Here is a 56,697-nt window from a genome sequence, read left to right on the forward strand (position 1 = left end):
TCCGCTCCGCGATCAAACAAGCAGCGAATCAGCTCGGCTCGAGCCAGGAGAGTGCGTGATGCGCGACCAGGAGTCGAACTCGGTTTCGCGTCGTGCGTTTCTCGCCAGCGCTGCGGCGGTCGGCGGCGGATTGCTCATTGGCTTTCGAGTTCCGGTTGCCGGAGCCAGCCAGGACACGAGCGCGCTCGCGCCGAATGCATTTGTTCGCGTCGATCGCGATGGCCGCATCAAGGTGACGCTGCCCTACGTCGAGATGGGACAAGGCGCCTACACCGCACAGGCGCAATTGCTGGCGGAAGAGCTGGAAGTCGATATCGAACAGCTCACGCTGGAACACGCTCCACCGAACGAAGCGCTCTACAGTCATCCGGTCTTCGGCGATCAGATTACCGGTGGCTCGGCCGGACTGCGTGGCGCATGGGAGCCACTACGAATCGCAGGAGCGACGACGCGAGTGCTGCTCATCAACGCCGCCGCCCGCCGTTGGCGTGTGAACCCGAAAACATGCATCGCCGAACGAGGCGAAGTCGTTCACGCCCGCTCGGGCCGACGCCTGAAGTATTCGGAGCTCGTGGATGCGGCCGCTCGCCTGCCGGCGCCGGAGAACGTGCCGCTGAAATCCCCTGCTGATTTCAAGCTGGTCGGCAAATCGGTCAAGCGCGTCGATACGCCCGACAAGGTCAACGGTCGAGCCAAGTTCGGCATCGATGCCGCTCCCGCGGGTGTGAAGTTCGCCGCCGTCGCCGCCTGTCCGGTATTTGGTGGCAAACTCGGTTCACTCGACGACAGCGCGGCCAAAGCTGTTCGCGGAGTGCGGCAAATCGTTCGTCTGGAAGACACCGTGGCGGTGGTCGCCGATCACACCTGGGCCGCGCGCAAGGGCCTCGCCGCACTCAAGATCAAGTGGAACGAAGGCGCGAGCGCCAGGATCGACACCAAACAACTCATGGCCGAGCTCGACGCCGGCCTGGATCAAGAAGGCGTGGTGGCAGTCGCCAAAGGCGATGTGAGCGCTGCCGAGGCCGGAGCCGCATCGAGCTATGAAGCAGTGTTCCGTCTGCCGATGCTCGCGCATCTGGCGATGGAGCCGATCAACTGCACCGCCCATGTTCGCAAGGATGGCTGTGAGATCTGGGTCGGTTGCCAGCGCCTGGCGCTGGCACGCCGGATGGCCGCTGAAGCACTAGGCATGCCCGCCGAAAAGATCACGATCCACAATCATCTGCTGGGTGGCGGTTTCGGTCGGCGGCTGGAAGCGGACTACGTCGCGCAGGCGGTCCGCATCGCACGTCATGTCGATGGCCCGGTAAAAGTGATCTGGAGCCGGGAGGAGGACGTGCAGCACGACTACTTCCGATATCACAATCATAGCCGCGTACGCGTCGCGCTGGATGCGCAACAGGCGCCGGTATCGTTCTCTCACAAACTCGTGGGGCCGGCCGTGATGGCCCGCTGGCTGCCAGTGTTCTTCAAGGACGGCGTGGATTTCGACATCATCAGCGTTGCAGCCGGCGCTTATTCCTGGCCGAACGTTCGAGTCGAATACGTGCGCCGTGATCCACCCACGGGCTTGAACTTCGGCAACTGGCGCGGCGTAGGCGCATCACGCAACGCCTTCATCGTCGAGAGCGTGATCGACGATCTCGCACGTCGCGCCGGCAGCGATCCCCTCGCCTATCGTCGCAAGTTGCTTGCAGGCTCTCCGCGACTGCTTGCCGTGCTGGACAAAGCGGTAGAGCTCGCGAACTGGGAGAGTCCATTGCCGCCCGGGCGCGGACGTGGCGTCGCCGTGCTCGATGATTTCGGCAGCTATGTCGCGCAAGTCGCGGAAGTCACTGTCGGACGTAACGGCCGCGTGCGAGTGGATCGCGTCGTCTGCGTGGTCGACTGCGGCCTCGCGGTGAATCCCGACATCGTCAAGGCGCAGATGGAAGGCGGCATCATCTACGGCGTTTCCGCGGCGCTGTACGGCAAGATCACGGTCGCCAACGGCCGGATTCAACAAGGCAACTTCGACGACTGCCCGGTCGTGCGCATGCAAGACGCGCCACGAATCGATGTGCACGTGATCCCTAGCGGCGAAGCGCCTGGCGGTGTGGGCGAGCCGGGCACAGCCGTGGTGTTCCCAGCCGTCACCAACGCGATCTTCGCCGCCACTGGCAAGCGCGTGTTCGAGCTTCCCATCGACGCCACTCAACTGAGGATTTCCTGATGTTCTCGCACCGATCGGTCGCAACCGCGGCGCTGCTGCTGTTGTCGACTAATGTGACTTTGGCGGACTCGTCCGGCGAGTCGTTACGAGCGCCGAAAGCGTTCGATTCGGTGCGCAACCGAACCGAGCGTTCGGTCGCGCTGTTCACCGAAGCGGGCAAAGTTTTACAGCATCCGCGCTGTCTCAACTGTCACCCGGTCGAGCGTCAACCCACACAGGGAGACGATCTGCATCCGCATATGCCGCCCGTGCATGGCGGACCCGAGAATCGCGGCACGAAGGAACTGCCATGCACGAGTTGTCATGGCCCGCACAACACGGCGACGCTCGGCACAGGATTGAAAAGCATTCCAGGCAGCGATCCGTGGGCGCTCGCGCCCGCGTCGATGGCGTGGCAGGGCTTCTCGCTCGGCGAGATCTGCGCTCAACTGAAAGATCCGGCGCGCAACGGCAATCGCACCCTGGCACAGATCGAAGAACACCTGGCGAAAGATCATCTGGTCGGCTGGGCCTGGCATCCAGGCGAAGGTCGGACTCCAGCGCCAGGCACTCAGCAGATCTTCGGCGAGCTGATCGCGGCGTGGATCAAGACCGGCGCGCATTGTCCGAAACCTTGAAGTCGGCCCGAGCACCCGGCATCGCCGCGGGATCTTTTGCCGGAGTGACGTATTTATTTGGCTCCACTCTGGCGTCCGTCTGCGACTGGCACGATGCCAACGCAGGCGACGCCCATCGTCTGAGGAGAGCCACGTCATGTACTCAGATCAAGCGGGGATCACCACTACTGTCGCCGCGACCGCCGCAGCTCTCGCCGTGGGCGCGAGCCTGATGTTCTTGCTCGATCCCAGATCGGGTCGACGCCGGCGCGCCCTGCTGGTCGATCAGATGAATCGTCGCACACGTGAAGGTCGCGAGTTCACCAGAAAAGTCAGCGTCGACGCGCAGAATCGCATTCGCGGCCTGGCGCATCGTTCACGCGCTGTCTTACAGCGTGAATCCGCTGACGGCGAAATCTCTGCAGAGCGAAGCGGAAGCGAGTCGCCTGGCGGTCCGATGCCGGAATATCTGCAAGACAACTGGGCGCCGGCGCCCAGAGTGCTCGCGGGACTCATCGGCTTGGGATTGGTGGCCACGGGCGGGCTTGCCAACAGGCGCCTCGGTTCGAGAAGCGGCACTTTGACCACGACCTCACTCGGAATCGCCGGCACTGCACTGCTGTTGCGCGCGATCAGCAATCGGCCCTTCTCTCGATTATTGAGTCGCGCCACCGATGCGGAAGACGGTTTTCTGATTCAGAAGTCCCTGCATATCTACGCGGAAACGGACGAGCTCTATTCGGCGTGGCGCGCCATGGAGAACTTCCCGGGATTCATGAGCCACCTCCGGGAAGTCACCAAGCTCGATGAGCGGCATTACCGCTGGAGCGTCGACGGCCCTGGCGGCGTGCCGGTGAGCTGGGAATCGGAGATCACCGCCGATGTTCCCAATGAATTGATCGCATGGCGCACCGTTCCGGGGTCGGTCGTTCAGAGCTCGGGTGTGGTGCAGTTCGAGCCCACCAGCGTCGGTGGCACGCGCATCCATCTGCGCATGACCTATCGCCCGCCGGCCGACATGATCGGTCATGCCGCGGCCGTGATGTTCGGCGCAGACCCTCGCCGTCAGATCGACGAGGACCTGCTGCGATTCAAATCGTTCATGGAGACCGGCAAAACCACCGGCCGCGAAGGAACGGTGTTACGTCACTGAGCGAGCACGCGAATGGCGCGCTCGTCGCCGATCTCCAGAGGCACGAGGCCGAACTGGCGGCGATACGGAGCAGTCACGTCGTTGCCGAACATCGTGGTCCAGTAGCGACCTTGCTTGTCGCGAAACGGAGTGCCGTGGCCCGCGTGCGGCGCTCCGAGTCTGCGCTTGGTGTATGGGCCAAACAACGACTTCGACGTGCCATACATCATGTCGTACGTACCGTGAGTGCGCAGTGGGCCATTCCACTCCGCACCCGTGACGAAGTAGGTGTCGCCCACTTTGATGATGGCGTTGCCCTCGTAGCCGATATGCTCGCCATCCGTGTCCACCAGACGACGCACCGGCCCGTCGAAAGCGTCACGCTTCGCGTTGAGCTTGCCGAGGTTGCCGCCGCCCCAGAGCAAATAAACATCCTGGCCGTCCTGGAACACGAAACCGTCGATGCCGGTCACGAATGGACCCTTGGTCACGTTCTCATACGGCCCTTCGGCCTTGCCGGTCTTGGAACGGTAGATCCAGGTCTTGCCGCCGACGTCCCGCTCCATGATGGAGAACGCAATGTAGTAGGTCTGGTCGCGCTCGATCCAGCTGATCTCCGGGGCCCAGAGCTCGGCCACATTCCCGAAGTCGTGGCCCAGCCCCTGCCATCTGAAGACCGTGCCGCTCTTGACCCATGTCTCGAGATCCGACGAGCGCCACAGGTTGATGCCGCCTTCTGGATAAACCAGACCGAAGCCTCCTTGCGTGCCGACCAGGTAATACTTCCCGTCGCCCCCGAGGGCGACAGAAGGATCACGCATGAATTCGCCCGATATCAGAGCACGCTGCGCGGCCACGGCGCCGCTCTCGGTCAGAACGTTCGCTGACTGCCGCCAACGGCCTTCTGGCGCGCGTTCCAGCGGCGCGAGCCCGACTTGCTCGCAGAACAGAGCGAAATCGTCTTCGCATTTCGGGTTGTAGCTCGCCAGCAGCGTGCCTTGCTCATCGCGCACGATGGTGGTTTGACTGGCATGCGGAACGGCAAGATAGCGCAACGAGAAAGGACCGTAAGGAGTCGGCCCTTCCGCCATGAAAACATCGTCGGTCGGGCTACGCATGCGTCCCGTCACTTCATTGGCGACGAGCACGTACCGGCCGTCAGCCTTGAACATCGAAGCGCCCGCGGAGCCCACGCGGGTACGCACCGGCCAATCCTTGCCTGGCGGCGGATTCTTCGCGAACAACGCAGGATCCGGCTTCAAGAAACGGGGTTGTTCGGCCAGCTTCTGAAGATCGGGGGCTAGCGAAGCGATCATGCCCGCGCCCCACAGCAGATAGGCTTTGCCGTCATCGTCCATGAACAACGAAACATCGGACGTGTTCTCGACGAGGCACGGCGATGTCTGGTACTGCCCGGTGGGATCGGCTACCGAGCCGCGCGCGATACGCGCGCACCCGTTCGCGTCGGCATAGGCAAGGTAAAGAGCTTCGCCGTGCACCGACACTTCAGGCGCGGCGATGCGCTGGCCGCGCGCATGGACGATGCCGAGTGACTTCCAATTGCGCCGGTCATCCGACGTCCAAAGCTGAACGCCGTCGCGTGGCATCTCACGCAGGATCGTGCCCGTCAGAAACCAAACATTGTTCGCTGAGCGCGCGATCGACGCGTCCAGCATCGGCTTGCCAGCGAAGATTGCTTCAACGGGCTTGGCTTGCGCCGACGGCATCACCGTCGCGTTCCGGTCCTGCGACGGATGATCGAGGAAGATATCGTCCGCCGGCGGCCGGCGCTTGCTCGCTCCGAGCGCAGCCGAAGAAGACAGCGCCAGAGCAAGTGCGACCGCCGCAGCGCCGACCCGCATCAAGCCGCGTGGCTTGGATTCAACGCCGCCACACGGGCCGTGCTCGATTTGTTTCATTACGTCGGCTCACGGCGCTGGCGCGCTTTGACCTCGGTCGACCACTCGTTCCACAGCTTGATGAGCTTGGCAGCACGTTTGGGCTCCCTCGCGATCATGTCCCGAGTTTCGCTGCGATCCTGCTTCAAGTTGTAGAGAGACCAGGGCGCATAGACTTCGGATCGCGGTCCCGGCGCACGAGCGACGAGTTTCCAGTCGCCCAGAATCACCGCGCGCGAACCTTCGTGCTCGAAGAACAGCGGCTCGCTCCGCGAGACTTGCTTGCCCGCCAGCACCGGCGCGAGCGAGACGCCGTCGATCGGCGGCTGACCCGAAGTGCGCGGCTTCACATTGGCCAGCTCATAAAACGTCGGCGCGATGTCCATGACGTGGCCGAGCGTGTCGACGCGAGCACCCGCCTTGCGCTTCATGCCTTTGGGCCAGCTCACCAGCATCGGTGTATGGATGCCGCCGTCGTACGCTTCGGCCTTCCAGTAACGCCAAGGCGTGTTGGCCGCGTTCGCCCAATACGGACCGATGCCGGCCATGCTCGTGTCGGATCCCAGCGTCGGTTGCTGCGCGCCGTAATGGATCTTCCTGCCATCACGCGTCTTGCTATGACGATCGTAGCCCGGTTGATAACCTTCACCGTCCATCGTCTCCGGCGATGCGCCGTTGTCCGAGACGAACACGATGACCGTGTTCTCGAACTTACCCGTGCGCTCGAGCGCGTCGATCACACGACCAATGCCAGCGTCCATCACATCGATCATGGCGGCATGGACGGCCATCTTCTCTGACTGATGGGCGCGCTCGGCGGGGCTCAACTCCGCCCACGGCTTCGCCGGATGGGGCGCCCAATCGCCGGTGAGCGATGTCTCCGGTGTGACCTTCGGATCGATCAATCCGAGCTTCACCTGACGGGCATAGCGCTCCTGCTGCAGCTTCTCCCAACCACCGTCATAGCGGCCGCGATACTTCGCGATGGCGGATTCGGGCGCGTGCAGCGGCCAATGCGGCGCGGTGTACGCCAGATAGAGAAAGAACGGCTGGTCATCCCTGGCGAGCTTTTCTATATCGCTGACGGCGCGATCGCTCAGCGCATCGGTGAGGTAGAAATCCTTGGGCACCGTGCGAACGGGCTCGAAGCCTTCCACCAGCGAGAACGGGTCGAAGTAGCTGGAGACTCCCCAGACGATGCCGTAGTGAGTTTCAAAGCCGCGCGCCGCCGGATACGTATTTCGATCGCCGAAGTCGCGATCGAAATACGCCTGATGATTGATCCACTTCAGATGCTCGGCGGGATCCTTCAGCGGTGTGGCTCGCGTCAGGTGCCACTTGCCGACCATGGCCGTGCGATACCGTGCGTCTCGCAACTCTTCCGCCACGGTTCGCACTTCCAGCGACATGCTGCCGCCGTTCTCGCCCATGCCGACCCGGTGCGCATAGCGACCGGTCAGCAGGTTGGCGCGCGATGGCGAGCAGCGCGACGAATTGTAGAAATTGGTGAACTGCAATCCGCTCGCCGCCAATCGATCCAGATTGGGCGTTTCGATCTCGCCACCGTAGGCGCCGATGTCGGAGTAGCCGAGATCGTCCGCCATGATGACCACGAAGTTGGGCCGCTCATCGGCGGCCGCTTGCGCGACCGCCGAGCTGTGCAGCCAGAGGGCGGCGCTGAAAGCCAGCGCCGCTGCTCTTTTTCCGATCGAACCGAGTTGCCTGATCGAACCGTTGGCAGTCATCGAACTCACATCCTCACGCGCACACCGAGCGTGTAGATGGTGTCATCGTAACGAAAGTCGCGATTGATCCAGTCGTAGTCGAAGTAGCTCTTGTACTCGTTGCCGAGGATGTTGCTGCCGCCCACATCGACACGGATCGCGTCCGTGACGTCATAGCCGATGCTGAAGTCCAGACGACCTCCAGGACGGACGTAGTTCAGCGCGGTCGGGATGTACTCCCGGTCATTCACGCGATCCGCCTCGATCGGCCGGACGATGTTGAGGCCGGTCGTGTCCTGATCGTAGTAACGCGAACGCTGTGTGTACACCAGGCGCCCCGACACGCCGGCCTTTTCGTACAGCAGGCCGACGGTGAAATTGTTCTTCGACACGCCCTGCAACTCGTAACCCGCCAGCGGATCGTCGCCCTTCACTTCGGTGTCCGCATACGTGTAGTTCGCGAACACGCCGAATCCCGACCACAGGCCGGGCAGGAAGTCGAAGAACGTCTGGCCGCTCAGCTCGATGCCTTGCAACTCGGCCGCGCCGACATTGCGCGGACGGGTGATGTTGTAGGTGATGCCGTCGATCACCTCGGCGTTCGCGGAGTTGATCACGCGATCGGCGAGATCACGGTAGTACAGCGCGACCGCGACCATGCTTGGCCCAAAGTAATACTCGAGCGTCGCATCGTAGGAATCGGAGATCTGCGGCTTCAGATCGGGATTGCCGGACGAGCCGGAATTGATCACCGCGGGGTTGGTCGCTACCACGTAGCTCAAGCCCGGATTGAGCGCGGTGAACTCGGGCCGGCGCATGGTCTTCGAGTAAGACAAACGCGACTGCAGACCATTGCCGAAATCGATGCGTGCACTGGCATTCGGCAGGAGCTCCGTGTCCGTCGTATCGCTCACGCGAGGCACGACCACGCCGCTCACCAGGCCAGCGCCTTCGATGTGACGCTCGGTGCGAGTAGGGCGCACGCCGATGACGCCATCGACCGTGATCGTGTCGCTGACCGCAACGTCATAGCCCAGCTGCACGTAAGCGGCATACGTTTCCTCGCTCGCGTCGAAGCGACGCTCGGGCTGATAGACAGGATCGCCAGCAGCCACCCCGTAAATCCCGCGCAGCACATCCCGGCCCGCCGACGATCGCAGGTAATCGGGATTCGGGATGAGGAACGCCGCGCCGCCGTTGATGCGATCGATGCCGGGCGAGCGAACCAGGAAATCGCCAGGCAGGCCGAGGCCGTCCAGCGAGGTGCTCATGTCGCCGCCCGGCGCGCCCCTGTTGACCTGTGCATGTTCGAACAGCGCCGTGCGATCGGCGTAACGCACGCCAGCCTGGATCGACTTGAGGAAGCCGAATGCGCCATCCAGGTCGTGACTCACGTCGAACCGCGTCTGCCACAGCTCGCCCGTGGACTCCTGGAAGTTCTGGTTCAAACCGTTGCGCAGGAAGAAACCGCCGGGGGTGCCGAGCGCATTGCCCTCGTGCCACACCACGCCGCCTTCGTTCCGATCGGTGTCGATGGTGACGTTCAGGCGCTTGCCGATGTCGACGATGAACACCTCCAGATCCTGTTTGGATTTCTGGAAGGCCAGATCGAACTGCATGTCGGTGGCGCCGTTGCTCCACTTCACGCCGCCGCCGCCGAGGTAGTTGTCGACCTTCTGCTCGCGGCTCTGCGTGCTGGTGAGGCCGCGCACGTTGCTGAACGTCGCGGACTCCATGTTGCACAACGTATCCGTCCTGATCGGGAAGTTGGGGTTGCGCAGCTGGACCTCGTTCGGATTGAAGCCGTCGGGCGTCACGCGCGCCAGAAAGCAGCGGCTCTCGTCGATTTCCAGGCTCTCGAGCTGGGTTTCCGGGAAGAAGAACGGCGTCGCGATGAACGCCGACTGATGTTCCGACCGATAGCCGGCATACAGCGCATCCGCGTACACCTCCAGGTTGTCGGTCGCCTGCCATTGAACCGCGGCATTCACCTGGGGGCGCTCGTATGTACCGTAATCATTGAGGCCGCCAAAGGTGTTCGGCGCCAGCACCCCGGGCACTTCGTGCGGCGTGGCGATCAGGCTGCGGCGTTCGGCGACAAAGGAGATCGGACGATCGAAATCGTTGCGATACCAGGAAACGTTGACCAGCGCGCCGATCTCGCCGTTGCCCACGTCCCAGCGATCAGTGGCGAGTACGCCGAACTGTGGATTGATCTCGTCGACGTTGTCCGGATAGTTGGCGCGCGCGGCCGCTACCACCGTCGGCTTGTTGAAGTTGAACGGCTTCTGTAGCCGCAGATCCGTGACGCCCGCAAGGCCGCCTTCGATCAGATTCGCAGTGCTGCTCTTGATGACGTCGACGCGCGCCAGCGCCTCGGCGGGCAAATCCTGAAGCGCGAAGCCGCGGCCGGTTGTGGAGAACAGCTCCCGACCGTCCAGGGTGGTGAGGATGTCGTCCAGGCCGCGGATGCGGATGCCGACGATTTCGTTGTTCGAGCCCACGGTGACTTGAATGCCCGGCACGCGCTGCAGAGCTGCTGCGGTGGTCGCATCAGGGAACTTGCCGATGTCCTCGGCCACGATCGAATCAACGACTTGCAGCGATTCGCGCTTGATATCGGCGGCGCGTTCGAGGCTCTGCCGGATGCCGGTGACCACGATTTCTTCCAGCGCTCCGCTGCCGGCGTTGCCCGCCTGCTGCGCCCATACCCCCGGCGAGCCGATCGCCAGCGCCGCCGACATGGAACACAGAATGCCAGTCTTGAGCCTCATACCGCTTTCCCCCTTTTATCAATCGCGGATCTCGCGCTGGGGCGGTGCCCCGGATGGCGTCGAGCGGGACAAGTATTATTTGTCTTATAAATCTGTTCAACCCCCCGGGAATAAACTTCCGCCCTGCCCGGGGGTGTTGATCTACGCAGAGCGATGTCCTATAACTGATTTATCTTATAAATCGCACCATGTCATATCGGCCCCTCGACCGGGCCGACGAGGGGATCAAGCCGATGAAGATTTCGCGCCGCCTGCTGCTTGCCGCCAGCCTGATGGCGACCGTCACCGCCTGGGCGCAGCAGCCCGATCCGCCGGGCCAGGTGCGCAAGGGCGAAAAGCCCGTGAACGAGGCGTACCTGTTCGCGCACATGACTCACAGCGACTACGGTCGCCTTTATTACAGCGTCAGCCTCGACGGGCTGCATTGGTACCGGCTCAACGACGGCAAGCGCATCACCGACGATTATCGGGGCCATCCGGATATCGCACGCGGCCCCGACGGCACTTACTACATCGCCGGCAATCAGAGCGATGCTTCGCCGGTGATCAACATCTGGTCGTCGCGCGATCTGATCGAGTGGCGGCGTTACAGCGATTACACGCCCGATCTGAAGTCAACGCCGGGTTACTCGCAGGCGCTGCAAAGAATCGGCGCGCCGAAAATCTATTTCGACGAGCCCTCCAGGCAGTTCGTGATGACCTGGCACACGCCGCACTTGGAAGGCACCCCGGAAGATGCCGAACGCTACTGGGCCAGCCAGCGCACGCTGTATGTGACTTCCAAGGATCTGAAAACTTTTTCAGCGCCGCCCAAGCGCCTGTTCGACTGGGAGATGGGCACCATCGATGTGTTCCTGCGCCGTGCCGAGGGCAAGTACTGGGCCATCATCAAGGATGAAACCTATCCGACCCTCGACTGGGTCACGGGCAAGACCATTCGCATCGCCAGCTCCGACTCGCTGCTCGGCCCGTACAAGGATCTGAGCGCGCCGATCAGCCCGAACTTTCGCGAAGCGCCGATGCTGATCCCTTCGCCCAACGGCGAGGTCTGGTATCTGTATTACGAGCAGTACCCCGGCGTGTCATACGGATTGTCGGTGGCCGACCAGCTCTCCGGTCCGTGGTATCAGATCTCCGGTTACACCTTCCACTCGACCTGGGATAAATACAGCCTGCCGCCGAAGGTGCGTCACGGCGCGATGATCACCATCACGCGCCGACAATACGACGCGCTCGTGGATCGTTTCGGGATCGAGGAGCCCAAGCAGTAACTGCCTTGCGCATCCGCAAACTGCAGGCGCAATCTCAGGAGGCGAGCGCCACTTCGGGCTCGCCGCTCAACATGCTGTCGATGTCCAGCAATAGAATCATGCGTTCGCCGAGCGTCGCTAGCGAAGGCACGCTGCGCTGATTGCTGTCGCCGAGACCCGCAGGCGTGGGCCGGATGTCGCTGCTGTGCAAGTCAGTCACTTCCGAGACCGCATCCACAACCAGGCCGAAATCTCTGCGGCCTTCGTCGGCCATGACGGTCAAGACGATGATCACGGTGGTCGCGGTCGCGTCCATCCCGGGCAATCCGAGACGCGCACGCAAGTCGATCACTGGCACGATCGCGCCTCGCAGGTTGAGGACGCCGAGCACGTGCGGCGGTGTTTCCGGCACCGCCGTGACCGCCGACCAGCCGCGGATCTCACGAACCCGCAGAATGTCCACGCCGAACACCTGATCGGCGAGTTGAAAAGTAAGAATCTGCCGGTGAGCGGCCGTTTCGCTCGTTTCTGAGCTCGTGCTCGGGCTCATGATCAGAAATCCTGCCACGTCGAGTCATGGCCGCTGGCTTTCGCAACCGGCGCGCCAACGGCCGTCGCGATTGCAGCCGGCCGCGCCGATGACGGTCGCTTCGCCGGACGCTGCATCGATGCAACGGTCGCCTGGGCTACGCGAGCCGGCTGCCTGGCTTGCGCAACCGCTGCATCACGCGTGCGGAACTGGCCGACCTGCGCCACCAAGCCCTGAGCTTGCTGTTCGAGCGCCTTGCTGGCCGCCGATGCTTCCTCGACCAGCGCCGCATTCTGCTGCGTGGTGGTATCCATCTGGGATACCGCATTGTTCACCTGGTCGATGCCCTGCGCCTGCTCCTCGCTGGCGGCCGCGATCTCGGCGACGATGTCGCTGACTCGCTTGACCGCTTCCATGATGTCGTTGAGCGTGCGACCGGATTCGTCCACCAGCTTCGAGCCGGCGTCGACCTTCTCCACCGAATCGTTGATGAGATCCTTGATCTCCTTGGCGGCCGTGGCGCTGCGCTGAGCAAGGCTGCGCACTTCGCTTGCGACTACCGCGAATCCGCGGCCCTGCTCGCCGGCGCGCGCCGCTTCGACAGCCGCATTCAACGCCAGCAGGTTGGTCTGGAAGGCGATCTCATCGATCACACTGATGATGTCCGCGATCTTACGGCTCGAGGTATTGATCTCTTCCATGGCCGCAACCGTGCGCTGAACCACTGCGCCGCCCTTTTCGGCATGCGAGCGTGCGTTGGTCGAGAGCTGATTCGCCTGGCGCGCATTGTCCGCGTTCTGCTTCACAGTCGCGGTCATCTCTTCCATGCTCGAAGCCGTTTCCTCGAGGGCCGCGGCCTGTTCCTGGGTGCGCTGACTTAGATCGTCGTTGCCACGCGCGATCTGCAACGTGCCGCTCGACATCGATGCCGACAGAGACTTGGTGGTCGCGACGATTTCATGCAACTTCTCGATGAAGCCGTTGAGCGATGTGGAGATCTCGCCGAACTCCGCATCCATCTGCGGCAGGCGGTAGGTGAGGTCGCCATCGCCAGCACGCAGGTCCTCGGTAGCACGCAGCACCTGACGCAGCGGATTCACGATGCTGCGAGAGATCGCGAGCGCGAGCACCACCGATAGAACCACGGCCAAAGTGCCGCCACCCATGAGCACGGCGTCGAGGGTCTCTCGAGCTTCCACCGCCGCGGCCGTCCTCTCAACCAGAAGATCGTCCTCGACGTCGACGATTTCAGCCAGCTTGGCGCGCATCGCGTCCATACCCTGCTTGCCATGGGCCGCGCTTTCGAACTGCACGAGCTCCTCCATTGTCTTGCTGCCGGCGTTCACTGCACGACGCAGCGCGATCGACGGCTCGACCGCCTGTCGCAGCCAGCCCTTCATGGCCTCCTCGAGATCGGCCAGTCGCCGCTGCTGCGCCGGATTGTCCGAGGTCAGCTCGCGGATCTGCCCGAAGTTGCTGGCGAAATCCTTCTGACCTGCGGTGAGCGGCTCGAGGAACGAGTCGGTGCCGGTGATCACAAAGCCGCGCTGGCCGGTCTCCATGTTGATCAGCGCTTGCAGGATGCGGTCCGCGCGCTCGATGACCTCGTAGGTGTGGATGTTCATCTCTTGCGAGCGCAGCTGCTCGGTCTGGCTGATCTTGGCCGCAGTGATCAGCGCCACCAGGATGGCGACGACGATGCCGAACGCGAGCATCAGTCGCGCGTTGATCTTCAATTTCGACAAACCCATGACGTCCTCAGTAAATGAAATCGATATCGAGCTGAATCAGATCGAACGGCTGTGGCGCCGTCGATGAAATGTTCACGTCGTTGCGCAGATAGGAAAGCGTGCTGCTCCAGCGACCCTGCGGCCGGTAAGCAACGCGGAAGGCGTGCCCGCGCGAATCGGTGCTACCGCCCCCGAAGTCGCCGTCCATCAACTGGCCGAACAGCGCATCTTTCTCGATGCGAGCGTATTGGTACCCGAAACGCCAATGTTTCCAGCGCGAGGGGCTCACGGTAACGCCGGTCGCATAGGCAATGTCGTTCTCGCCAGCGTAAGCGTTTCGCGCCACGTGGGTGAATAACGTAAGCGAGCCCGGGTAACGCTCGAATGTCACCTCAGAGGCGAGCTCCGCGATGTTGAAGTCGTTCTGCAGCTCACCCGCGGCGTTCAAGCTGTTGCCGTAGGGATTGACTCCATCCAGAAAGGGCTTCCGACCGGCAACGCGCATGAAGTCGGTGTACGCCGCCGCGACCGTGAAGCGCGTTGCCCCTTTTGCATCGCTGGTAAAGCCCAATTGCAATCCGCTCTGACGCGAATCCGCCTCGTCGAGGCGCGTTTGCAGCCAGAAGTGGTGCGCATTGGCGAACCAGCCGGACTGGCTGGCATACGAAGTCGACCAACCCTCGGGATTGAAGTCGCCGCCAATGAAAATGCTTTGCGCGGGCTGCCAATTCGGATACGGCAGTTTGCCCGCAGCCACGCGCAGTTCCGGCGCAACTGCCCATTGCAGATACGCCAGATCGATCCCAATGCTCCGCCGCGAGTATCCGCCCGAGAACGTCAGGTGCGCCGACCGGGGATCACCCTCGCCCGTCGACAGCCTGAAGGCCGTCATCATCGTGTCGGTCACGCTGGCTTCGACGCCGAAGCGCGCTCGAACGCGGTGACGATCGTTATCCACTGCGCCGGCGTCGATGCTTTCAGCGCGGTATCGCGCATCGCCAGCGAAGCTCAGCCTTCCTAACCGGTTCGCGCTCGCGCTGTCGCTTGCCGCCGGCTCATGAGTCCGCGCGAGCGCATCCGCGCCGACCTTCTCTTCCAGGGCTTTCAATCGCTGTCGCAGTGACTCCAGCTCCGCGGCCGGGTCATTCTCGACCGCCTCGGCCTGGATCTGAGTGGAAAACAGACAGGCCGAGGCACACCAGGCAATCGCCACTCTCAAACTCGACATGCTCGACCTCTGACCCGCGCCTGCAAAACAGTACTCGCGGGTATAAGATCGTCACTGATCGGTAATGCTTGAGCGGGTGGAGCCGATTTCAGGCATCGCCTCAATGTCGGTCGAGGAAGCCAGGGTCGGAAATCCGCCCGTCAGTCCGATCTGTTCCGGTCCAAGCGCACCTGCCCGCGAATCTCGCCGCCGGGAAAGCGCGATGAGTGAACGTTCACGTAGGCCACCCCCTTACGCAGCATCGCGACCAGTTCGTCGAACTCATTGACTGAATTCCTCGTCGGCTCGATGCCTTGCGCGGTCGGGCCGACGATATGCGCCGCCGTCAACTCGCCGGTGATGGTCGCTGGCGCCAGCGGACACGCTGGCGGTTGCGGCGTCGGGGCCGCCGGCACCGCTGGAGCGTTGCCGCACAGGAACACGCTGATCCCACCGTTCACGCCTCGCTGCCCGACATGGATGTGGGCCTGCACTGCCGGCGCTTCCAGGTCCTGGTAGCTGAGCTCGTAGGAAATGGTTTGGTTCTGGTCGTCGATGGTGGCCCTGAACCGGCCACGCGCCGGTGAGGACAACGCCGGCACTTCTTCAGTCGGTTTCAATTCGGCAAACGTTCGGCGGGCATTCCGGTTGGAGTCATCGTCGGCGGCGGTACCGGCCGCCATCAGGACCAGCGCCGGAGCGGCGGTGAATAACAGGACGCTGCGAAGCATGATGGAACCCTCCAGGTCCGCGGTTGGAACATCGGGAGCTGACTTCATCGAACGTGAGTGCCACGCAACGGCTCGGGTGGTTCTCGCATACGTATATATTTATGCTCGGTCGCGAACTCGGACTGACCATCGGCCTTTGTCACGGCGGCCGCCCGTCAGTCGTCTGGGCGATGGCCGTCCGGTGTTTTCGTTGCGAAGGAGCTCACATGGCTTGGTTGCTGCTGGTGATTGCGGGATTGTTGGAGATCGTCTGGGCCGTCGGGCTCAAACAGACGGGGGGCTTCACTCGGCTGTGGCCGAGCGTGATCACGCTGACTGCCATGGTCGCGAGCGTCGTGCTGCTCGGCATCGCCATGAAATCGCTGCCAGTGGGCACCTCTTATGCCGTGTGGGTCGGCATCGGCGCAGTGGGTACGGCGGCCATGGGCATTCTGTTTCTGGGCGAATCCGCCAGCGCCGGCCGACTCGCCAGCCTGGCGCTCATCGTCGCCGGCATCGTCGGCCTGAAGCTGGCCACGCCCGCCGGATAGAAGACCGGTTCAGTCAACGATCGCTGCTAGTTCTGCGGCAACAACCGGAGCGCGAGGATGCGCTCCGGTGATCGCAATAATCGCCACAACGGACCTGGCGCTGGCGGATTTCACCTGCTATGACGGCGCGCCTCATCACTCAGTGAGTGCTTGCGCCGACTTCTTGGATGGCGTCGTGGCAGGCGCGTTGGCAGCGACGGCAGGATTCGGCGCAGATTCGGCAGTGCTCGTGCTCGTCCGCGTGCGTCTCGCACTCTGAAGCGCAGCGGCTGCACGCGCTGTCACAGACTTGCAGAAGTTGCAGCAGGATGTCTGGATTGGATCCCGTGCGGCGCGAGGCGAGCGAGGCCGTGGCGAGGCAGATGTCGGCGCAATCCAGGTCCAAGCGAATGCACTGACGAAGGTTTGCAACCATCTCCTCGGCCAGACAGGCGTCGGCGCAGCTCATGCACACTTGCGCGCAGTCGTAACACTCCTCGATGCAGCGGATCAGGGGCTGACTCGGATTGCCGCGCACGTCGGGGTGAGTCGAAATCATTTCTTGAGCTCTCATCTGCGTCTCCCGTTCGATGCTGGTCAAATCGAACGAGCGCTCGCCGCGATTGTTCCTGCGTCGGCGAGACGAGCCGGAACCATGGCAAATCCGAGCCGTTAACGAGCCACGCACGCTCTTGAAGTCACCCACGGAGATCTGCAATGGCTGCACAAAATTCCTGGCGCGACGCGCCGCTGTCCGGAGACGACCTGTACGGTGACCGCGATAACCTACGTCGTTATCGCGACAGCGCGCGTGACGAGCATCGGCGCTTCGCCTCTCTGGAGGATCCAGATCGGTCGAATCGAGATCGTCTTGTCGATTACGACGACGTCCCCGATTTCACCGGAGGCGAATCTCGTCCAGGTCGTCGGCACGCCACCGAAGGTGGATATGCGTACGGCAACTACGGCGGAGTGACGCCGACCGGTCGCCAGTATGAAGGTGCAGGAGACGTCAGCATCAACACGCCTCAACCAAAGCACCGCGGCCGCGGTCCTCGCGGCTATCAGCGTGCCGATCGGCGGATCCAGGAAGACATCTGCGACCGACTCACCGACGACGATCGCATCGACGCCTCCGACATCGACGTGAAGGTCGAGAACGGCGAAGTCACGCTCTCGGGAACATTGCGTTCACGCAACGCCAAGCGCTGGGCCATCCAGATCGCGGAGCAAACATCCGGAGTCAAGGATGTTCACACCAGCATCCGCGTTTCGGACCCGCAGACGCGGGCCCACGGGTACTGAGTCAGCTCAAGTTCGATATAGAGGCACGTTCCGCCAGCTCGGCGGATCGTGCCGAAAGTCGACGGCTTCGCCATCGGACGTGAAGAACAGCCCGGGCTGGTGTTCTACGATCAGGCGCGTGTCGTTGAGGTATAGATATCCGTTCCTGCGCTGAATCACCACGACCTCAGCCGGCTTGCCCCATCGCTCGACGCGATACGTCCCGAGATACGGCCCCCACGTTGGCGAGTCCGGCCCCCGCTCATCGAGCGGCCCATCGTTGTAGTCGAGACTGTTCTCTCCAATCCAGCACTCGAGATGTGCCGGCGCGTGCGCCGATGCAGGCGTGTGGCGATAGAACACGGCATCGCCCTGCGGCCCAGCGACGACGAACTCATCAGGCGAGATGAACCGAATCGGCGCGACTTCGTTGGCCACACGCAAAGCCAACGCTCCGTCCTTGATCTCGATCTCCGCCTTCGAGTTGCGCGCAATATAACGACCGACATGCTTTTGCAACCAGGGCGTGGGCAATGTAATGGCAGGAAGATCGTTCACCTGCAGCCGCGGCGTGGGGGCGCCGTAACGACGGGCGAGAATCTCATCGATGAGCTGCACGCCAAAGCGATACGCCGCGGCGCTCGGGCGGTTGAAAAGCGCCGCCCATGCCAAACCTGCCTCGGGGCAATACTGAAAAACACAGCCGAAACCGAAGCCGCCGCCCGCGTGATTCAGAATGCGCACATCGGTGTCACCGAAGCGCTGCTCCTTGCGGATGACACCCAGACTGTAGTCACCCCCGAAAGGAAACCCGTGCATCTCGTTCCACAATGGCTCTTGCAAAAGTGGCGAGCCATTCACGCGGCCGCGATTCAAGTGAAACAGACAATACGCGGCGATGTCGCGTGCGCTGGTGTACACACCGCCGGAAGGAATGAGCGGCGTCTTCAATGGCACTGCCGCATATCCCGACTGGTGGCCCAGCGCCCGGTTGCGCCGCTGCGCATACTCTTCCGTCGCGACGGTACTGTCTTTCATTCCCAAAGGTTCGAAGATCAAATCGCGCAGGCAATTCGCGAATGGCTTGTTCATACGCGCCTGCAAGATGTAGCCCGCGACATCGAAACCGAGATTGGAATATCGGTAACGCTCACCCACGGGAAAGCGCAACCAGGTTTGCGAGATGCTGGCGACGTGGGACTCGAAACTTTCGAACTCGGGATCGAAGTTGTTTCCTACCGGCGCCTCGTGCGTGAAGCCAGCGCGATTGCTGAGCAGCAGGCGCAGGGTCATCTTGTGCTCGGGCCTGGCTTCGAAGCGGCTGTGCACCGTGAAACGCGGTAAATAAGTGGTGATCGGCTCATCCAGATCCAGTAGCCCGCGCTGGACCGCGAGCAGGATGGCAGTCGCCGTGAGATTTTTTGAAGTGGACTGGATGCTGAAAATTGTATCGGGCGCAATCGGCCGCTTCGAGCGACGATCCGTGACCCCGAATCCCTCGGTCCACCTCACTTGCCCGTCGTGGATCAGGCACACGGCCACACCGGGAATGTCATCGCGCTCCATCGCTTCAGCAATGCGCTTTCGCTCGGTGTCGATGAGCGTATCCAGCTCGCCGCTCCTGCTCGGGCGCTGATCATTTTCGCCACGCGGCGAGGCGTGCGCCGCTGCTGCCGCGAACCCCGCCCCCATCACAAACGCCCGTCGACTCCAGGTTTGCATATCCGTTTCCTCCGCGCCCTCGGGCGAGTAATCTGGCGACGCTGCCCGACCCGACCAAGATGCCACATGGACCAGCTTGCGCCACAACTGCACGATCTGCTGAGCACGGTTCGCGCGCTGTACGTGCTCGAACTGTCTGAAGCTGTTCGCAATCACCCTGAATCCTTCGTCGAACCCGCATTGCGAACGGCCGACGGGACCCTCGCCAGAGAGGGAACGCCGCCGACTCCATATCGTGCGGACTTGATCGTGAAAAGCACCGGCGAGACCGTGCAAATCGATTCGACACGGCGCCTCACCTTCAGGGACGCCGCGTTCGATCTCAACCGCTTCACGGTGCACATTGGCTCGTTCTTCTGGGACTGCGCCAACGTTCGCGTCACCGGCGTGACCGCCCTGGAACAAGATCTGCTGACGACATGGTTCGAACGCTGGTTCGATACGGAAGATGAACGCGAGCCCGACCAGACCGGCCTGTTCGGCGTCGTACACAGCTTGAGCGACGTGGAAGTTGCCGGGGACGCCTGGATGTTTCAGATCGACTTCGGCTCGGCGCCCGCGGATGCCTGCACCGATCTCATCGCCTCGCTCGAAAGCGCCGGCGCAAGTTCGCTTGAAGTGAGCTAGCGGCTCGTGTCAACCTCCGCCGCGTGGTCCAGGTCAATCTCACTCGACACCTGTTCGCGTTCTTCCCTCAGCTCGAGGGCTTGACGCTCGAAGTCGAAGCCATCGACGTGGCCGGTGTCGTGCGCGCGCTCGAAGCGAGGGCGCCGGGAATCGGTTTTTATTTATGTGACGAGCGCGGCCGATTGCGCCCGCACGTGAATATCTTTATCGGCAACAGCTTGATTCGCGACCGGCGCAATCTGAGCGACCCGGTCAGCGCCGGTGACAAAGTATCGATCCTGCAGGCATTGAGCGGAGGCTGACGTGAGCGGCAACACCGTCTGGGTGGCTACGCGCAAAGGAACGTTCAAGATCGAGAAGTCCGGCGGCCGCTGGCGTGCCGCGTTGGTCGGGCACGTGGGCACGAACGTGAACTATGTGGCCCGCGATCCGAACACGAATCGCGTGTGGGCGCTGCTGGGTCACGGCCACTGGGGCGCCAAGCTCTCGATCTCCGATGACGACGGCGCCACCTGGCGCGACAACCCGGCGCAGATCAAATATCCCGAAGGCGCGCGCTACATCGGCCAGGACATGTTCGAAGACCAAGCGAGCGATTTCGGCCTCGGCTGGAAAACCACGGTGCGCAATGCGACGCTGTTGAAGCTGTGGATCATCGCCTTCGGCCCGGACGGCGCAATCTGGGTCGGCACCATCCCCGGCGGGCTGTTCGAAAGCCGCGACGGCGGTGCATCGTTCGAGCTCAACCGACCGCTATGGAATCACGAATCGCGCGGTGGGGATTTGTTCAACGGCGAAGGCACCGGCGAGACCCAATGGTTCGGCACACCGGCCTCCGAGGGTGGCGAGTTCGCGCCGGGCATTCATTCCATCGCCATCGACCCGCGCAATCCCGGGCGGCTGCTGATTGCGATTTCCACCGCGGGCGTGTTGGAAACATCCGACGGCGGCCGCACCTGGCGCAGCCGAAACAAAGGCATGACCATGGATCACAACCCCGATTCCGAAGCGGAATGGGGCCACGATCCACACTTCATCGAACTGTGCCGCGACGCGCCCGATCACGTCTGGCAGCAGAACCACGCCGGCGTCTTCTACAGCGACAATGGCGCGCAGAGCTGGCGCAAAGTCAGCGCCCCCAGCGACGGCGTGCATTTCGGCTTCCCCGTCACCGTCGATGCGCACAACGGCAAGGTCGCATGGCTCGTGCCTGGCCGTTCCGATGCGCAACGCATGGCCCTCGATGGCGGCCTGTTCGTCGCACGCACCGACGACGGCGGTGCCAGCTGGAAACAGCAACGCAAGGGCCTGCCGCAGCAGAACGCATACGACGTCGTGTATCGCCACGCATTGGACAATCGCGACGATGCTGTCGCCTTCGGGTCGACCACCGGCAACCTTTATCTCAGTGAGGATCGAGGCGAGAGCTGGGACGTCGTCAGTCACAATCTGCCGCCGATCTACTCGGTGCGGTTCGGCTAGTCCGGCGATCTGGCGAGTGCGGCGACCCGCAACTCGTTGTAGTTGCCGAGTCGCTGTCGCGATGCCATCGCGACCGGCACGGACAGGCGCAGGAGATTCCAGGTGTAAATCTCGCCCTCGGGCGTGCTGTAGAAGGCCCGATAGCAATCAATGTGACGGTTGTTGTACGCGCCCCGGACGTCCTCTCTGGACAGGCCGGTCGAGCCGTCGTGTGGATGGGTGTGCCACTCGCCCAGCACCTTCGCCGATCGCGGCACCAGGCGCACCGCCTCGGCGCTGTCCACCACGCACTTTTCACCCCGGCAGTGAGAGCTGCGGACCACGGCGCTGCCGATGATCCCGTCCTGCAGGTAGATGAATCCGAAGTACTCGTGGTCGGACGATCTGGGTCCGTAGATGCGGAACTGCTCGCGGACGTGCGCTTCGACCGCTTCGCGCAAGCATTCGGACGCACCGGCGGATAGCGAGACCACAACAAGCCCGACCACCAGGGCTACACAACGTGCGATGTTCATGGCGCCGTTGTGCGGCTCGAGGCGCCCGCGAGTCCTCAGAGGTCCCTAAGGATTCCCTGAGGATTCGCGCAAGGATTTCTAAGCGTGGTGTTGAGGCATCCCTGAGAATGAAATGGCCGCCGTATACTCGTCCCATGTCCGCTGAACGGCTCCCCAACTCAGTCACCAACGCCTTCCGAGTGGGCGTGTGGCTGGTCGACCCTTCCCTGGATCAGATCTCGCGCGGCCAGGAAACCGTTCGGCTCGAGCCGCGCACCATGAGGTTGCTGGTGCGATTGGCCGAGACGCCGGGACAGGTGGTGAGCTCCCGAGAATTGTTGGACACGGTTTGGGCAGGTGTGGTCGTCGGTCCCGCTTCCGTCTACCAGGCCATCTCGCAGTTGCGAAAGTTGCTCGGCGACACCGATCCCGAACCGACATTCATCGCCACGGTGCCTCGCAAGGGCTATCGGCTCGTCGCCCCGGTGGAACGCTTGGCAAGTGTTGCCACCGAACCACGAACGCCTCCCACCCCGCCCATCGAGGAAGCCAAAGAGCCTCGCTCGCCCCGTCTGCGCTGGGGGCTCGCCGCTTTATTGATCGTCACGCTCGGCCTGGGGACCTGGTTCGCCTTACGCGATTCGGGGCCGACGCTGACGGCGGGGCTGCCGGCCCCGGCCGCCCAGCTCGATAGCCGAGCGATCGTCGTGGCGCCGCTTGCGCCGGCGACGCAGGACGCCGAAACGCAATCGCTCGCCCCCATTGTCACCGACCTGCTGCGCAACCGGCTGGCAGGGCTGCAAGACCTGGTGGTCATCGCCAGCGGCTCGATCGAGAACGCCATGCAGTCGGAACAGAACCTTCAGGCCGTGACTCGCAAGGTGCGCGCGCGATATCTGCTACGTGGCGACGTGACGCAGGCGTCCAAGCAGGTACGAGTGAACGTCGTGATGGTGGATGTCGAGTCCGGCTCACCGTTGTGGTCCAGAACCTTCGAGCAACCTGTCGAACAACTCGCTGCGATCAACGGGGCGGTCGTCGCAGAGACGGCGAAGTCGCTTCAGATTGCGATTGGTAACAGCGGTGGCAACGCATCCACGGACATTCCGACGGATCTGTCGACCTACGAGTTGTACTTGCGTGGGCAGCAGCTCATGTCGACGTTTCGAGGGGCGGACGCTGACCAGGCCGCCATCATCTTTTCGCGCGTGACCACGCTCGATCCTTCGTTCGCGCGCGGCTACTACGCGTATGGCCAGGCCCTGATGCTCTCTGCCGACTTAGGCGCAAGGAAGATGTCGGAGGAATTGACCCGACAGGCGGGCCAGGCGATCGATCGTGCCATCGAATTGAATCCTGCTCTCGGTCCCGCTTGGGCGCAGCGAGCACGACTGACTTCCGATCCCGTTCAAGCGGAACAGATGTATCGACGCGCTCTGCAGCTGGCGCCGAGCTACGACGAGAATTACATCCGCTATTCGGACTTTCTGTTCAGCCAGGGGCGCCGCGGTGAGGCTCTCGAACTCATCGATCGTGCGCGTCGCATCGATCCACTCTCCGCATCCTTGTGTTGGCGCCAGGCGCAACTGGTGCTGGCCACGCGCAGCGATGTCGATGGGATGAAACGACTGCTGCACGAAGCTTTGCAGCTCCGGCCTGACTTCCCCACCGCGCTGCGTGACCTGGCGAATGCCGAATATATGTGGCACGGCAATTTCGCCGAAGCCATCCGCCTGATGGAGCGAGCGAAGACCGTCGACACCAACTCATATTGGGCCGATGCGATCATCGCCGAGCTGTATCTGGAAGTGGGCGATGTGGCAGCCGCATCGTCATTGATGCGCGACACCCGGCCGGTGACAAAATGGGTTGCCAAGGAGACGTGGATCTCCATGCCGCTTTATCAACGCGACCTTGCACGCGCGGCGGACATGGCTCGCACCATCATGCACGCGTGGTTGCCGCCTGCTTCGGACCCCAGCCTGCTCAACGACTCGATGCGGGTTCACGCCGTCCAGCAGGAGCTGATCGGCTGGTATTGGCCGACGGCCATTGCGATACGGGACCATGCCATCCAGACCGGTGACTTCCGCTCTGCGCTCGATCTCATCGAGCGCACCACGCAGCTCTTTTCCGGCCCTTCTCTCATGCGCAACCGCGGCCTGATGCTCACCTATGCGCACGCATTGTTACTTGCCGGCGAGACACAACGCGGTCGCGACCTTCTCACCTCCCTCCTCCAGCAACTCGACGCCGAACAAATCGGCCGCCCGCCGCACATGTTCGCGTGGGAACGCGCCGTCGCGTTCGCCCTGCTCGGCAATGACGAGCGCGCCCTCACCGAACTCGCCGCCAGTCAGAAAAGCGGCCGCTATGCCGGCTGGTGGTACACCGCCGAACTCGACCCAGTCTACTCTCGCATTCGCCCCGACCCTCGCTTCCAGGCCCTCGCCGCCCGAGCACGCGCCCATCGCGATCAGCAACGCGCTTTGCTCGACAAGATGCGCGCTAGTGGGGAAGTGCCGACGCGGAAATAAACTGCTCAGCCTGCGCTTCGGCCCGATGTTTGCCACCAGTACGGCTGGCCCTGGCACGGCAGTATCTGAGCAGGCAGCCTGCCGCTCAAGCGGATCCCTTGGTGGTCTTGGTCGCCAGGAAGATATCCTTGCCGCACGGATCGGAGAGTCCATGGCGCAGCACGATCTGCAGGTCGAGGTCGCCGGTGCGCAATGTTTCCACCGTGAGGTCGGCGGCGCGCAGCCGGTGTTCGATGTCGGCACCGTAGCGGCGCACATGGTCTTCCTGGAAGTATTTCGAGATTCGTTCTTCCGGCGTGCTCAGCGGCTCATCGGTGGTCTTGGCGCCCCACACCGGCACTTGAATGACCGCGAGGCCGTTCGGCTTTAGAACGCGGCGGATCTCGCGCATCGCTTTGAGATCGTCGGCCACGTGCTCGAGAATATGAGAGCACCACACGAGATCGAAGGTATCGTCGGCGAAGGTCATGTTGCAGATGTCTTCCTTGTGCATGACCGTCGGCAAGAAGAGATCGGCCGTGTGATAGTCATCGGTCCGCGACGACAGCCACTTGCTCATGCAAGGCTCGGGCGCGAAGTGCAACACCTTGCCCAAGCGCGCCGGCAGACGTTTGGCGAGCAGCAGGTAAGCGAGCCGATGTCGCTCCTGCGATTTGCAGCGGGGACAGGTCGCATCGAATCTGAAGAATTCGCCCTGATTGGCCGGCTCGAACTGGAACCCGGTCCAGTTGCACATCGGACACTGGCGCGTGCCCTGAAAGTAGAGCCCGCCGATGAAAGTCCGATACGACTTGCGCGCGATGCGATTCAATAGACTCATATTGCACCTTGGGTTTTCCGCTTCAACCTGCCAGCGCATGCATCCGCCCCGCGCCACCCACGCGGCAGCGAACATTCATTGAAATGAGCCAGGCCGAGTCATCCCGGATCTTCTCGACCGGCCAGAGTCGATGCTAATCCGTGTATGGCAAATGGCGAAACTGTCGGGACCGAGCGTCGTTCTAGTCAACAGGAGCGGTTTCTTGAAGCTAGCGTATACGTGCCACTCCCGGGTTGACAAGACGTATGTGGCGCTACGCCTTCCGCCCCCACGCGCAGAACACCATTTCCCAAAGGCAGGTTGCATTCGCCGCTGTTCTCTCGGCGGCAAGGCGCTCGTCCAATGTTTCCACATCGGCGGCGGCCTCGGTGACGATACCGTGCTGGAGCAAGCGAGGCAGCACCGCGCGAATGATCGAGCCGACGGGATAGCTCGCTGTCGGCGTGAGCACGTTCGCTTCGGCGCGAACGCGCTCGACGGCGAGCCCGGCGGCGGACAAGGCGGAATGAAGCTGGAACCCCATGTTCAAGTTGGCCCCTTCGTGGCGCAGCATCTCTCGAAGCCAGGAGCGGACCTGGTCGTGCAACGGTAGTGCGGTGCGGCCGTCGCTGATTTCAACCATGTCGTGCTCATGGAACGCGATCACGCCGCCGCTGCGGACCGCGTCAGTGAGTTGCGATATGGCCTGAGCCGCGTCGGACTGATACATCAGAACACGGCGTCCAACCACCGCATCGAGCGCCCCGCGCTCCGGGAATCGAACATCGAATCCACCCTGGATGAATGTGACATTTGTAACGCCGGTGTCGCGCGCCTTCTGCCGGGCCACCTGGAGCATCTGAGCGTCGCGATCGACCCCAAACACGTGGCCCGCACTGCCAACGCGCCGCGCGAGCATGAAAGTGGTCATACCCGGCCCGCAACCGATGTCGAGCACGCGCATGCCGGGCCCAATGCCGGCGTCATCGAGCATCCGTTCGGTCATCTCGTCGACAGTGTTGGACATCCGCTGCGATCCCACGTGCTTGATGTAAGCGACAATACTGCGTGATTCGTCTGTGCACCAGTGAGGATGCATTTGACTGCAGCGGATCCTTGCCGCGAAACTCTCACGATGAGTAATCCCGCGGATATGTTCACCGATCCTGAGGCCGTCGCTCGTTATGCGGAGGGCCCGCCGCGAAACGTGCCTGGCTTCGCCGATCTGCAGCGCATGGCTACGTTGCTGATTGCCGAACGGGCGCCGGAGGATGCCAGTGTATTGGTGGTCGGCGCGGGCGGCGGCCTGGAGTTGAAAGTGTTCGCGCAGAGCCAGCCTCAATGGCGCTTCGACGGAGTCGATCCTTCGGCAGAGATGCTGAAGCTCGCGGAAGCGACGCTGGGTTCACTCATGAGCCGAGTGCATTTACACCATGGCTACATCGACGTCGCGCCCGAAGGCCCCTTCGATGCGGCGGCCTGTCTGCTGACTCTGCACTTTGTTTCGCCCGATGAACGGGCCCGCCTGATTCGGGAGATTCGCCGACGTCTCAAACCTGGCGCTCCCCTGGTCGTGGCGCACCTGAGCTTCCCCCGGAGTGAAGCGGGGCGCGCCACATGGCTATCTCGCTACGTCAGCTTTGCTGTTTCATCGGGCGTGGCCCCTGACAAGGCGGCGAATGCACGCGCGGCGATCGACGCGCAGCTACCGATTCTCTCGCCCGAGCAGGACGAAGCGATTCTGCGAGACAATGGCTTCACGGACGTCACCCTGTTCTATATGGGCTTCACATTCCGTGGTTGGGTCGCATACGCCGGCGGCTAAGGTCGAACCGCCGGCGTCTCCATCTTCAGGCCAGCGGCGCGAGACATCAGGAACAGTTCGATGTCCACGTACTCAGACGCGCCGTATTCGAAGGGCTCGGCGCGCACGCCGACGAGACAGCCACGCAGACGGCGTTGCAACGAACCGACCGCTTGCCACTCCAATCGATACAAGGGATATCCGGTCGGATGACCTTGCGGGATGACGCTACCGCCGAGCCGCGCACCCCAGCGATCGTCGTGACAGGACGCGCAGGAGAGTTGCAGTTGCCCGAGTCGTCGCTCGAACCACGCCCGACCATTCTCACGATATTTATCGAGGCGCCGATCAGCCGCGGGCGTGATCGGCATGCCGTGCGACTGGTATGCAACATACGCACTGAGTGTCAGTAACTCGTTGCTCTCGCGAGCCAGCGGCGGAGCGTCCTGTCGCGTCTCCCGGCATCGATTGATGCGCCCCGCGAGATCGATCGGGCGCTTTGTTTGTTCGTCGAAGGCCGGATAACGAGCCGCCACGCCGCGCATGGTCTTGGCCGCATCCTCATGGCAGCTGGCGCAGGACTTTTCGGCCTTTCCCTGCGACTCGCTCCACATCCGTTCGCCATCCAGCACCCACAACATGCCCGGATTGCTGGTTTCGTCGGACTGCATCGCCTGAGTCTGTGGCGACATGAAATCGAAGCCCGAGCGCTTATCCTTCGACGGAATCTCGGCGCGGGCCATGGAAGAGAACGCAACCGCCGCCAACAGCACGAACCGAAGCATCACGTCACCGTGATATCGGCGGACGCGGTCTGCGTCTCGCCCTTGTCATCGGTCCACTCGAATGTGATGGTGCCGCTTTCGCTTGCCACGGCGCTGAAAGACAAGAACGGGTTGGCCGCGATGGCCGGGAACAGTTCGGCGGAAAAAATCTCCTCGCCGCCGTATTTGCAAACGAAACGCTTGATGATGTGGCGAGGAATCATGACGCCATTCGGCCCTTCGCGATAGCCGGTCTCCATGACGTGCTGGATCATGGCGCGGATCTCGATCACCTCGCCGCGCTTTGCCGTCTTGGGCACATTGACGAGTGCGCGCGTCATGCCTGGGACACATCCTCGATGCAGGCCGCCAACGTCACCACCACGTTGGCCTTGCTCGACCAGAACCCGCCGTCGCTGGTCTCCGCCAGCGCGACCACCGCTTGCGAAGTCGCCAATCGGATTCGAGTCGACACCTTGGCCCGCCCCGCGCGCGGCCCGAGATGAAATATCGCAACGTCGGCCTGCGGATTCTTCTCGTTGAACAGCGCGATGCGTCGCACGTGGTTCTCGGCTGTCATGGGGCTATCGACTTCAACCGTGACCGGCACGGCGTTGCCATTCTCCACCAGCGGCGAGATCTGGAACTTCACGCGCCCGTCGATCACTTGCTTGCCGCCCGTGAACGAGCGAATCGCTTGCTCCAGCGTTGGACGAGTCGTGTTGCTGTTCATCGCAGTGTCTGCAGATACGCCACCAGATCCTCGATCTCCTGAGCAGTGAGGATGGGGCGGTCACGCCAGGTCTCGGCCACACGAACCTCCTGCGAGTCGGCGATGATCTCGAAATAAACGGGCATGATGCTGTCCGGGTTCAAGCGCTTCATATTCACGATGCGCAATCGCAGCTGGCCCGCCGAGAGCCGCGCGCCCACTCCGGTGAGATCCGGGGCGATCGTCCCCTGCAGGTGCGGATCGGGAAACGGCCCCGCATGGCACAGCACGCACAAACTCTTGTGCCGCTGCTGCACGAGTGACGCACCTCGCGCCGCATCTCCGGAAAGCCCGGCCAGCGGATGCGCAATGGCGTCGCCCTCGACCTTGTACGCATGTAAGCGTGTTACTGGAGTGATCGCCGATGCAATGGAGGTTGCCGCACACAGCGTCAGCAAAAGCCAGATCAGCCGACGTTTCATCCAAAGACGCCACGGGTGATCGTCTTGAACCACGCGTCGGCATACGTGGCTTCCTGCGCCCGGAAAGACTTGGGAGCCTCCATCGGACTCACACCGCCCGCGCCAGGCACGTCGGTCAGCAGCCCGTTCGCCGGTTGATAGACACCGGCGATGGAAATGCCGTAGTCGGGTGCGACCAGGCTGTAACAAGTGTTGATGAGCTTGGGCGACGCTGGCGTGCGCTCGCGAAGCAGATCGACCACGGCCGCCGCGCACACGCGCGCTTGTGAGTTCGCCGCGAAGGCGGACTTCGGCATGCCGCCTGCGATGATGGCGTCGCCCAACACGTGAATCCCCGGCTGCAATCTGGACTCGAACGTCACGGGATCCACCGGGCACCAGCCTGTTTGATCGGCCACACCGGCAATCGCCGCCACCGCCGCGGCCCGTTGCGGAGGAATGACATTAGCCACGTCAGCTTTGTGCGTTCCAAATTCGGTGATGAAGGTCCGAGTCGCCGGTTCCACGCGCGTCACCTGTCCGCCGAAGGACAGCGACACCCACTCGATCATCCCGGGATAGAGCTCTTTCCAGGCCGCCTCGAACAGTTTCTGCTTGGAAAAAGCATCCTTGGCGTCGAGCAGGATCAGCTTGGAGCGCGGCTTGTGGGTCTTGAGATAGTGAGCGATCAGGCTGGCACGTTCGTACGGCCCTGGCGGGCATCGGAACGGATTCGCCGGCGCGGACATCACCACCACGCCGCCGTCGTTCATGGCTTCGAGCTGACGACGCAACAACAATGTTTGCTCGCCCGCCTTCCATGCGTGCGGCATGGCCTCCGCGCTCGCCTCCGTGTAGCCGGGAATCGCATCGAAACGCAGATCGATGCCTGGCGCCACGACAAGACGATCGTAGGCGAGCTGCTTGCCGTCATCCAGTCGAACCGAGCGCGACTTCGTATCGACGGCCGTCACCTTGCGATGGACCACGTCGATGCCATTGCCACGCAGCCGGTCATAGCCGAACTTTTGCTGATCCAACTCCCGCAGACCCGCGATGACGGCATTGCTGAAGGGGCAAGCGACGTAGGTCGAGTTCGCCTCGACCAAAGTCACCGAGACTCCGCGATCTTCGCTCTTGATCAATCGCGCGCAACTCGCCCCGGCAAATCCACCACCGATGACGACGACGCGAGGCGCTGCATCAGCCGCCGCTCGCGCGCGCCGCATACCGAAGGCGGCGAGCACACCGCCAGCGGCAAGGCCGCCGACGACGGCCCGGCGACTACTTCGGTTTGGCGCTCGCATACCACTGGGCGATGGCTTTGATTTCTTCATCCGAAAACCCCTTGGCGACGCGATCCATCACGGTGGCCGGCCGCGCACCGGTACGAAACGCCTGCATCGCCGACACGATCTGCTCGGCCTCGAGCGCGCCGATGGGCGGCACTGGGTTGTCACCCCCGTTGACGGTGTGACAACCCAGGCACGACGCTGCTCCCGGAGGCGATGCAGCCATCGCCAGCGCAGGCGCGATCACTCCTGTGATCGCGCCCAGCATGCGCATCACCCTCTTCATGCGAGGCTATGTTTCTTCAGCGGCAAGGTGCGGATGCGCTTGCCGGTGGCAGCAAACAACGCATTCAACACCGCAGGCGCCGCCACAGCGATGGTGGGCTCGCCCACACCGCCCCAGAAGCCGCCGGAAGGCACGATGTGAGTTTCCACCGCGGGCATCTCTGCCATCTTCATCACTTGATAGGTGTGGAAGTTGTCCTCCACCATGCGGCCGCCCTGCACCGTGCATTCGCCAAACAACGCCGCCGACAAGCCATACACGAACGAGCCTTCGACCTGTCGTTCCACTTGCGCCGGATTGACGATGTGCCCGGCATCGGTCGCGGCGACGATGCGATGGATCTTCAACTGGCCGTCGGTCACCGAGACTTCCGCCGCGGCGGCCACATAGCTGCCGAAGCCCATGATCTGCGCGAGACCGCGATGCCGGCCCTTCTCGGCGGGCGTCTCCCAGCCGATGCCCTTGGCCACGGCTTCCAGCACCGCCAGATGCTTCGGATGGTTCTTCATCAACTTGCGACGGAACTGCAGCGGATCCACGCCGGCCGCATGCGCCAGCTCGTCGATGAAACATTCCATGTACACGGCGTTCTGATTCAGATTCACGCCGCGCCAGAATCCCGGCGGCACCGCCGGATTGCGCATGGCGTGGTCGATCAGCAAGTTCGGCACGGTGTAACCGAGGTGACCTTCATCGCCGGTGAGGTTCAATCCCTGGAACACCACCGGATCCTTGCCGCCCTGCATGCCCTGCGGACGCACGGCCGCGAGGATGGACTGACCGGAGATGCGCATATGCAGCGCCGTCAAGTTGCCTTCGTCGTCCAGCGCACCGGTCAGCTTGCACTGGGTGGTCGGATGATACATTCCGTGCAACATGTCTTCTTCGCGCGTCCAGATCATCTTGATCGGCGTGCCCGGCATCTGTTTGGCGATGAGCACGGCCTGGCGCACGTAATCCTGCATGCCGCGCCGGCCAAAGCCGCCGCCAAGATGCAGTTTGTAAACTTCGCATTTCTCCACAGGCAGCCCCGCGGCTTCCGCCGCCGCGGCCAGACTCGCCTCGCCGTTCTGCGTCGGCACCCACACCTCACATTTCTCCGGCGTGTAGCGCGCGGTCGCGTTCATCGGCTCCATCGTGGCGTGGTTCTGATATGGATACGCGTAGACGGCCGAGATCGTTTTCTTGGCTTTCGCCAGCGTGCCCGGCGCATCGCCCACGGTGGTCTGCACGAAAGCATCCTGCGCCTCCAGCCCGCCCTTGAGCATCTCGGCGATGGACTCGCTCGACATGTCTTTGTTGGGGCCTTCATCCCATACGACGGGCAACGCATCCATCGCGGTCTTGGCCTGCCACCAGGTGTCCGCGACCACTGCCAGCGTTGCGTCATCGATCTGCAATACTTTGCGCACGCCTTTGCGGCTCGTGATCGCGGCCGCGTCGAAGCTCTTGACCTTGCCGCCGAAGTGCGGACAGGCGCGCACGGTCGCATTCAACATGCCCGGCAGTTGCAGATCGGTGCCGTAGATCTGCTTGCCCGTCAGCTTGTCCACTGTGTCGAGGCGCGCCAGCGGCTTGCCCGCGATCTTCCACTGCTTGGGATCTTTCAACGCCACGTCTTTCGGCGGCGTGACACTGGCGGCGGCCGTGGCCACCTTGCCAAACGTCACTTTGCGATTCGAGGGTCGATGCGTGATCACGCTGTTGGCCGCGAAACATTCGTTCGCCGGCACCTTCCACTGGGCGGCTGCGGCAGAGATCAACATCTCGCGCGCGACGGCGCCACCCTGGCGCACATATTCATGCGACTCGCGAATGCCTCGGCTGCCACCGGTGGAGAAATTGCCCCACACGCGATTGCGCGCCAGGTTCTGGCCCGGCGTCGGATATTCGGTAGTCACCTTGGACCAATCGCACTCGAGCTCTTCGGCGACCAGCTGCGCCAGGCCCGTGAGCGTGCCCTGGCCCATCTCCGAGCGCGCGATACGAATGACGACTGTGTCATCGGGTTGGACCACCACCCAGGCGTTCACTTCCTGCGCAGTCTTGGCCGGCGCGGCGCCAGCGAATGGCACGTGAAAGCCCAGCGACAGTCCGCCGATGGCGGAGGCCGAGCCGATCAGAAAACTACGGCGAGAGACAGGTGTTGTGATGCTCATGGTGCTGCCTCTCAAGTGCTCTGCTTGGCGGGCAGACCGGCGGCGGCCTGCTTGATGGCCTCACGCACGCGGTTGTAGGTCCCGCAGCGGCAGATGTTGGTGATGTGCGCGTCGATGTCCGCATCGGTGGGCTTGGGATTGGTCTGCAACAGCGCCGCCGCCGCCATGATCATCCCCGATTGACAGTAGCCGCACTGAGGCACATCCAGCTTCAGCCACGCCTGCTGCACCGGATGCGAGCCGTCCTTCGACAGTCCTTCGATGGTGGTGATCTTCTGCTCGGCGGTCAGACCGCTGACCGGCAGCACGCACGAACGCACCGGATTGCCGTCGATGTGCACGGTGCAGGCCCCGCATTGAGCCACGCCGCAGCCGTACTTCGAGCCAGTCAGACCTGCCTGTTCACGCAATACCCATAGCAGCGGTGTATCCGGGTCTACCTCGATTTCTCGGGTGGTTCCATTGATGTTGAGTCGGGCCATGACGGGTTCTCCTGGCAAGTCGTGCTGGGTAGACCGCCAGAATATAAGCCCGCGGCGCCGAGAGGGAAAACATTGCGTCTACCGGCCCGCAACGATTGCGCAGAACCGGGCGAATAGGACAAGGATGCCGGAGTTTCAGGCAAGCGCTTCGGCGCGCTCGCCGGGCTGACCCTGTCAGGTGGTTGTCAGCTGCGCGACAGCTTCAGCGGCGCCGTGGGTCACGGCGCCGCTGGACGCATCTTACTCCGACGGAATCTCCGGCTCGACCAGCTTGGCGAGCAGCTCGAGCGATTCCTGCCAGCCGAGATAGCAGGCTTCCGGCGGGATCGCTTCGGGGATGCCTTCCTGCACGATGTTCAACTCGACGCCGCAGGACACCTCGGTGATGGTGATGGTGGTCTGCATTTCACCGGGCAGGTTCGGATCGTCGAACACGTCGGTGTGGCGCACGCGTTGATCGGGCACCAGCTCCAGATACTTGCCGCCGAACGAATGCGACTGGCCAGTGTTGAAGTTGGTGAACGACATCCGATAACTGCCGCCGACTCTGGCGTCCAATTCGTACACCTTGCCCGTGAAGCCGTGCGGCGGCAGCCACTTCACCATGGCTTCGGCGTCGAGAAAGGCGCGATACACGCGGTTGGGCTTGGCACGCAGTACACGATGCAATCGAACGGTTCCGGTCGGCATGGCTCGGTCCTCCAAAATGGGGGTCTAAAATAGGGTGTGTTCGACCCTAGGACGAGCAGGATCCGACGTCGCCGACACCTTCCGACGCAAATTTTTTTCGCGACCAGGCGGATCAGAGCGCCACGCTGTATCGACCCGCAACCAGTTCGCCATCGATGAGCTCGCAGGCGGCGCCGCAGCCATCCTTGACGTACAGCTGCAGATTCGAGTTGGTGCGCAGAATTGTTCTGAGCAAGTTGCGATACACGTTGCGCTCGGTCGAGCCCGGCACGACCTGCCAGCTCGCCTCGATGTCATAACGGAGGCGGTCGATGAGATAGGGATCGCCATTCACCGTCGAGGCGGGATAGGCCTTCGCAATCAGATCTCGAAATGAAACATTGCTCAGGCTGAGGCGCCCGGCGGAGGCGTCGAATTCGGCGTCGGACCACCAGCCGGCCTCGGACGGCGCAAGGGTGATCGCCTCGAACATCACGCGCCCTGTGCTGGATGCTTCACGCGCAGCAGCGGCCGTGACGCCTGCGAGAACTGGCACGTAACAAACCGACATCGCCATCAGAAACAGCAACGCGAAGCGCGCATTGCCGATCGGCCTCACGCGCTGATTGCTCATGATGGTTGTCATGCGCCGGGCCAGGTCACCGCCACTGGAGGCGGACATGCCGGCGAACTTCGCCGTCACGCCGAGGCGGCAGACTTGCAGAATCGATTCCGCGTACACCTCCTGCTCGTGGCCGCACTCGATGACAGATTCGTCACACGCGGCCTCCCGTTCGCGCAGCAGATTGGCGCCGATCCACCATACCAATGGATGAAACCAGAACATCACTTCGACCAATTTGTGAATCGCGGCGGTCAGGTTGTCACGGCGATGCACATGACACATCTCGTGCGCGAGGATCGTCTGCAAGTGCGGCTCGCTCAGCTCACGCAACACGCTGCGAGGAACAATCAGTATGGGGCGAAACACGCCGAAAACGCCGGGCGTGAGGTCCGCCGCTGTGACTCTCACAGGGACTGCCAAGTCCAGCGGCAGTTCTGGCGCCCTGCGCAGCGACGCATGCACCGCATACCACTGCAGGAACCATCGAATAAGAAGTGTGGCCGCGCCGAGCGCCCAGACGATAACCGCAGCCTTCCAGATTCCGGGAAGCGCATGCGCCGACAGGTCGCCGACGCCGGCCAGGGTGGGCACGAAGATGGCGCTGCCGGTTCCCATCAGCTTTTCATCCAGCGCCAGTGGCGCTGGCAAGGACCGGCCGAGGTAATCGCCCAGTTGCTGTAACAGCGCGAACGGCACCAGGAATTTGAGCGAGGCGCAGAACCAGATCCAATAGCGCACTTCGGCAGAATTGCGCCGGCACAGCCGCGTCAGCACCCAGGCCGCGATCAACACCACGGTCGATTGCCACAGGTGCAGAGCAAGCATGGCGGCCATCAGCTCTTTTCCTTCGTGTCCTTGCTGGCCTGGTCCTGCCTGGCGTCGTCCTTTCTGGCCTCGTCCTTTTTCGAAAGGGCTCGCAGGATTTTCTCCGCTTCCTTGATGTCGCCCATGGTCAGCTTGCCCGATTCGATCAAGTGAGCCATGACCGGCTGGGCGCGCCCGCCGAACAGGCCGAGCAGGTCGTCCACCAGGCGTCGTTCGGCGGCCTCGCGGGTGATGGTGGCTTCGAAGATGTGCGCGTTGCTGATCTTCTTGGCGCGCCGGAGCATTTGCTTGGCCTCCAGCCGATACACCATGGTCTGCACCGTGGTGTACGCCGGCCGGCCCCGCTTCGGAAAGGCGTCGTGAATCTCGCGAATGGAGCACGCGCCGCGGGTCCACAGCGTTTCCATGATGGTCAATTCGAGTTTGCTGAGCTTGCTCGACGCCAAGATGAATGCCCTGCCTCGGGTGCTGCTAACCGTGTGGTCGAGCCTACGCCTGTTGTAGTAGGAACTGCAAGCCGCTTGCGCGATTCTACTACAGTTGTCATAGTAACTACGACTACTGTGGTCCACGCACCGATCGACACGACGCACTTCGACAACCGTCAGACAGGAGCAACACCATGGCCGAACCCACCCCGCAGCACGACAATCCATTTGGATTCTGGGCCTTTCTCGAACAGGGCGATCAGCTCTCGCACGCCATCCTGATCGTTCTGGTGGTGATGTCGCTGGCGTGCTGGTTCGTGATTCTCACCAAGCTGTGGGACCAGCGCAGCATCAGCAGGGACTTCCGAGTGGCGCAAAGCAAGTTCTGGAGCGCCGGCAGTCTGCACGACGGCATTGCTTCGCTCGGCGCCGGCGACAACGTGTTTCGCATGCTGGCCGAGGACGGTGTGCGGGCGACCCAATATCACCAGGGGCATCTCACCGGGAAAGTGGCGCTCAATGACTGGCTCGCGGTGGCGTTACATCGCTCCATCGAAAGCGTCAGCTCGCGGCTGTCCAACGGCATGGCGATTCTGGCGACCACGGGCTCGGTGTCGCCCTTCATCGGTTTGCTCGGCACGGTGTGGGGCATCTTGAACGCGCTGACCCGGATCTCGCTCTCCGGACAGCCGAGCCTGGATCAAATCGCCGGTCCCATCGGTGAGGCGCTGGTCATGACGGCCATCGGCCTGTTCGTCGCGGTGCCTGCCGTGATGGGCTACAACTGGCTGTTGCGAAGGAATCGAGCTCTGCAGGAAAAGATGAAACTGTTCGCAGCCGACGTGCACTCTTACCTCGTGGGCGGCGCGCGCTTCGACACTGCTGTCCCATTGGCGCGAGCCGCTGCTAGCCGTTCGACGCCTGCGCCGAAGCCTGCTTGATGCATGCCTCACAGCGCAGGGACGCGCTGATGTGAGGCGTACGTCACAACTCGATTCTCGAGATGACGCGAGCGCTTCACAACAGCAGCGCGCAATGGATCACAGTTCTTTCAAGCGCCGCTGGAGCCCTTCACAGTTTCACTCGGTGCGCGCCCGTCCTATCCAAAATGGGCAATGTCGCAGCCGCGGCTGCTCCGTACGTTACCGCCCGCTTTCAAATTTCGGGTCAACCCTCAGTACGGATCAACACGTGAGAACCAGAAGCAGCAAACGAATCCTGGCCGTTACGCTTGCCTTGCTCGCCGCTTCACAGCTGGCGGGCTGTGGCAGTGACAACGACTCTCCCCGCACCAGCACCCCCCCGGGCGATACCGGTGGCGGTGGTTCTGGTGGCGGTGGCAACGGCGGCGGCGGTGATGGCGGCGGCGGCGATGGTGGCGGAAACAATCCGCCTGTGACGCAAGCCTCGGGCGTGTTCGTGGACGCGCCGGTCGCGGGCCTGAGCTACACCACGAGCTCGAATGTCACTGGCGTCACCGATGCCGAAGGTCGTTATAACTACAATGTCGGCGACACGGTCACGTTCGCTCTCGGCAATCTGGTGATCGGCTCCGTGCCGGCTCAGGGAATCGTCACGCCGATGACGGTCGCCAACGCGCTGGTCGCCAATACCGGCAACAACGCTGCAACCGTTGCTGAGAATCTGCTGATGCTGCTGCAGTCGCTGGACGCCAACGGCGATCCGAGCGACGGCATCACGTTCACTCAGGAGATTCGCAATGCCGTGGCTGCCAACTCGATCGATCTGACGGCCGCGGACACCGCGTTCGAAGCGACTCTGTCCACGTTTGTTGCCAACGTGAGCAGCACCGCGGGGGTTACGCTGACCCCGGTGACCCGCACCGATGCGCGCGATCACTTCGTCGCGCAGGGCCCGGCCGCGCTGGCGGGCGTCTATGTGCGCGCCGACGAAAACTTCCAGCCCATCACGCAGAAGATCGTGACCTTGACGCTGTTCCGCAACGGCAGCTATCTGCTCGGCGGACAGCACGATCTCAACACGTGTAACCAGGGCGCCGTCCCCGGCACGCCGGTGAACGATCTCGCCTTCAGCGATGCCAACGGCAATGGCGTCGAATACGGCCAGTACACCTGGAACGGTCTCACCAACACGTTCGCGGTCACCAGCGTGAGCGTCGAGACCGACGGCCTGTGCGGTTTCAACATTCCGCTGGAGGGCGCCAGCAACGACAAGACGGAACTGGAAGTGACCGTCGACGGTCTGGTGATCCGCGACACCAACGGCAATGTGGCTTATCGCTTCGTACGCCATGCCACCGACTCCACCGCGTTCGGCGGTGCATGGGTGCAGCCGACCGCACTGATGGCAGGCCAGCCGTTCATGTTCACGCTGTTCCCCTCGAACGAAGCGGGCACGGCGGGTCGTTATCTGATGGTCGATGCGAGCCCGCTCGATACGTTCTACGACACCTCGCCCGGCATCGAAGAAGCTTGTTACAACGTGGCTGAGAACGGCGCGCTCACCGTGGAGCACAACAGCTCCGTGTGTGCGAACGCCATCGATACCAACGACACCGCCGGCCTGTCCGACACCGACACGCTGCAGATGATCGTCGATGAGAACGATCGCTTGCTGATCGTGGACGGCGAGGACGTGACCGGCTTCGCTCGCCTGCCGCAGCCGCAGCCGACTCATGAGAAGCTGGCCGGCGCCTGGATGCTGCAGGAGAGCCCGGACGTGACTGATCTCGGCGCGCAGCCGAACCTGTTCCTGCTGACGGTGTTCCAGGACGGCCGCTTCCTGTTCGGCACGCAGGAGAACGATGCGGGTTGCGTCCCGGGGGATTATCCGAATCCTGCGGATCAGGAAGTCGACGCCAACGGCCTCGAGTACGGCACGTTGTCGCTCACGGCTCGTCCGGGGTTGGTGGTGCCGCAGGTCGAAATGGAGAGCAACGGCGAGTGCGGTCTGTTCGACGCCAACAAGGAATTCCAGCAGGCTTACTTCATCGCTCGCAACGCCGCCGGCGACGCGCTGACGGTGTGGGCGAACGACGAGGAAGATCCGGCCGGCCTGGTGTTCAAACGCGTGCCGTCGGTGCCGAACGAAATCACCGGCGCGTGGCTGTGGACGGACGAAGACGGCGCCGAGAATGAGCTCGCGGTGGTCGCATACCTGCCGAGCGGCGTGATGTTCGAAGTCTCCACGTTCACCGACGCCTTCGGCATTCGCCGCGAGTCGTTCACGATGGACGGCGACACCATGACCTCGCACATCCGGGGTTACGAGTACTGCGTCGACACTCAGAACGAGCCGAGCGAGTGCCTGGTGGGCGATGAGTACCTGGAAGAAACATACGTGGTCGATGGCGACAGCATCATCGATGACGACGAGCCGGGCAGCTCGATGACGCGCATCCGATAATCGATTCGAGTTTTCGGCATTGCCGAGGGCCGGGGTCGCTCCCCGGCCCTTCTTTATTTGCAGCCGCCGTGCGTCGGCGCGGGCGGCGTCCATATGCCTGTCACATTATCGACATATCCTGACAGGCATCTGCTTCTCGGGGACTCGCGACGAATGCATCGGCTGCACAGAAGTTCGGGGCTGCTCGCCCTGGTTGTTGCGTCCTGCCTGGCCGGCCCTTCCGGCATGGCTGATCCGCTGCACAAGTTCGGCAATGAGGGTGCTTGGGTGCATGTGGATAGTGGCTGGAAATTCCCCCAAGGCGTGGGCGATTTCGCACGCGTGGCGCAGCCATACAACATCGATGGGAACAACGATGCTGGCGCCGAGTATAGGCACGGCGCTGCTACCATCGAGCTGGAAATTTACGCCGCCGACTCGGCGGCTACAGATGCGACGTTGGATGGCGCCAAGGCCACGGCCATGCGGAAGGCGGGTCAAGGCGCTCGCGTGCTATCGGAGGAGCCGTTCGAGGCTGGCGTGCTCGAGAATGCTCACACGGATGGCGGCAAAGTCATCAAGGGCGCGAAGATCATTTACGCGACCGATGCTAAAACACACGAGGCGCGCAGTCGCCTCTACTACTTTACAACGGACCAGTGGCGCGTGCTCGTGAGAGCCGCGACGCAGGATGACAGCAAGGCAGGCGATAGCATGCTCGATGAGTTCGTGCGTGCGCTGCCTTGGGATACGCTGGGCAGCGATTCGGGTTTGCATTGACCCGGACATGTACTGGATGCGACCTTCCGTTGCTGTCATTGCGGTGAGCATGCTCGCCGCCTGCGGCGGTCTCGCCTATTTACATGTGACGCGAGATCCGGCGCAGGAGGCTCACTCAGCCCGGGCTGATGACACTTCGGGGAAGGCTGTCGTGGCGCCTGCCGTCACTGCGACCAGTCCGGCGTCTTCGTTGTCCGCCGCGTCCGACGAAGAAACATCTGCTTCAACAGCCGTCGCGACGTCAGAGACGATCGCGCGGTGGATCAATGATACTGAAAGCCCCGTCGCCGAGACCCGCGCCAGCGCCATCGCCGCCCTCGCGAATGCACCTGAATCGCAAGCCATCCCCGCACTCAAACGCGTACTCGAAACCGGCGAACCGAACGTGGACCGCCACATCGCCCTCCGCTCCCTGCACGCCCTCGCCCTACGCAGCGCGGACCCGACTGGCCAGATCCGCGCCGTGATTCGCCACGCCATCTACCACGGCGACGACGATAACGTCACCCAAACCGCCCAATCGCTGCTCGACGACATCGAAGCCGACTTCGCCGAGCGCGAACAACCCGCCAACTAGCGCACCCACCGGCCTTCAGCAGCCGCCAGAAGAGCGGGCAGCTACCCGCCGAAGACTCAGGCGAGAATGCTGACAACCCGCCCGATCGACCAGTAAGCCGCGACGCCGCCAATGGCATACAACGCCGGCGTGCGAGCCGCGATGAAGCGCGGCTGCGAGGCGAACAAGCGATATACGCAATAGCAACCGATCACAACGAGCAGTTGCCCAAGCTCGACACCCAGGTTGAATGTGAGCAACGCCACGAACAGATGCTTCTGCGGCAAGCCAATCTCGGACAACGCGCCTGCAAACCCAAGGCCGTGCACCAACCCGAATAGAAACGCGACCAGCGCCGGCCACCGGCGAGACAAAGTCTGCTCCTTGTTGAGCGCCTCGCCCGCCACCAACATGATAGAAAGCGCAATGGTTGCCTCCACCGGCGGCGAGCGCAGTGTGAGCAGGCCGAGCGCGCTCAGAGCCAACGTGAAGCTATGCGCCAGCGTGAACGCGCTGATGGTGAGCACCAACCGCTTGTTGAAGTTCACCAGAAACAGCAGCGACAACACGAACATCAGGTGATCGAAGCCACCCAGGATGTGCTCGACACCGAGAATCCCGTAGGCCTGCGCAATCTCGCCCATGCCGCGGCGGTCCTCAGCCGAGCCATACAGGTGCACCTCGGGCTGCCCCGCGGTGAGCGTGAAGATCCTGCTCTGACCATCCAGCCAGAAGATCTTCACGATGGCCGCCGAATAACGCTCGCCCACCCCCTGGACCTCGAGCGTGCCGAACAAGCCCTTCTCCCCACACCGAAGCATGTTCATGTCGGCAACGCAGCTCTCCGGCCACACCGGACTCAGCTCGGTGCCCGCAGCCCTGTTGCCACTGGCAGTCCATTGCCACAGAAACTCGCCCGGCGCAGTCTCGCGAACCTCCATCTCCGCCATGCTCAACTCATGTGCGGATACAGAACCGGCAACGAATGTCGCCAGCATCAATAGCAGAAGGTGAACGGCGCGCATCACTTCTGCTCCACGCCATCGATCTTGATCGTGTACTTCTGGGCCAGCGCACGCACGGACGCGCTGCGCTGTGCAGCCATCTCCGCATCGGTCCAATCCTGCAGAACCACGCCGCGCAGTTGCTCGAAATCAGCCGGTTGCGCAGCGAGCGTCGACTCGAGCCGCATCGCGCGCCAACCTTTCTTGTCCTGTATCGCTCGCCACTCCCCTGGAGGCGACGCTTCCAGCGCGGCGGCGAACTCCGCACCGTAGCTCTGAACGATGTTGCTATGGGGCCGGTCATTGAACACGCGCAATCCAGCCTCAGCATCCGGAGGCGTGCCGGAATTCAGCGCACTCACGAAGGCGCGCACGGCGGCCTCAGTGGCATCGCCCGACAACACCGCTTCCTGAAAACTGAAACGCGCCGGCGTGTCGTACCGCGAGCGGTTCTTTTCGAACCAGGCGCGCAGTACCTGCTCATCGTACGGCGGACGTTTGGTGTTCGCGTCGACCATGCTCAGCGCCTTGAAGATCACGCGCTCGCGAATGGCCTTGTCGCCCTTGTCGAGCCCGAGCGCCAGGCCTTCGCGATACAACACCTCGTTGTCGAGCCACACCTGTCGCAGCGCCTGCAGCTCCTCGGCATTGGGCTCGCGACCGCGCGAAGCACTGAAGACTCGCTGGATTTCGGCGTCGGTCGAGGAGTCCAGCTCGATGAGAAGCGGATTCTCCTCTTGACCCGCGATCAAGGAATCGACGCCGAACAACACCGCGCCGATCAGAACAAAATGAAATAAAGGCTCACGCAGCCACGCAACACGTCGTTCCGACTTCGCAGCGACTCGGGGCGCGGGCTCGTCGATAGAAGAAACAACAGAAGACATATACAACCGCCTTACCGGAAACGAACGAACGCCGCGCGTTGCCGCGCGGCGCTCTTGGGCTCACACGACGTGAAAATCAGTTCACGCCGGCAACGATCTGACCTTCCTTGACTTCGACGAAGATCGGATTGCTGTAGAACCACAGGTCCGCCCAGGCCGCCACGTCATAGCTGACGTACTGCGGACCGGTGACCTCCGGATACCGCGCCAGGTGATCCGGGCAACCGTCGATGCTGTCGCCGGTGTACACGGTGTTGGCCGGAATCGGTGTGGACATGCGCACCGTGCACGGGATCGTCAGCTTCGACGGATCGCTGGCGTTGGTGTAGATGTCGGCCAGCGGATTGCCGTTCGCATCGGTCTCGTACGGCACGGCCGGCGGCAGGTTGGTGCCGCGCAGACGCACGTACTGCGAATCGGCCACACCCTTGATCCGGAACACCATGGTCTTGAAGCCGGCGAAAGCATCGTTGCCGTTGCCGTACTTGCTCTTCCATTTGCCCGGGCCGAAGGTATGCAGCACCTTGGCGGTGGTGTTCTTCGCACCTTCCGGCACCGTGCTCATATCCTGATTGTCGATCCAGTTGTCGGGCCACTGACCGGAGTACTCGGGCGTGCCGGGCTGTTTGTAACCCTTCACGTAACCGCGAATCAGATCGACGTGGCTGAGCTCGGGCATGTTGAGCGGCTGGTTGACACCGATCTGCGCCAGCGAAGGATTCGCGAAGGTGTACGGCGAGTAGTTGGTTCCAGTCGGATCGCGCAGCGCGACCGCGACCACAACATCCTCACCCATGCGGATCTTCAACTTCTCGCCCATGGTGGCGCAGTTCGCGTTGTTGATATTCACATCGGTGCGATTCATCGCAGCCTGCAGCGCGAACACTTCCAGCTGCGCCTCACCCTGAGCACCCTTGAAACGCTCGCCCGCGCAAGCCACGAAGGTCAGACGGTCGATCAGCTGACCCGAAGCGGTCCAGCTGTTACCGCTGCGCAGACCGTCGACGATCTCTTGCGGAGTGTTGATGTCGCTGGCTTTGCCTTCGGTATCGCGGACCATCACGAAGTCGCGCTGATATTCGCCAGGATAGAAGTCCTGGGTGGTGCGGCGATCGTCCGGAGCAAAGCTGCCGCGGTTGTGCCAGTCGGAGCTCGCGAAGAACCACCAGTTGCGGCCTTCACCCAGCAGCGCATCCCACACGCCGCCGATCTGAGCGCCATACACGCCGGTGCCGCCATAAGTGGTGCCGCCGACGCTGTCGACGCGCACGCCGCCGATGTTGTTGCGATCGGGGCTGTACTCGCCGCGGTTGTCCGAAGCGCCGTGACCCGGCTGCGTCTCCATGCCGAACGCGACCGTCGGCGCCGCGTTGTTGAAGTTGCGCAGGTGCTCGATGTTGAAGCCGTTGTTGCCGTCCGGATTGAACGGTCCCGCGCGCTCGAGGTGCGCCGGCACGTAGTAGCTGGTGGTCGGGTGATAAGCGGCCATCCACTTCATCGCTTCCACAGTCTTCAGATGACCGCGCACGCCGCTGCCCGCGCCACCGGCAGGCATGATCTTGGCGGCCGTCGGACGCCAGTCGGGATTCGACGGCGACGAATGGTCGCTGCCCGGCACCGAGCAATCCCAGTTCTGACCGCCGCCACGGCTGTTATCCGTGTCGCCGCGATCGAAGCAGTACGACCACTTGGCAAGCGCGGTGGCGTCGCCGACCGGCACGTAGCCGCCCGCACCGACGGTGCCGCCCTTCTTGCCAACGATCTGGCCACTGATGACGGACATCGAAGTGTGCTCGTGGCCGGCCACGACCGACTCGAGGCCCATGAACACCGGCACGTTCTTCAGGCCGCTCAGGTATTCGGTGACCGGATACTGGTATTCCTGGATCGACTGCCAGCGCCACATGCTCGGATTCGGCAGCGAGGCGAGCGCGGTGGTGGAGCTGCCATCGGAGGAGCCGGTGTTACCTTTCACGGCGGCGGTGCCGATGCTGTTGGCCCAGGTCGTGCTCGGGCCGCGACCTTCGACGTACGGATACGCCGGCGTGCTCAGCGATGCATCTTCGACCAGCGTGCAGTTGCGATTGCCGCTGCCGCCGTGGCCGGCTTGCACGAACCAGTCCAGGCCCCAGGGCGTGTCCTGCTTGTCCGTCGACTTTTTCACCAGCTTCTCCATGGAGATGGCGCCGTCGGAGCATGTGGTGTGGTTGTGGAAATCGCCCGTGGCGTAGGTGCCTTTGGGCTTCGCTGCCGATTGGCTCGGTTCACCTGCGTCCTTGGCCGTAGCGGCGGCCATCGTGGCCGCACTGAGTACCGTCGCGACCGCCGCTGCGATCTGACTTCGGGTGAATACGACTGTCATCTTGTATCGAAGCTCCCTTCAAGCTGTCGTGGGTGTTGTGAAGGGACGGAGCGTAGATAGCGCATATGACTGGCATGTGAACTATTGATGATCCTTGCTTCCAATCTGCGACATGGCTCGCCTGCCTTGTCATGAAGCAGTAGCAATCGCATTCCTAAAATAAAAGGTTGCGCGCCCGCGCGAGTCACGTCGAAGCAGTTCGCTCATGTCCGAGGTCATTGGTCTTTTTCCGACGCCGCTGATGCGGATTCCCGGTGCGCTGGACCGCGCCCTGGTCGACGGACTGGTGGAGCACTTCAGCTCGCGCGCCTGGTTGTCGAATAACGCTTCGGACAATCTGTCGCACACCAGCATGCTGAAGCCTTCCGACAGCGCGCTGCTCGTGACCGCAGCGACCGCCATCACGCCGCTGCTGGGCGAGTTCGGTGCGCTGCTGTTCGGCGAACGACTACCCTGGTCGCTGAAAGAAATGTGGGTGAACCTGCTCGACACCGGCGGCCGACAGGCCATGCACAATCACGCGAACAGCTTCATCTCCGGCGTGGCCTATCTCACGCCTACGCATCCCGATTCGCGCACCGTGTTCATGAAGTCGCCGGGTGGCACGGACTTCTCCTTCAAGAACGATCATGCCGGCAGCGTCACCGGGCCCTACAACGCGGAAAAGTGGATCAGTCCGCAACCGGAGCCCGGTGACATCGTGTTGTTCCCCAGTTACTTGATGCACGCGGTGCCGCCGAATCCGGGCGCACGGCGGATCACGCTGGCATTCAACGCTATTCCGTCGCAGCTCGATTCCTGGGGATACAAAATTGCTTTCAGCGGCTGACGTGCAGATCTCCGCCGACGCGACGCGCGTCGAACACGGCAGTGCACATCACATGGTGTCAGCGTGCCTGCTGATGCTGGCGTCGGGATTCGCCGGCCTGGCTTATCAGATCGTTTGGACTCAGCAGAGCACAGCCTGGCTGGGTCACGAATCCGCGGCGGTGCTCGCGGTTGTCGCGGCGTTCTTCGGTGGCCTGGCGTTGGGCGCGCTCGCCCTCGGCTCGCGCATTGAACGCAGCGCTCGCCCGGCGCATTGGTACGCTGGCTGCGAGATTGCGATCGGCATCTGGAGTCTGACGCTCATCGCACTCCTTGATCCGGCGTCGAGCGCGCTGCTCGCGTTGCTTGGGCCGCAGCCTTCGCCCGTGTGGCATTGGTTCGTTGCGTTCTTCGGCACGATGGTGTTGTTGTTACCGGCAACGATGGCCATGGGCGCGACTTTGCCGGCGATGGAGCGCGTGCTTGCCGGCACCTCGTCCAGAAACATTTCCATCAGCGCTCTCTATGCAGCCAACACTGCAGGCGCAGTGCTTGGCGTGATCGCGGCGGCATTCTGGCTGGTTCCCGAGCTTGGGTTGGCCCGGACTGGCCTGGTCTGCGCAATGCTCAACTTTGGATGCGCGGGCCTGGCGATGCGCCTGCGCGCGAATGGTGTCAACGCCGCGCCTGTACATCCGAACTTGTCGCGCGATGGCAAACGCATGATAGGGCTGCTGGCCGCCACTGGGTTGCTCGGCATCGGCTACGAAGTGCTGGTCGTTCGCGCACTGAGTCAGATTGCCGAGAACACGGTTTATACGTTCGCCTTGCTGCTGGCTGTGTACCTGATCGGCACCGCGCTCGGAGCGGCGATGTATGGTCGCTGGCTGACGAAGCGAATCGCGCGACAACGACATGGCGCCGGTCCTGACGTGCCCACGAGGGCGGGCGCCAGCTTGCACACAGGCAAGCATGACTCGCCCGCCATGAGCGCGGGCGCCGGCTGGCAAACCGGCGAGCACGGCGCGTCCGCCAACATAGATGCCGGGCCGCTGAACATGCTGCTCCAGGCATTGGCAGCGGCATGCCTCCTCGGCACTCTACTCCTGGCGGGCGCGGATGCGGTGAAAGAATGGATCGTAGACACGCTCGGGACCAACATCACTTCGGCGCTGATCGGCGAAGCCGCCATTGCCGCAATCGCCTTCTTGCTGCCGACGATGATCATGGGCGCGCTCTTCAGTCACTTGAGCACCAGCGCGCGTGAGCGCGGTATCAGCTTTGGACGCGCCATCGGCGTCAATACGTTGGGCGCAGCCGCCGCGCCGCTGATGTTTGGCGTCGTGCTGCTGCCGTGGATCGGACTCAAGCCGACGTTGATCCTGGCCTCCGCGGGCTATCTGCTCTTGGTCGCGCGACGCGCATGGATGCTGCCGACGCAGTGGGCCATGGTCGCAGGCGCGACAGCCTGTATGTTTTTGGCGCCCTCGCTGCTCAACACAACCATTCCTGCCGGCGGCAGGCTGGTCAGTCACAACGAAGGTGTGATGGCAAGCGTCAGCGTGGTCGAAGACGCATCGGGCGTCGCGACCTTGCACATCAACAATCGACAGCAGGAAGGCAGCAGCGCCACGCTACTCGCCGACGCGCGCCAGGCACTGCTTCCGGTACTGCTCCATCGGTCACCGAAGCATGCGTTGTTTCTTGGCCTCGGCACCGGATTGACCGCGTCCTCGGCAACACTTCAACCGTCGCTACAAGTCGACGCCATCGAGCTCGTGCCCGAGGTGATCGCCGCGTCGGCGGGCTTCGTCAGCTCATACGCGGATGGCGCAGATCTCACACGCTTACAGACGATGAGCGCCGACGCTCGGCGCTTCGTACGTACCAGCGCTCGGCAATACGACGTGATCGTGGCCGACAACTTCCATCCTGCTCGAAGCGGCTCCGCATCTCTCTATACGACGGAGCATTTCGAGAGCGTGCGCGAGCGGTTGGCCGAGGACGGCCTGTTCTGCCAATGGCTGCCGCTGCATCAGCTCGATCTTGGCACCCTGCGCAGTATCGTCCGTTCGTATCTGAGCGTATTTCCGCGAGGCGCGGCTTTGCTTTCGACCTATAGCCTGGAGACGCCAACCATCGGCCTGATCTCACATCGAAACGGCGAGCCATTCAACCTCGGACACGTCCGCGCGCAACTCGCCACTCCGCGCGCAATCGGTCTCGAAGCGTTCGGCATCACGGACGAGCTCGCCCTCCTCGGAAGTTTCGTCGCGGGCCCGAGTGCGTTGGCGAAGTTCGCTGGAAACGCGCCCCTCAACACCGACGATCGGCCGATCGTTGCTTATCGGGCGCCGCAGATCATTTACTCTCCTGCATCGATGCCAAGGGATCGACTGATCGAGCTGCTTCATGAACTCGATATCACACCCGCGGAGCTGCTGGGCGACTCCGACCGGTCAGAATGGAACACTCGGTTGACGGCTTATTGGACGGCGCGCAATCGTTTCATCGAAGTGGGTCGCGACGTTCGCCCCACTTCAGATGTTGGTGACATGCTGGCGCAAGTTCGCGAACCCTTGCTGGGCGTGCTGCGTCTCAGTCCGGACTTTCGGCCCGCCGCCGACCCTTTGTTTCGTATGGCGCAGGCTCTCAGCCAGGAGCAGCCGGAGGCAGCGCGCGCATTGCTGACCGAGCTCCAGCAGGCGCAGTCCCACTCGACAATGCGACGACCTTGAGCGCCAACTGGGTCGACTCAGGCCTGCGCTCGCCATTCATGGCGACGCTCGGTTTGAATGGATCCCGAAATGTCACAAAGCAGGCCGGTGATGAGCTCGATGGCATCCTCGAGCGCGATGATGCCGGTGGGGGTGCCATGCGCATCCACCACGGGCACGCGCCGAATCCCGGCCAGCCGCATGACCTGCAGAACATCGCGAAGCTCGTCCGAGTCGTTCGCGAGCAGCGGCTGACGAGTCATGACGTCTTGAACCTTGGTGGCGCGCGGATCGCGATTCGCGGCAGTCAACTGGAGCACGATGTCCCGATCGGTGAGCACGCCCACCACCCGACGGAGGTCGTCGCCTTGCTGGTAGACAGTCAGGAACCCAACGTGCTGATCTCGCATCAGCCGGGCTGCGGCGACTACATCGGCGCTATCCGCGATCGAGATGACTCCCCGATGGCAGTGTTCGCCCACGTTCATGACTCTCTCCTCGGCGCCGGTGCTGTAGCGCCCCCTTCGAAAAGTCATTCCGTTGCTGGGAAAGGCTGGGTCATTGCCAGGTCAACGGCACTGTAGATACCGCGTCTGAAGTGAGCCATGCGTAGAAATGCCGATCGCGAGAGCGTGACAGTCGCATGCTTACGATAGTTCGGCAGTATCGGGTGGAACTCGTTTCGGCCCTGCCAGTGCCCGATAGCACGAATGAAATGTCGGAAGCGACTGAAACCGGCGGCGCCGGCGCGCGCTCATGACCTGCGGCTCGCCCGGCTTTATAATGAGCGTGCACGACACATCGGAACCGTTGTCGCGACCACAGAAACAATGTCAGCAGCACCCAGCCTGTACGCCAGACTGTTAGGCCCCGATTTCGACCGCCTCGCCCCAGTTCTGCAATCCATTCATGACGCTCGCAGCACGAAACTTTACGCGGGTCGCTGCGATATTCGCGGCGGCGAGGGTTGGCTGGCTCGGCTCATCGCCCGCCTGGCAGGCCTGCCTGTTGCATGCAGGGACGTTCCGGTCGAAGTGACCATCGCCAGCGACGCCGCCACGGAATCCTGGGTTCGCAAGTTCGGCGCTCACCGCATGCAGTCGCGGCTGAAGCTTCGCAACCGACGCCTCGAAGAGCGGCTCGGCCCCATCGTGCTCGCCTTCGATCTGGCAGCGGAACAGGATCGCATCGTCTGGTCCCTGAACAGCGCGCGACTGGCTTTGTTGCCGGTGCCGTTGACCTGGCTGTTGAAATGCGCGGCCACCGAAGCAATCCACGACGGCCGCTATGGCTTCGATGTCAGCGCTCACGTGCGCGGCATCGGGCTCATCGTTCACTACAGAGGATGGCTGGTCTCGCAACAAGGCCAGCTCGCATGACAACTCATCCGGCGAGCGAAAGAGTGCTGGTGTTCGACGGTGTCTGCGTCCTGTGCAGCCACTGGGTCGGCTTCGTGCTTCGTCACGATCGGCGGCGCTTATATAAGTTCGCGGCCATGCAGACGGCCACCGGCCAGGCACTGCTGAGCCGGCATGGACTGGATCCGAACGATCCCAAATCTTTTCTGCTGCTGGAAGGCGGTCGCGGCTACATGGATACGGATGCTCTCATCCGCGTGCTCCGATCTTTCGGCGGGCATTGGCGCATGGTGGCCATGATGATCCGCGTGCTGCCCCGCTTCTTCAGAGATGCGTTGTATAGAACGATTGCTCGTAATCGTTACAAGCTGTTCGGACGACACGACGTGTGCATCGTCCCGAGCGCGCACACCGCGGACAGGTTCCTGAGCTGACGCATGAAGTCAGTGGTCGTCCTCGGCGGGTATGGCAACTTCGGTCGCCGCATCGTCGCTGCGCTGGCGCCCGAGGCGGACGCTCGCGTTTTGGTTTGCGGGCGAGACTTGCGACGAGCCACCGCCGTCGCGAAAGAAACAGGCGGTTCGGCGGAGCCGCGTCGCCTCGATGCTCACGGCCCCGATTTCACCGCCGAGCTTCGCAAGGTAGCAGCGACACTCGTCATCCACACTGCGGGGCCGTTCCAAGGGCAGAGCTATACAGTGCCGCAAGCATGTATGGCCGCCGGCGCGCATTACATCGATCTGGCGGACGGACGCGATTACGTCTGCGGCATCAAAGCGCTCGATGCCGAAGCCAGGCGCAGCGGAACGCTCGTCGTCAGCGGAGCAAGCTCATTGCCGGCGCTCTCCTCAGCGGTGGTCGATGCGCTCAAGACGCAGTTCACGTCGATCGAGAGCATCGATCATGGCATCACCTCTGGAGCGAAACCGCCCGGGCGGGCCACCATGGACGGCGTGCTTGCCTACGCCGGCAAACCGTTCAAACAATGGCGCGACGAGGAGTGGTGCGAGGTGCACGGCTGGCAGGACATGATCCGCCGCCAATATCCCGATCCCGTCAGCGGTCGTTGGATCGCCAGCTGCGACGTGCCCGATCTCGACCTGTTTCCCGAACGCTACCGCCCGGTGCGAACGGTGCAGTTCCGCGCGGGCGTCGGTCCAGCCTCGAGCATGTTCGGACTTTGGCTGGCCTCGTGGCTGGTCCGAGCCGGAATGCTTTCGTCGCTCACGAGCTGGGTGCCTGCGCTTCATCGCACGGCATCCGCGCTGGCGCGCTTTGGGTCGAAATGCAGCGCCATGCACGTCACGGTCCGCGGCGTCGGCCTCAACGGCGAGCCGGCGGTTCGCAACTGGTTCCTGCTGGCCGATCAGGATCACGGCCCTTTCATTCCCTGCTTCCCTGCCATCGCGCTGGCCCGCAAGCTGTTGCGCGATGAAGTGTCGGTGCGGGGCGCGATGCCCTGCATGGGTTTGCTCACCGTCGACGACATCCTTTCGGTGGGCGAAGGACTCGACCTTCGCGTCGTGCCGGGTTGAGCAAGCTGCGCTCCTCGAGTAACAGAAATCCGGACAGCCGCCTGCTGGCGTGACAGCAGCGTTTTCGGCAGGATGTTTGTTCGCGCAGGAATAAGACGCCGGAGGCCTCATCATGTTTAGCCACGTCATGCTCGGAACGCGCGATCTATCGCGCGCGGCCGCGTTTTACGACGCCGTCCTGTTACCCATCGGACTGCGACGCCGCCAGGTGGTTCCGGACGGCGGCCCGGACTGTGCCTGCTGGGTGATGCCCGATCATCCTTTACCTCGCTTTTACGTCACGCTGCCTTTCGACCGTCAGCAGGCGACGGTGGCCAACGGCGGCATGGTGGCGTTCCTGGCGCCCAACCCGGAAGCGGTCGACCGTGCGTATCAAGCCGGCCTCGCCGCCGGTGGCAGCGACGAAGGTCCGCCGGGCGAACGCCTCCACTACGGCGCGGGTTACTACGGGGCCTACCTCCGCGATCCCGACGGCAACAAAGTGCACATCGTCCATCGCGGCGACATGCTGTAACAAAGCAAGCAATCGTCAGCGACGCCGTCGCTGCGAGGCCCAGTAGCGGATGATGACAAAGCCGGTGGCCATGCCGCCGAGATGGGCGAAATGGGCGACGCCGGAGGCGGTCTGGGTCACGCCCATGACCAGCTCGAAGATGCCGTACAAAGTGACGAACAACCAGGCCGGCATCGGAATGGGCGGGAAGATGAGCATCAGCGTGCGCCTTGGAAACGCCATGCCGAACGCCAACAACAGTCCGAACACGCCTCCGGAGGCGCCGACCACCGGCGCGGGCGGTCCGCCAGAGACGGACGTCACGATCAGATGCATGCACGCCGCGCCGATGACGCAGGCCAGATAATAGAAAAGATAACGGCGGGAGCCGAACAGCCGTTCGATGTCCGAGCCGAACATGAACACGGCAAACATGTTGAAAAACAGGTGTGCCCAGTTCCCGTGCAAAAAACCATACGTGAGCAATTGCCACGCATGGAACTCCGGGTAACCGAAAGCGCCCGCCGGCGGCGGCCACAGTGCGAAATACGCCTTGATCAGCCCGCCCGTGAATCCCTGCAGCAGGAACACGACGAGGTTGAGGACGATGATCGCTTGATTGAGCGGAGTGATGCTGGGCATGTTCTGAGAAGAAAGCGCGCCGCGACGTATCGGTTCCGTGCCGCGATCCCCGACATCATACCGTGCGACACGGTAGGATGCCGCCCGATCGGTCCCTGAGCGGTGCGCGAATGACTCGACCATCGACACAACAATCACAATTCACGCTGCTCGCCCAGCGACGCTTCCTGCCCTTCTTCGGCGCACAGGCGCTCGGCGCGTTCAACGACAATGTCTACAAGAACGTGCTCGTTATCCTCGCCACCTACCAGGCCGCGAGCTACACCGCCATGGATCCGGCGTTGCTCACCAATGTCGCCGCCGGGCTGTTCATCCTGCCCTTTGTGCTGTTCTCCGGCATGGCCGGGCAATTGGCCGATCGCTATGACAAGGCGCGGGTATTGCAGGCGGTGAAGGCGGCCGAGATTCCCATCATGGGCCTCGCCGCTTTCGGCTTCGCCATTCACAGCATCGAAGTGTTACTGGGCGCGCTGTTCCTGATGGGCATGCAATCCACCTTTTTCGCGCCAGCCAAGTACGGAGTGTTGCCGGAAGTGCTGCGCGATTCAGAACTGGTCGGCGGCAACGCGATGGTGGAGATGGGCACCTTTGTCGCCATCGTGCTGGGCACGCTCGCCGCTGGCCTGCTCGCCGCGGACGGCAGCATCCCGCTGATCGTCATCACGCTGCTAGCAATCGCCGCGCTCGGGTTTCTCAGCAGCCTGGCCATCCCGAAACTGCAGCCCGCCGCGCCGACGCTGAAAATCGATCGGCGCCCCTGGAGCTCCACCTGGGACAACCTCCGCGCCGCGGCTGAGTCGCGAGTGGTGTTCCTGGCGATTCTCGGCATCTCGTGGTTTTGGTTCTACGGCGCGTTGGTGCTCGCGCAACTGCCGCTCTATACAAAGGAGGTGCTCGGCGGCAGCGAACAAGTGGTGACGGTGCTGTTGGTGATGTTCTCGGCCGGCGTCGGCCTTGGCTCGTTGCTTTGCGAACGTTTGTCGGGGCGTAAAGTGGAGATCGGCCTGGTGCCGTTCGGCTCCATCGGCCTCACGGTGTTCGCAGTGGATCTGTATTTTGCAACGCCATCCATGGCGGGCGCGAATCTTTCCGCTCGCGAATTCATCGCGGCGCCCGGCTCGGCGCGCATCTTGATCGACATGGCGCTTATCGGCGTGTTTGGCGGTTTCTTCATCGTGCCGCTGTATGCGCTGGTCCAGCAGCGCACCCGTCGCGAGATCATGTCTCGCGTCATCGGCGCCAACAGCATTCTTAATGCCGTCTTCATGGTAGTTGCCGCGGGGCTCGCGGCGCTGGGGCTGCACGCCGGCCTGACCATTCCGCAATTGTTGCTCCTCACCGGCGTGTTGAACGCGTTCGTCGCGATTTATATCTACAGTCTGGTGCCGGAGTTCCTGCTGCGCTTCGTCGCCTGGCTGCTGATCCATTTCGTGTACCGGCTGGACCGGCGCGGCATCGACAATATTCCCGAGCAAGGTCCGGCGCTGCTGATCTGCAATCACGTCGGCTTCGCCGACGCCATCGTGATCTCGGCGGCCTGCCCGCGTCCGATCCGCTTCATCATGGAACGCAGTATTTTCCAGATCCCGGTGTTGAGCACGCTGTTTCGGGGCATGAAGGCAATTCCAGTGGCGCCGGCCAGGGAAGATCCTGAAGTCTATGAGCAGGCCTTTCAGACGGTGGCCGCCGAGCTGCGCGATGGCAACCTGGTTTGTATCTTCCCGGAGGGCAAGCTCACGCCCGACGGCGAGATCGGCGAGTTTCGCGCCGGCATGATGCGCATCCTGAAAGAAACACCGGTACCGGTGATTCCGATGTCGCTGTCCGGTTTGTGGGACTCGATGTTCTCGCGCAAATACAAACAAGTCTGGAAACGCTGGCCGCGACGCTTCTGGGCCAGGATCACCTTGAAAGTGGGCGAAGCGGTCGCGCCCGAGCACGCCGACGTTGGCACCTTGCGGCAACGCGTCGTGGAGCTTCGCGGGCCGGCGCGCTGAGCGGATTGTCACAAAAAAAGCCCGCCAATCGGGCGGGCTCAAAGGGGGATCTGGTTGGGTCTGTCACTGGACGACGCTCATATAATCACTGCCGGCCGCTTGCGACACTTGTTCAAAAGTGCTGTTTTCAGGCGGCGACAGGATGCGGGCGATAGGCCAGGTTCAGATCGCGAGCCACTGCTTCGCACGTGATAGAACCGGCATGAACGTTCAAGCCCGCCGCCAGATGGGGATCCGCCGCCAGCGCTTTCTCTACGCCGAGATCCGCCAGTTGTTTCACATACGGCAAGGTCGCGTTCGTTAGCGCGAAGGTCGATGTGCGCGGCACGGCGCCCGGCATGTTGGTCACGCAGTAGTGGACGACGCCGTCGACAAGAAACGTCGGCTCGGCATGCGTGGTCGGTCGGCTGGTTTCGAAACAGCCGCCCTGATCGATGGAGATGTCCACCATCACTGCGCCCTTCTTCATCTTGCTGACCATGTCGCCCGTTACCAGCTTGGGCGCCGCCGCACCAACCACGAGCACGGCGCCAATGACCAGATCCGCTTGAGTCACCAACGATTCGATGGCTTCGGCGGTGGATGCCATGGTTTTGAGCCGGCCGGCGAACAGCGCGTCGAGCTCGCGCAAACGTTTCAGAGAGCGATCGACGACAGTGACATCGGCGCGCATGCCGACTGCAATTTCCGCCGCCGCGGTTCCGGACACACCGCCTCCCAATACCACGACTTTGGCGGGCGCCGTTCCCGGCACGCCGCCGAGCAGCACACCGATTCCGCCGTTCGCCTTTTGTAACGATGCCGCGCCGACCTGCACGGACATGCGACCGGCGACTTCACTCATCGGGGTGAGCAACGGCAGTGAGCCGTTGGGTGCAGTGACTGTTTCATAAGCGATGGCTGTCGCGCCGGAAGCCATCAGTGCGTGGGCCTGCTCCGGGTCGGCGGCCAGGTGCAGATAAGTGAACAGGGTCTGGCCGGGCCGAAGCATGTTGCATTCGGAGAGCTGTGGCTCCTTGACCTTCACGACCAGGTCCGCGTTGTCGAAAACTTCCCTGGCTGTGCCGACAATCCTGGCGCCGGCTGCGACATAGGCCGCGTCGTCGACGCCGATGCCCGCCCCCGCCGTGCTTTGTACGAGGACCTGGTGGCCCGAACCCACCAGCTCGCGAACCCCCGCGGGCACCAGACCGACTCGATATTCGTGATTCTTGATCTCTTTCGGTACGCCGATACGCATAAAACCTCGTGATGACTAATGATCGATCGTCATGGCCGAGCACGCGAACCGCTTCACTCTAGGTTGGCGTCTACGCACGAAGCTGCCACAATCGGGCGCAATCTTGGATATCTGTGGCAGAATCTGCGGCATTCCCCTGGCAGGCCGACGGATTCTTGCGTATGAGGTTCGACCGCTTCGACCGTGCAATTCTTCAGGCGTTGCAGCATGAAGGCCGGATTCCGAACAGCGCTCTGGCCGAGCGCGTGAACCTGTCGGAATCCGCCTGCTTGCGACGCATCCGTCAACTGGAGGAGTCCGGGCTGATCGAGGGCTACACGGCGCTGATCAATCAGCAGAAGGCCGGTTTCCCAGTCAATGTGTTCGTCAACATCACGCTGGATCGTCAGGACGAAACCGATCTGCGCAAATTCGAAGAGGCCGTACGCAAGATTCCCGAGGTCATGGAGTGCTATTTGATGACCGGCGACTATGACTATGTAGTGCGCGTGGTCGTCGCCGACACCGCGGATTTCGAGCGCTTACACAGCAAACATCTCACTCGCCTTCCCGGCGTCGCCCGCGTTCACTCCAGCTTCGCGCTTCGCACGGTGCAGAAGTCGCGGGAGTTGCCCATTCGTTGAAGCCTCGCACAGAGAAAGTCCCGCTCGCCGCGGCGAGCTGCGTGAAGCCATCACTGACGTTGAGGCGTCGTTCGAGGTGTCCTCGCTCCCTCCGGCATTGTCGAGAAAGAGGGAACCTTTTCGGCAAAGCGCGCCCAGGGGCTCGGCGGTGCCTTTCAGCGAAGCACTGCTTCGCTCCGCCGAGCGGGTGTACATGGATGTACACCCTGGGCTTGCGCGGAACAGGACTGCGCAGCGCAATGGGACCCCTCGGACGCGCTTGCGCGACCGAGGGGAGCACGGTGCCGGAAGGAGCGAAGACACCTCGGACGGCGCCAGCCACCGGCGCCTCTTCTCTGAGCACCGATCAAAAGGAACCGATATGCAGAATCGGATATAGCGCCACGGCGCCGGGGCGTTATATCCTGACGGGAATTTCGGAGTCCCTGGGTGGAAGCGATGTCGTTACCGGGACGCCGAGCGGCGGGCGGCGGCGGTGGTGGGGGAGCGTTGCGTGCGGGTGAGGGAGCGGCGGGTGTTGGTGCGCGAAGGGCTGACGGTTTTGAGCATGTGGCCGAAGTATTTCTCCGCCCGGGCATTGGTTTCT

The 56,697-nt window shown here is 62.8% G+C and carries 54 protein-coding genes (2 of these 54 only partly in view); 24 read left to right on the plus strand and 30 right to left on the minus strand.

From position 1 onward, the window contains the following. The 4 genes from JM946_RS00820 to JM946_RS00835 form a co-directional block, all read left to right on the plus strand. Window positions 1-59, plus strand: the end of a protein-coding gene (locus tag JM946_RS00820) for a (2Fe-2S)-binding protein (RefSeq protein ID WP_203165243.1). The gene continues 421 nt to the left of window position 1, outside the view; only the last 59 of its 480 coding nucleotides appear in the window; the start codon falls outside the window, past its left edge; its stop codon occupies window positions 57-59. Then, window positions 59-2,212: a xanthine dehydrogenase family protein molybdopterin-binding subunit gene (locus tag JM946_RS00825; protein WP_203165244.1), complete on the plus strand. Its 2,154-nt coding sequence runs from the start codon at window positions 59-61 to the stop codon at window positions 2,210-2,212. Before JM946_RS00820 ends, JM946_RS00825 begins: the two co-directional genes overlap by 1 nt. Further along, complete coding sequence (locus JM946_RS00830) at window positions 2,212-2,829, plus strand: Isoquinoline 1-oxidoreductase subunit (protein ID WP_203165245.1); 618 nt, start codon at window positions 2,212-2,214, stop codon at window positions 2,827-2,829. The genes JM946_RS00825 and JM946_RS00830 overlap by 1 nt, the downstream gene beginning before the upstream one ends. A 136-nt stretch (window positions 2,830-2,965) precedes the next feature. After that, on the plus strand, window positions 2,966-3,961 hold the full coding sequence (locus JM946_RS00835; protein ID WP_203165246.1) for an SRPBCC family protein: 996 nt from the start codon (window positions 2,966-2,968) through the stop codon (window positions 3,959-3,961). Here the strand turns inward: JM946_RS00835 and JM946_RS00840 are convergent. The 3 genes from JM946_RS00840 to JM946_RS00850 are packed head-to-tail and all read right to left on the minus strand — an operon-like array spanning window position 3,955 to window position 10,336. Next, the gene (locus tag JM946_RS00840) at window positions 3,955-5,859 is read right to left on the minus strand and encodes a family 43 glycosylhydrolase (protein ID WP_203165247.1); all 1,905 of its coding nucleotides are present in this window, start codon (window positions 5,857-5,859) and stop codon (window positions 3,955-3,957) included. The genes JM946_RS00835 and JM946_RS00840 overlap by 7 nt on opposite strands. Further along, the gene (locus JM946_RS00845; protein WP_203165248.1) at window positions 5,859-7,583 is read right to left on the minus strand and encodes an arylsulfatase; all 1,725 of its coding nucleotides are present in this window, start codon (window positions 7,581-7,583) and stop codon (window positions 5,859-5,861) included. Before JM946_RS00845 ends, JM946_RS00840 begins: the two co-directional genes overlap by 1 nt. A gap of 5 nt (window positions 7,584-7,588) precedes the next feature. Beyond that, window positions 7,589-10,336 (minus strand): TonB-dependent receptor, encoded by a 2,748-nt coding sequence (locus JM946_RS00850; RefSeq protein WP_203165249.1) that lies wholly within the window; start codon window positions 10,334-10,336, stop codon window positions 7,589-7,591. 233 nt (window positions 10,337-10,569) lie between these two features. On the opposite strand from JM946_RS00850, the gene JM946_RS00855 reads away from it, so the two are divergent. Continuing rightward, window positions 10,570-11,607, plus strand: coding sequence for a glycoside hydrolase family protein (locus JM946_RS00855; RefSeq protein WP_203165250.1), 1,038 nt, complete (start codon window positions 10,570-10,572; stop codon window positions 11,605-11,607). Window positions 11,608-11,641: 34 nt separating this feature from the next. Here JM946_RS00855 and JM946_RS00860 read toward each other — a convergent pair whose 3' ends face one another. The 4 genes from JM946_RS00860 to JM946_RS00875 all read right to left on the minus strand — a co-directional run bounded on the left by JM946_RS00860 (window position 11,642) and on the right by JM946_RS00875 (window position 15,783). Continuing rightward, entirely contained in the window at window positions 11,642-12,136 is a 495-nt protein-coding gene (locus JM946_RS00860) for a chemotaxis protein CheW (protein WP_203165251.1), read from the minus strand. Between the two features lie 2 nt (window positions 12,137-12,138). Further along, entirely contained in the window at window positions 12,139-13,866 is a 1,728-nt protein-coding gene (locus JM946_RS00865) for a methyl-accepting chemotaxis protein (protein ID WP_322110876.1), read from the minus strand. A gap of 7 nt (window positions 13,867-13,873) precedes the next feature. Beyond that, on the minus strand, window positions 13,874-15,073 hold the full coding sequence (locus tag JM946_RS00870) for a putative porin (protein WP_203165252.1): 1,200 nt from the start codon (window positions 15,071-15,073) through the stop codon (window positions 13,874-13,876). 140 nt (window positions 15,074-15,213) lie between these two features. Then, entirely contained in the window at window positions 15,214-15,783 is a 570-nt protein-coding gene (locus JM946_RS00875) for a CHRD domain-containing protein (protein WP_203165253.1), read from the minus strand. A gap of 206 nt (window positions 15,784-15,989) precedes the next feature. On the opposite strand from JM946_RS00875, the gene sugE reads away from it, so the two are divergent. Further along, complete coding sequence (gene sugE, locus JM946_RS00880) at window positions 15,990-16,313, plus strand: quaternary ammonium compound efflux SMR transporter SugE (RefSeq protein ID WP_203165254.1); 324 nt, start codon at window positions 15,990-15,992, stop codon at window positions 16,311-16,313. 139 nt (window positions 16,314-16,452) lie between these two features. Here sugE and JM946_RS00885 read toward each other — a convergent pair whose 3' ends face one another. Then, on the minus strand, window positions 16,453-16,866 hold the full coding sequence (locus JM946_RS00885) for a four-helix bundle copper-binding protein (protein WP_203165255.1): 414 nt from the start codon (window positions 16,864-16,866) through the stop codon (window positions 16,453-16,455). Window positions 16,867-17,009: 143 nt separating this feature from the next. On the opposite strand from JM946_RS00885, the gene JM946_RS00890 reads away from it, so the two are divergent. Beyond that, window positions 17,010-17,597, plus strand: a complete 588-nt coding sequence (locus tag JM946_RS00890) for a BON domain-containing protein (protein ID WP_203165256.1) — start codon at window positions 17,010-17,012, stop codon at window positions 17,595-17,597. A 6-nt stretch (window positions 17,598-17,603) separates the two neighbouring features. On the opposite strand, the gene JM946_RS00895 is transcribed toward JM946_RS00890, so the two are convergent. After that, window positions 17,604-19,298, minus strand: coding sequence for a serine hydrolase domain-containing protein (locus JM946_RS00895; protein ID WP_203165257.1), 1,695 nt, complete (start codon window positions 19,296-19,298; stop codon window positions 17,604-17,606). A 66-nt stretch (window positions 19,299-19,364) separates the two neighbouring features. On the opposite strand from JM946_RS00895, the gene JM946_RS00900 reads away from it, so the two are divergent. From JM946_RS00900 to JM946_RS00910, 3 genes are read left to right on the plus strand one after another with little or no spacing between them, the layout of a single operon-like run. After that, a complete protein-coding gene (locus JM946_RS00900; protein ID WP_203165258.1) occupies window positions 19,365-19,925 on the plus strand; it encodes a hypothetical protein in 561 nt (186 codons plus the stop codon). A gap of 23 nt (window positions 19,926-19,948) precedes the next feature. Continuing rightward, window positions 19,949-20,227, plus strand: a complete 279-nt coding sequence (locus JM946_RS00905) for a MoaD/ThiS family protein (protein ID WP_203165259.1) — start codon at window positions 19,949-19,951, stop codon at window positions 20,225-20,227. Between the two features lies 1 nt (window position 20,228). Continuing rightward, window positions 20,229-21,407 (plus strand): WD40/YVTN/BNR-like repeat-containing protein, encoded by a 1,179-nt coding sequence (locus tag JM946_RS00910; RefSeq protein WP_203165260.1) that lies wholly within the window; start codon window positions 20,229-20,231, stop codon window positions 21,405-21,407. Here JM946_RS00910 and JM946_RS00915 read toward each other — a convergent pair. Further along, window positions 21,404-21,922, minus strand: coding sequence for a hypothetical protein (locus tag JM946_RS00915; RefSeq protein WP_203165261.1), 519 nt, complete (start codon window positions 21,920-21,922; stop codon window positions 21,404-21,406). The two genes, JM946_RS00910 and JM946_RS00915, sit on opposite strands and share 4 nt — an antisense overlap. A gap of 134 nt (window positions 21,923-22,056) precedes the next feature. Here JM946_RS00915 and JM946_RS00920 point away from each other — a divergent pair, with 134 nt between their 5' ends. Beyond that, entirely contained in the window at window positions 22,057-24,438 is a 2,382-nt protein-coding gene (locus tag JM946_RS00920) for a tetratricopeptide repeat protein (protein WP_203165262.1), read from the plus strand. An 85-nt stretch (window positions 24,439-24,523) separates the two neighbouring features. Here the strand turns inward: JM946_RS00920 and JM946_RS00925 are convergent, their stop codons facing one another. Together JM946_RS00925 and JM946_RS00930 are read right to left on the minus strand one after the other, a co-directional pair. Next, entirely contained in the window at window positions 24,524-25,258 is a 735-nt protein-coding gene (locus JM946_RS00925) for a class I SAM-dependent methyltransferase (protein WP_203165263.1), read from the minus strand. A 253-nt stretch (window positions 25,259-25,511) separates the two neighbouring features. Continuing rightward, entirely contained in the window at window positions 25,512-26,264 is a 753-nt protein-coding gene (locus tag JM946_RS00930; RefSeq protein WP_203165264.1) for a methyltransferase domain-containing protein, read from the minus strand. A 108-nt stretch (window positions 26,265-26,372) separates the two neighbouring features. On the opposite strand from JM946_RS00930, the gene JM946_RS00935 reads away from it, so the two are divergent. Next, complete coding sequence (locus JM946_RS00935; RefSeq protein WP_230979418.1) at window positions 26,373-27,062, plus strand: class I SAM-dependent methyltransferase; 690 nt, start codon at window positions 26,373-26,375, stop codon at window positions 27,060-27,062. Here the strand turns inward: JM946_RS00935 and soxA are convergent. The 11 genes from soxA to JM946_RS00990 all read right to left on the minus strand — a co-directional run bounded on the left by soxA (window position 27,059) and on the right by JM946_RS00990 (window position 35,762). Then, window positions 27,059-27,826: a sulfur oxidation c-type cytochrome SoxA gene (gene soxA / locus JM946_RS00940; RefSeq protein ID WP_203165265.1), complete on the minus strand. Its 768-nt coding sequence runs from the start codon at window positions 27,824-27,826 to the stop codon at window positions 27,059-27,061. The two genes, JM946_RS00935 and soxA, sit on opposite strands and share 4 nt — an antisense overlap. Beyond that, entirely contained in the window at window positions 27,826-28,146 is a 321-nt protein-coding gene (gene soxZ, locus JM946_RS00945; protein ID WP_203165266.1) for a thiosulfate oxidation carrier complex protein SoxZ, read from the minus strand. Before soxZ ends, soxA begins: the two co-directional genes overlap by 1 nt. Further along, a complete protein-coding gene (locus tag JM946_RS00950; RefSeq protein ID WP_203165267.1) occupies window positions 28,143-28,538 on the minus strand; it encodes a SoxY-related AACIE arm protein in 396 nt (131 codons plus the stop codon). Before JM946_RS00950 ends, soxZ begins: the two co-directional genes overlap by 4 nt. After that, complete coding sequence (gene soxX, locus JM946_RS00955) at window positions 28,535-28,999, minus strand: sulfur oxidation c-type cytochrome SoxX (RefSeq protein WP_203165268.1); 465 nt, start codon at window positions 28,997-28,999, stop codon at window positions 28,535-28,537. Before soxX ends, JM946_RS00950 begins: the two co-directional genes overlap by 4 nt. Further along, window positions 28,996-30,285, minus strand: coding sequence for an FCSD flavin-binding domain-containing protein (locus JM946_RS00960; RefSeq protein ID WP_218042538.1), 1,290 nt, complete (start codon window positions 30,283-30,285; stop codon window positions 28,996-28,998). Before JM946_RS00960 ends, soxX begins: the two co-directional genes overlap by 4 nt. Continuing rightward, window positions 30,263-30,556: a c-type cytochrome gene (locus JM946_RS00965; protein WP_203165270.1), complete on the minus strand. Its 294-nt coding sequence runs from the start codon at window positions 30,554-30,556 to the stop codon at window positions 30,263-30,265. Before JM946_RS00965 ends, JM946_RS00960 begins: the two co-directional genes overlap by 23 nt. After that, on the minus strand, window positions 30,553-32,715 hold the full coding sequence (locus tag JM946_RS00970) for a xanthine dehydrogenase family protein molybdopterin-binding subunit (protein WP_203165271.1): 2,163 nt from the start codon (window positions 32,713-32,715) through the stop codon (window positions 30,553-30,555). Before JM946_RS00970 ends, JM946_RS00965 begins: the two co-directional genes overlap by 4 nt. 11 nt (window positions 32,716-32,726) lie before the next feature. Next, window positions 32,727-33,197, minus strand: coding sequence for a (2Fe-2S)-binding protein (locus tag JM946_RS00975; protein WP_203165272.1), 471 nt, complete (start codon window positions 33,195-33,197; stop codon window positions 32,727-32,729). Window positions 33,198-33,437: 240 nt separating this feature from the next. Continuing rightward, window positions 33,438-33,887, minus strand: a complete 450-nt coding sequence (locus JM946_RS00980; RefSeq protein WP_203165273.1) for an SRPBCC family protein — start codon at window positions 33,885-33,887, stop codon at window positions 33,438-33,440. 112 nt (window positions 33,888-33,999) lie between these two features. Then, the gene (locus JM946_RS00985; RefSeq protein ID WP_203165274.1) at window positions 34,000-35,325 is read right to left on the minus strand and encodes a M56 family metallopeptidase; all 1,326 of its coding nucleotides are present in this window, start codon (window positions 35,323-35,325) and stop codon (window positions 34,000-34,002) included. Further along, window positions 35,325-35,762 carry a BlaI/MecI/CopY family transcriptional regulator gene (locus tag JM946_RS00990; protein ID WP_203165275.1) on the minus strand — a complete coding sequence of 146 codons (438 nt, stop codon included), beginning with the start codon at window positions 35,760-35,762 and terminating at the stop codon, window positions 35,325-35,327. The genes JM946_RS00985 and JM946_RS00990 overlap by 1 nt, the downstream gene beginning before the upstream one ends. A 176-nt stretch (window positions 35,763-35,938) precedes the next feature. Here JM946_RS00990 and JM946_RS00995 point away from each other — a divergent pair, with 176 nt between their 5' ends. The 4 genes from JM946_RS00995 (at window position 35,939) to JM946_RS01010 (ending at window position 40,467) form a co-directional block, all read left to right on the plus strand. Then, window positions 35,939-36,685 carry a MotA/TolQ/ExbB proton channel family protein gene (locus JM946_RS00995; RefSeq protein WP_203165276.1) on the plus strand — a complete coding sequence of 249 codons (747 nt, stop codon included), beginning with the start codon at window positions 35,939-35,941 and terminating at the stop codon, window positions 36,683-36,685. A gap of 250 nt (window positions 36,686-36,935) precedes the next feature. Beyond that, window positions 36,936-39,131, plus strand: a complete 2,196-nt coding sequence (locus tag JM946_RS01000) for a hypothetical protein (protein WP_203165277.1) — start codon at window positions 36,936-36,938, stop codon at window positions 39,129-39,131. A 225-nt stretch (window positions 39,132-39,356) separates the two neighbouring features. Next, window positions 39,357-39,890, plus strand: a complete 534-nt coding sequence (locus tag JM946_RS01005) for a hypothetical protein (protein WP_203165278.1) — start codon at window positions 39,357-39,359, stop codon at window positions 39,888-39,890. Between the two features lie 43 nt (window positions 39,891-39,933). Next, a complete protein-coding gene (locus JM946_RS01010) occupies window positions 39,934-40,467 on the plus strand; it encodes a hypothetical protein (RefSeq protein ID WP_218042539.1) in 534 nt (177 codons plus the stop codon). Window positions 40,468-40,523: 56 nt separating this feature from the next. Here JM946_RS01010 and JM946_RS01015 read toward each other — a convergent pair whose 3' ends face one another. From JM946_RS01015 to JM946_RS01025, 3 genes are all read right to left on the minus strand, one after another. Then, entirely contained in the window at window positions 40,524-41,396 is an 873-nt protein-coding gene (locus JM946_RS01015; protein WP_230979419.1) for a HupE/UreJ family protein, read from the minus strand. 74 nt (window positions 41,397-41,470) lie between these two features. Then, on the minus strand, window positions 41,471-42,337 hold the full coding sequence (locus tag JM946_RS01020; RefSeq protein ID WP_203165281.1) for a peptidyl-prolyl cis-trans isomerase: 867 nt from the start codon (window positions 42,335-42,337) through the stop codon (window positions 41,471-41,473). Window positions 42,338-42,413: 76 nt separating this feature from the next. Continuing rightward, a complete protein-coding gene (locus JM946_RS01025) occupies window positions 42,414-44,699 on the minus strand; it encodes a hypothetical protein (RefSeq protein ID WP_203165282.1) in 2,286 nt (761 codons plus the stop codon). A 205-nt stretch (window positions 44,700-44,904) separates the two neighbouring features. Between JM946_RS01025 and JM946_RS01030 the strand changes: the two genes are divergently transcribed. Next, on the plus strand, window positions 44,905-45,528 hold the full coding sequence (locus JM946_RS01030; RefSeq protein ID WP_203165283.1) for a putative 2OG-Fe(II) oxygenase: 624 nt from the start codon (window positions 44,905-44,907) through the stop codon (window positions 45,526-45,528). Beyond that, window positions 45,512-48,244, plus strand: coding sequence for a fused MFS/spermidine synthase (locus tag JM946_RS01035; RefSeq protein ID WP_203165284.1), 2,733 nt, complete (start codon window positions 45,512-45,514; stop codon window positions 48,242-48,244). Before JM946_RS01030 ends, JM946_RS01035 begins: the two co-directional genes overlap by 17 nt. 17 nt (window positions 48,245-48,261) lie before the next feature. Here the strand turns inward: JM946_RS01035 and JM946_RS01040 are convergent, their stop codons facing one another. Continuing rightward, window positions 48,262-48,711, minus strand: coding sequence for a CBS domain-containing protein (locus tag JM946_RS01040; protein ID WP_203165285.1), 450 nt, complete (start codon window positions 48,709-48,711; stop codon window positions 48,262-48,264). A gap of 342 nt (window positions 48,712-49,053) precedes the next feature. Here JM946_RS01040 and JM946_RS01045 point away from each other — a divergent pair, with 342 nt between their 5' ends. The 4 genes from JM946_RS01045 to JM946_RS01060 all read left to right on the plus strand — a co-directional run bounded on the left by JM946_RS01045 (window position 49,054) and on the right by JM946_RS01060 (window position 51,630). After that, window positions 49,054-49,602: a DUF4166 domain-containing protein gene (locus tag JM946_RS01045; protein ID WP_203165286.1), complete on the plus strand. Its 549-nt coding sequence runs from the start codon at window positions 49,054-49,056 to the stop codon at window positions 49,600-49,602. Next, entirely contained in the window at window positions 49,599-50,015 is a 417-nt protein-coding gene (locus JM946_RS01050) for a thiol-disulfide oxidoreductase DCC family protein (RefSeq protein ID WP_203165287.1), read from the plus strand. The genes JM946_RS01045 and JM946_RS01050 overlap by 4 nt, the downstream gene beginning before the upstream one ends. A gap of 3 nt (window positions 50,016-50,018) precedes the next feature. After that, on the plus strand, window positions 50,019-51,116 hold the full coding sequence (locus JM946_RS01055; protein ID WP_203165288.1) for a saccharopine dehydrogenase family protein: 1,098 nt from the start codon (window positions 50,019-50,021) through the stop codon (window positions 51,114-51,116). Between the two features lie 112 nt (window positions 51,117-51,228). Next, entirely contained in the window at window positions 51,229-51,630 is a 402-nt protein-coding gene (locus JM946_RS01060; RefSeq protein WP_203165289.1) for a VOC family protein, read from the plus strand. 15 nt (window positions 51,631-51,645) lie between these two features. Here the strand turns inward: JM946_RS01060 and JM946_RS01065 are convergent, their stop codons facing one another. Further along, window positions 51,646-52,251: a rhomboid family intramembrane serine protease gene (locus JM946_RS01065; RefSeq protein WP_203165290.1), complete on the minus strand. Its 606-nt coding sequence runs from the start codon at window positions 52,249-52,251 to the stop codon at window positions 51,646-51,648. Between the two features lie 110 nt (window positions 52,252-52,361). Between JM946_RS01065 and JM946_RS01070 the strand changes: the two genes are divergently transcribed. Then, on the plus strand, window positions 52,362-54,248 hold the full coding sequence (locus JM946_RS01070) for an MFS transporter (protein ID WP_203165291.1): 1,887 nt from the start codon (window positions 52,362-52,364) through the stop codon (window positions 54,246-54,248). Between the two features lie 127 nt (window positions 54,249-54,375). On the opposite strand, the gene ald is transcribed toward JM946_RS01070, so the two are convergent. Next, window positions 54,376-55,488, minus strand: coding sequence for an alanine dehydrogenase (gene ald / locus JM946_RS01075; protein ID WP_203165292.1), 1,113 nt, complete (start codon window positions 55,486-55,488; stop codon window positions 54,376-54,378). A gap of 161 nt (window positions 55,489-55,649) precedes the next feature. Here ald and JM946_RS01080 point away from each other — a divergent pair, with 161 nt between their 5' ends. After that, window positions 55,650-56,111 carry an Lrp/AsnC family transcriptional regulator gene (locus JM946_RS01080; RefSeq protein ID WP_203165293.1) on the plus strand — a complete coding sequence of 154 codons (462 nt, stop codon included), beginning with the start codon at window positions 55,650-55,652 and terminating at the stop codon, window positions 56,109-56,111. A 444-nt stretch (window positions 56,112-56,555) separates the two neighbouring features. Here JM946_RS01080 and JM946_RS01085 read toward each other — a convergent pair whose 3' ends face one another. Next, on the minus strand, window positions 56,556-56,697 hold the 3' portion of the coding sequence (locus tag JM946_RS01085; protein ID WP_203165294.1) for a winged helix-turn-helix domain-containing protein. Its footprint extends 284 nt past the window's final position; the window shows 142 of its 426 coding nt (coding positions 285-426); the start codon falls outside the window, past its right edge; the stop codon is at window positions 56,556-56,558.

Origin of the sequence: Steroidobacter gossypii, assembly GCF_016801985.1 — a bacterium.
In the GTDB taxonomy this organism is placed as follows: domain Bacteria; phylum Pseudomonadota; class Gammaproteobacteria; order Steroidobacterales; family Steroidobacteraceae; genus Steroidobacter; species Steroidobacter gossypii.

What these genes read in the sequence shown, in the direction of transcription:
- JM946_RS00825 (WP_203165244.1), top strand. Translation starts at nt 59, where the DNA reads ATGCGCGACCAGGAGTCGAACTCGGTTTCGCGTCGTGCGTTTCTCGCC.
- JM946_RS00830 (WP_203165245.1), top strand. Translation starts at nt 2,212, where the DNA reads ATGTTCTCGCACCGATCGGTCGCAACCGCGGCGCTGCTGCTGTTGTCG.
- JM946_RS00835 (WP_203165246.1), top strand. Translation starts at nt 2,966, where the DNA reads ATGTACTCAGATCAAGCGGGGATCACCACTACTGTCGCCGCGACCGCC.
- JM946_RS00840 (WP_203165247.1), bottom strand. Translation starts at nt 5,859, where the DNA reads ATGAAACAAATCGAGCACGGCCCGTGTGGCGGCGTTGAATCCAAGCCA.
- JM946_RS00845 (WP_203165248.1), bottom strand. Translation starts at nt 7,583, where the DNA reads ATGACTGCCAACGGTTCGATCAGGCAACTCGGTTCGATCGGAAAAAGA.
- JM946_RS00850 (WP_203165249.1), bottom strand. Translation starts at nt 10,336, where the DNA reads ATGAGGCTCAAGACTGGCATTCTGTGTTCCATGTCGGCGGCGCTGGCG.
- JM946_RS00855 (WP_203165250.1), top strand. Translation starts at nt 10,570, where the DNA reads ATGAAGATTTCGCGCCGCCTGCTGCTTGCCGCCAGCCTGATGGCGACC.
- JM946_RS00860 (WP_203165251.1), bottom strand. Translation starts at nt 12,136, where the DNA reads ATGAGCCCGAGCACGAGCTCAGAAACGAGCGAAACGGCCGCTCACCGG.
- JM946_RS00865 (WP_322110876.1), bottom strand. Translation starts at nt 13,866, where the DNA reads ATGGGTTTGTCGAAATTGAAGATCAACGCGCGACTGATGCTCGCGTTC.
- JM946_RS00870 (WP_203165252.1), bottom strand. Translation starts at nt 15,073, where the DNA reads ATGTCGAGTTTGAGAGTGGCGATTGCCTGGTGTGCCTCGGCCTGTCTG.
- JM946_RS00875 (WP_203165253.1), bottom strand. Translation starts at nt 15,783, where the DNA reads ATGCTTCGCAGCGTCCTGTTATTCACCGCCGCTCCGGCGCTGGTCCTG.
- sugE (WP_203165254.1), top strand. Translation starts at nt 15,990, where the DNA reads ATGGCTTGGTTGCTGCTGGTGATTGCGGGATTGTTGGAGATCGTCTGG.
- JM946_RS00885 (WP_203165255.1), bottom strand. Translation starts at nt 16,866, where the DNA reads ATGAGAGCTCAAGAAATGATTTCGACTCACCCCGACGTGCGCGGCAAT.
- JM946_RS00890 (WP_203165256.1), top strand. Translation starts at nt 17,010, where the DNA reads ATGGCTGCACAAAATTCCTGGCGCGACGCGCCGCTGTCCGGAGACGAC.
- JM946_RS00895 (WP_203165257.1), bottom strand. Translation starts at nt 19,298, where the DNA reads ATGCAAACCTGGAGTCGACGGGCGTTTGTGATGGGGGCGGGGTTCGCG.
- JM946_RS00900 (WP_203165258.1), top strand. Translation starts at nt 19,365, where the DNA reads ATGGACCAGCTTGCGCCACAACTGCACGATCTGCTGAGCACGGTTCGC.
- JM946_RS00915 (WP_203165261.1), bottom strand. Translation starts at nt 21,922, where the DNA reads ATGAACATCGCACGTTGTGTAGCCCTGGTGGTCGGGCTTGTTGTGGTC.
- JM946_RS00920 (WP_203165262.1), top strand. Translation starts at nt 22,057, where the DNA reads ATGTCCGCTGAACGGCTCCCCAACTCAGTCACCAACGCCTTCCGAGTG.
- JM946_RS00925 (WP_203165263.1), bottom strand. Translation starts at nt 25,258, where the DNA reads ATGAGTCTATTGAATCGCATCGCGCGCAAGTCGTATCGGACTTTCATC.
- JM946_RS00930 (WP_203165264.1), bottom strand. Translation starts at nt 26,264, where the DNA reads ATGTCCAACACTGTCGACGAGATGACCGAACGGATGCTCGATGACGCC.
- JM946_RS00935 (WP_230979418.1), top strand. Translation starts at nt 26,373, where the DNA reads ATGAGTAATCCCGCGGATATGTTCACCGATCCTGAGGCCGTCGCTCGT.
- soxA (WP_203165265.1), bottom strand. Translation starts at nt 27,826, where the DNA reads ATGCTTCGGTTCGTGCTGTTGGCGGCGGTTGCGTTCTCTTCCATGGCC.
- soxZ (WP_203165266.1), bottom strand. Translation starts at nt 28,146, where the DNA reads ATGACGCGCGCACTCGTCAATGTGCCCAAGACGGCAAAGCGCGGCGAG.
- JM946_RS00950 (WP_203165267.1), bottom strand. Translation starts at nt 28,538, where the DNA reads ATGAACAGCAACACGACTCGTCCAACGCTGGAGCAAGCGATTCGCTCG.
- soxX (WP_203165268.1), bottom strand. Translation starts at nt 28,999, where the DNA reads ATGAAACGTCGGCTGATCTGGCTTTTGCTGACGCTGTGTGCGGCAACC.
- JM946_RS00960 (WP_218042538.1), bottom strand. Translation starts at nt 30,285, where the DNA reads ATGCGAGCGCCAAACCGAAGTAGTCGCCGGGCCGTCGTCGGCGGCCTT.
- JM946_RS00965 (WP_203165270.1), bottom strand. Translation starts at nt 30,556, where the DNA reads ATGAAGAGGGTGATGCGCATGCTGGGCGCGATCACAGGAGTGATCGCG.
- JM946_RS00970 (WP_203165271.1), bottom strand. Translation starts at nt 32,715, where the DNA reads ATGAGCATCACAACACCTGTCTCTCGCCGTAGTTTTCTGATCGGCTCG.
- JM946_RS00975 (WP_203165272.1), bottom strand. Translation starts at nt 33,197, where the DNA reads ATGGCCCGACTCAACATCAATGGAACCACCCGAGAAATCGAGGTAGAC.
- JM946_RS00980 (WP_203165273.1), bottom strand. Translation starts at nt 33,887, where the DNA reads ATGCCGACCGGAACCGTTCGATTGCATCGTGTACTGCGTGCCAAGCCC.
- JM946_RS00985 (WP_203165274.1), bottom strand. Translation starts at nt 35,325, where the DNA reads ATGGCCGCCATGCTTGCTCTGCACCTGTGGCAATCGACCGTGGTGTTG.
- JM946_RS00995 (WP_203165276.1), top strand. Translation starts at nt 35,939, where the DNA reads ATGGCCGAACCCACCCCGCAGCACGACAATCCATTTGGATTCTGGGCC.
- JM946_RS01005 (WP_203165278.1), top strand. Translation starts at nt 39,357, where the DNA reads ATGGCTGATCCGCTGCACAAGTTCGGCAATGAGGGTGCTTGGGTGCAT.
- JM946_RS01015 (WP_230979419.1), bottom strand. Translation starts at nt 41,396, where the DNA reads ATGGCGGAGATGGAGGTTCGCGAGACTGCGCCGGGCGAGTTTCTGTGG.
- JM946_RS01020 (WP_203165281.1), bottom strand. Translation starts at nt 42,337, where the DNA reads ATGTCTTCTGTTGTTTCTTCTATCGACGAGCCCGCGCCCCGAGTCGCT.
- JM946_RS01025 (WP_203165282.1), bottom strand. Translation starts at nt 44,699, where the DNA reads ATGACAGTCGTATTCACCCGAAGTCAGATCGCAGCGGCGGTCGCGACG.
- JM946_RS01030 (WP_203165283.1), top strand. Translation starts at nt 44,905, where the DNA reads ATGTCCGAGGTCATTGGTCTTTTTCCGACGCCGCTGATGCGGATTCCC.
- JM946_RS01040 (WP_203165285.1), bottom strand. Translation starts at nt 48,711, where the DNA reads ATGAACGTGGGCGAACACTGCCATCGGGGAGTCATCTCGATCGCGGAT.
- JM946_RS01045 (WP_203165286.1), top strand. Translation starts at nt 49,054, where the DNA reads ATGTCAGCAGCACCCAGCCTGTACGCCAGACTGTTAGGCCCCGATTTC.
- JM946_RS01050 (WP_203165287.1), top strand. Translation starts at nt 49,599, where the DNA reads ATGACAACTCATCCGGCGAGCGAAAGAGTGCTGGTGTTCGACGGTGTC.
- JM946_RS01055 (WP_203165288.1), top strand. Translation starts at nt 50,019, where the DNA reads ATGAAGTCAGTGGTCGTCCTCGGCGGGTATGGCAACTTCGGTCGCCGC.
- JM946_RS01060 (WP_203165289.1), top strand. Translation starts at nt 51,229, where the DNA reads ATGTTTAGCCACGTCATGCTCGGAACGCGCGATCTATCGCGCGCGGCC.
- JM946_RS01065 (WP_203165290.1), bottom strand. Translation starts at nt 52,251, where the DNA reads ATGCCCAGCATCACTCCGCTCAATCAAGCGATCATCGTCCTCAACCTC.
- JM946_RS01070 (WP_203165291.1), top strand. Translation starts at nt 52,362, where the DNA reads ATGACTCGACCATCGACACAACAATCACAATTCACGCTGCTCGCCCAG.
- ald (WP_203165292.1), bottom strand. Translation starts at nt 55,488, where the DNA reads ATGCGTATCGGCGTACCGAAAGAGATCAAGAATCACGAATATCGAGTC.
- JM946_RS01080 (WP_203165293.1), top strand. Translation starts at nt 55,650, where the DNA reads ATGAGGTTCGACCGCTTCGACCGTGCAATTCTTCAGGCGTTGCAGCAT.